Source organism: Pseudomonas sp. NBRC 111131, assembly GCF_001320525.1.
Lineage (GTDB): Bacteria > Pseudomonadota > Gammaproteobacteria > Pseudomonadales > Pseudomonadaceae > Aquipseudomonas > Aquipseudomonas ceruminis.
Window position 1 is genome coordinate 55,210 of the sequence record NZ_BCBH01000006.1, and the last position, 55,594, is coordinate 110,803.

At 63.3% G+C, this 55,594-nt stretch carries 52 protein-coding genes and 1 tRNA gene (2 of these 53 running past the window's edge); 30 read left to right on the forward strand and 23 right to left on the reverse strand.

Annotated elements, in window-relative coordinates; genetic code table 11:
• Positions 1 to 240, reverse strand: the 5' end (the start) of a protein-coding gene (locus tag APH34_RS08055; protein WP_054900655.1) for an SDR family NAD(P)-dependent oxidoreductase. Its footprint begins 549 nt before the window's first position; 240 of the gene's 789 nt are visible here — the first part of the coding sequence; it begins with the start codon at positions 238 to 240; its stop codon lies off the left edge, out of view.
• Positions 241 to 350: 110 nt separating this feature from the next.
• Here APH34_RS08055 and APH34_RS08060 point away from each other — a divergent pair, with 110 nt between their 5' ends.
• Positions 351 to 1,241: a LysR family transcriptional regulator gene (locus APH34_RS08060; RefSeq protein ID WP_054900656.1), complete on the forward strand. Its 891-nt coding sequence runs from the start codon at positions 351 to 353 to the stop codon at positions 1,239 to 1,241.
• Between the two features lie 15 nt (positions 1,242 to 1,256).
• On the opposite strand, the gene APH34_RS08065 is transcribed toward APH34_RS08060, so the two are convergent.
• From APH34_RS08065 to APH34_RS08075, 3 genes are all read right to left on the reverse strand, one after another.
• Positions 1,257 to 2,222, reverse strand: a complete 966-nt coding sequence (locus tag APH34_RS08065; RefSeq protein WP_054900657.1) for an arsenic resistance protein — start codon at positions 2,220 to 2,222, stop codon at positions 1,257 to 1,259.
• 180 nt (positions 2,223 to 2,402) lie between these two features.
• Positions 2,403 to 3,656, reverse strand: coding sequence for a serine hydroxymethyltransferase (glyA, locus tag APH34_RS08070; protein WP_054900658.1), 1,254 nt, complete (start codon positions 3,654 to 3,656; stop codon positions 2,403 to 2,405).
• 226 nt (positions 3,657 to 3,882) lie between these two features.
• Positions 3,883 to 7,713 (reverse strand): bifunctional diguanylate cyclase/phosphodiesterase, encoded by a 3,831-nt coding sequence (locus tag APH34_RS08075; RefSeq protein ID WP_054900659.1) that lies wholly within the window; start codon positions 7,711 to 7,713, stop codon positions 3,883 to 3,885.
• Positions 7,714 to 7,962: 249 nt separating this feature from the next.
• Here APH34_RS08075 and APH34_RS08080 point away from each other — a divergent pair, with 249 nt between their 5' ends.
• From APH34_RS08080 to gdhA, 3 genes are all read left to right on the forward strand, one after another.
• A complete protein-coding gene (locus APH34_RS08080) occupies positions 7,963 to 8,355 on the forward strand; it encodes a hypothetical protein (protein ID WP_054900660.1) in 393 nt (130 codons plus the stop codon).
• A gap of 162 nt (positions 8,356 to 8,517) precedes the next feature.
• Positions 8,518 to 10,185 (forward strand): energy-dependent translational throttle protein EttA, encoded by a 1,668-nt coding sequence (gene ettA, locus APH34_RS08085; protein WP_025754696.1) that lies wholly within the window; start codon positions 8,518 to 8,520, stop codon positions 10,183 to 10,185.
• A gap of 278 nt (positions 10,186 to 10,463) precedes the next feature.
• Entirely contained in the window at positions 10,464 to 11,804 is a 1,341-nt protein-coding gene (gene gdhA / locus APH34_RS08090) for an NADP-specific glutamate dehydrogenase (RefSeq protein ID WP_054900781.1), read from the forward strand.
• Between the two features lie 53 nt (positions 11,805 to 11,857).
• Here gdhA and APH34_RS08095 read toward each other — a convergent pair whose 3' ends face one another.
• From APH34_RS08095 to APH34_RS08110, 4 genes are all read right to left on the reverse strand, one after another.
• Positions 11,858 to 12,355 carry a GreA/GreB family elongation factor gene (locus APH34_RS08095; RefSeq protein ID WP_054900661.1) on the reverse strand — a complete coding sequence of 166 codons (498 nt, stop codon included), beginning with the start codon at positions 12,353 to 12,355 and terminating at the stop codon, positions 11,858 to 11,860.
• A gap of 66 nt (positions 12,356 to 12,421) precedes the next feature.
• Positions 12,422 to 12,778 carry a hypothetical protein gene (locus tag APH34_RS08100; protein ID WP_054900782.1) on the reverse strand — a complete coding sequence of 119 codons (357 nt, stop codon included), beginning with the start codon at positions 12,776 to 12,778 and terminating at the stop codon, positions 12,422 to 12,424.
• A 109-nt stretch (positions 12,779 to 12,887) separates the two neighbouring features.
• A complete protein-coding gene (locus tag APH34_RS08105) occupies positions 12,888 to 14,741 on the reverse strand; it encodes a DUF4105 domain-containing protein (protein ID WP_054900662.1) in 1,854 nt (617 codons plus the stop codon).
• 71 nt (positions 14,742 to 14,812) lie between these two features.
• Positions 14,813 to 15,301 carry a DUF3015 domain-containing protein gene (locus tag APH34_RS08110; RefSeq protein WP_054900663.1) on the reverse strand — a complete coding sequence of 163 codons (489 nt, stop codon included), beginning with the start codon at positions 15,299 to 15,301 and terminating at the stop codon, positions 14,813 to 14,815.
• 252 nt (positions 15,302 to 15,553) lie between these two features.
• Between APH34_RS08110 and APH34_RS08115 the strand changes: the two genes are divergently transcribed.
• From APH34_RS08115 to APH34_RS08135, 5 genes are all read left to right on the forward strand, one after another.
• Entirely contained in the window at positions 15,554 to 17,992 is a 2,439-nt protein-coding gene (locus APH34_RS08115) for a Lon protease family protein (RefSeq protein ID WP_054900664.1), read from the forward strand.
• Between the two features lie 163 nt (positions 17,993 to 18,155).
• Positions 18,156 to 18,494 (forward strand): hypothetical protein, encoded by a 339-nt coding sequence (locus tag APH34_RS08120; protein WP_054900665.1) that lies wholly within the window; start codon positions 18,156 to 18,158, stop codon positions 18,492 to 18,494.
• Between the two features lie 155 nt (positions 18,495 to 18,649).
• Complete coding sequence (locus APH34_RS08125) at positions 18,650 to 19,138, forward strand: TIGR00645 family protein (RefSeq protein ID WP_003247486.1); 489 nt, start codon at positions 18,650 to 18,652, stop codon at positions 19,136 to 19,138.
• Positions 19,139 to 19,265: 127 nt separating this feature from the next.
• Complete coding sequence (locus APH34_RS08130) at positions 19,266 to 19,571, forward strand: DUF6482 family protein (RefSeq protein WP_054900666.1); 306 nt, start codon at positions 19,266 to 19,268, stop codon at positions 19,569 to 19,571.
• 85 nt (positions 19,572 to 19,656) lie between these two features.
• A complete protein-coding gene (locus APH34_RS08135) occupies positions 19,657 to 20,274 on the forward strand; it encodes an FKBP-type peptidyl-prolyl cis-trans isomerase (RefSeq protein WP_054900667.1) in 618 nt (205 codons plus the stop codon).
• A 26-nt stretch (positions 20,275 to 20,300) separates the two neighbouring features.
• On the opposite strand, the gene APH34_RS08140 is transcribed toward APH34_RS08135, so the two are convergent.
• The 3 genes from APH34_RS08140 to APH34_RS08150 form a co-directional block, all read right to left on the reverse strand.
• Positions 20,301 to 20,546 carry a hypothetical protein gene (locus APH34_RS08140; protein ID WP_054900668.1) on the reverse strand — a complete coding sequence of 82 codons (246 nt, stop codon included), beginning with the start codon at positions 20,544 to 20,546 and terminating at the stop codon, positions 20,301 to 20,303.
• 83 nt (positions 20,547 to 20,629) lie between these two features.
• Positions 20,630 to 20,971 (reverse strand): zinc ribbon domain-containing protein YjdM, encoded by a 342-nt coding sequence (locus APH34_RS08145; RefSeq protein WP_008092017.1) that lies wholly within the window; start codon positions 20,969 to 20,971, stop codon positions 20,630 to 20,632.
• 181 nt (positions 20,972 to 21,152) lie between these two features.
• The gene (locus APH34_RS08150; protein WP_054900669.1) at positions 21,153 to 22,121 is read right to left on the reverse strand and encodes a polyprenyl synthetase family protein; all 969 of its coding nucleotides are present in this window, start codon (positions 22,119 to 22,121) and stop codon (positions 21,153 to 21,155) included.
• Positions 22,122 to 22,366: 245 nt separating this feature from the next.
• On the opposite strand from APH34_RS08150, the gene rplU reads away from it, so the two are divergent.
• From rplU to APH34_RS08175, 5 genes are all read left to right on the forward strand, one after another.
• A complete protein-coding gene (rplU, locus tag APH34_RS08155) occupies positions 22,367 to 22,681 on the forward strand; it encodes a 50S ribosomal protein L21 (RefSeq protein ID WP_003247466.1) in 315 nt (104 codons plus the stop codon).
• A 38-nt stretch (positions 22,682 to 22,719) separates the two neighbouring features.
• Positions 22,720 to 22,977 (forward strand): 50S ribosomal protein L27, encoded by a 258-nt coding sequence (gene rpmA, locus APH34_RS08160; RefSeq protein WP_023382395.1) that lies wholly within the window; start codon positions 22,720 to 22,722, stop codon positions 22,975 to 22,977.
• Between the two features lie 190 nt (positions 22,978 to 23,167).
• Positions 23,168 to 24,394, forward strand: coding sequence for an Obg family GTPase CgtA (cgtA, locus tag APH34_RS08165; RefSeq protein ID WP_054900670.1), 1,227 nt, complete (start codon positions 23,168 to 23,170; stop codon positions 24,392 to 24,394).
• A gap of 88 nt (positions 24,395 to 24,482) precedes the next feature.
• On the forward strand, positions 24,483 to 25,601 hold the full coding sequence (gene proB / locus APH34_RS08170; RefSeq protein WP_054900671.1) for a glutamate 5-kinase: 1,119 nt from the start codon (positions 24,483 to 24,485) through the stop codon (positions 25,599 to 25,601).
• 25 nt (positions 25,602 to 25,626) lie between these two features.
• Positions 25,627 to 26,070 carry a CreA family protein gene (locus APH34_RS08175; RefSeq protein ID WP_054900672.1) on the forward strand — a complete coding sequence of 148 codons (444 nt, stop codon included), beginning with the start codon at positions 25,627 to 25,629 and terminating at the stop codon, positions 26,068 to 26,070.
• A gap of 140 nt (positions 26,071 to 26,210) precedes the next feature.
• On the opposite strand, the gene mksF is transcribed toward APH34_RS08175, so the two are convergent.
• The 3 genes from mksF to mksB are packed head-to-tail and all read right to left on the reverse strand — an operon-like array spanning position 26,211 to position 31,010.
• Positions 26,211 to 29,039, reverse strand: coding sequence for an Mks condensin complex protein MksF (gene mksF / locus APH34_RS08180; protein ID WP_054900673.1), 2,829 nt, complete (start codon positions 29,037 to 29,039; stop codon positions 26,211 to 26,213).
• Entirely contained in the window at positions 29,036 to 29,743 is a 708-nt protein-coding gene (mksE, locus tag APH34_RS08185) for an Mks condensin complex protein MksE (protein WP_054900674.1), read from the reverse strand. Before mksE ends, mksF begins: the two co-directional genes overlap by 4 nt.
• On the reverse strand, positions 29,733 to 31,010 hold the full coding sequence (gene mksB / locus APH34_RS08190; protein ID WP_054900675.1) for an Mks condensin complex protein MksB: 1,278 nt from the start codon (positions 31,008 to 31,010) through the stop codon (positions 29,733 to 29,735). The genes mksE and mksB overlap by 11 nt, the downstream gene beginning before the upstream one ends.
• A 242-nt stretch (positions 31,011 to 31,252) precedes the next feature.
• Between mksB and APH34_RS08195 the strand changes: the two genes are divergently transcribed.
• The 3 genes from APH34_RS08195 to APH34_RS08205 all read left to right on the forward strand — a co-directional run bounded on the left by APH34_RS08195 (position 31,253) and on the right by APH34_RS08205 (position 33,211).
• Positions 31,253 to 32,041: a hypothetical protein gene (locus APH34_RS08195; RefSeq protein WP_054900676.1), complete on the forward strand. Its 789-nt coding sequence runs from the start codon at positions 31,253 to 31,255 to the stop codon at positions 32,039 to 32,041.
• Positions 32,038 to 32,493: a ribosomal protein S18-alanine N-acetyltransferase gene (rimI, locus tag APH34_RS08200; protein ID WP_046616794.1), complete on the forward strand. Its 456-nt coding sequence runs from the start codon at positions 32,038 to 32,040 to the stop codon at positions 32,491 to 32,493. Before APH34_RS08195 ends, rimI begins: the two co-directional genes overlap by 4 nt.
• 136 nt (positions 32,494 to 32,629) lie before the next feature.
• A complete protein-coding gene (locus APH34_RS08205) occupies positions 32,630 to 33,211 on the forward strand; it encodes a D-Ala-D-Ala carboxypeptidase family metallohydrolase (protein WP_177337016.1) in 582 nt (193 codons plus the stop codon).
• Here APH34_RS08205 and APH34_RS08210 read toward each other — a convergent pair.
• Positions 33,151 to 34,065, reverse strand: coding sequence for a LysR substrate-binding domain-containing protein (locus tag APH34_RS08210; RefSeq protein ID WP_054900678.1), 915 nt, complete (start codon positions 34,063 to 34,065; stop codon positions 33,151 to 33,153). The genes APH34_RS08205 and APH34_RS08210 overlap by 61 nt on opposite strands.
• A gap of 149 nt (positions 34,066 to 34,214) precedes the next feature.
• Here APH34_RS08210 and APH34_RS08215 point away from each other — a divergent pair, with 149 nt between their 5' ends.
• Positions 34,215 to 34,826 carry a LysE family translocator gene (locus tag APH34_RS08215; RefSeq protein WP_054900679.1) on the forward strand — a complete coding sequence of 204 codons (612 nt, stop codon included), beginning with the start codon at positions 34,215 to 34,217 and terminating at the stop codon, positions 34,824 to 34,826.
• 69 nt (positions 34,827 to 34,895) lie between these two features.
• Here APH34_RS08215 and APH34_RS08220 read toward each other — a convergent pair.
• Together APH34_RS08220 and APH34_RS08225 are read right to left on the reverse strand one after the other, a co-directional pair.
• Positions 34,896 to 34,972, reverse strand: a tRNA-Met gene (locus APH34_RS08220).
• A 95-nt stretch (positions 34,973 to 35,067) separates the two neighbouring features.
• A complete protein-coding gene (locus APH34_RS08225; protein WP_256215541.1) occupies positions 35,068 to 36,000 on the reverse strand; it encodes a FecR domain-containing protein in 933 nt (310 codons plus the stop codon).
• A gap of 178 nt (positions 36,001 to 36,178) precedes the next feature.
• Here APH34_RS08225 and APH34_RS08230 point away from each other — a divergent pair, with 178 nt between their 5' ends.
• From APH34_RS08230 to APH34_RS08235, 3 genes are all read left to right on the forward strand, one after another.
• Positions 36,179 to 37,390: an MFS transporter gene (locus tag APH34_RS08230; RefSeq protein ID WP_054900681.1), complete on the forward strand. Its 1,212-nt coding sequence runs from the start codon at positions 36,179 to 36,181 to the stop codon at positions 37,388 to 37,390.
• Between the two features lie 97 nt (positions 37,391 to 37,487).
• A complete protein-coding gene (locus APH34_RS29520) occupies positions 37,488 to 37,631 on the forward strand; it encodes a hypothetical protein (protein WP_176513487.1) in 144 nt (47 codons plus the stop codon).
• Positions 37,632 to 37,716: 85 nt separating this feature from the next.
• Positions 37,717 to 38,877, forward strand: coding sequence for an MFS transporter (locus APH34_RS08235; protein ID WP_054900682.1), 1,161 nt, complete (start codon positions 37,717 to 37,719; stop codon positions 38,875 to 38,877).
• A gap of 63 nt (positions 38,878 to 38,940) precedes the next feature.
• On the opposite strand, the gene APH34_RS08240 is transcribed toward APH34_RS08235, so the two are convergent.
• The 3 genes from APH34_RS08240 to APH34_RS08250 all read right to left on the reverse strand — a co-directional run bounded on the left by APH34_RS08240 (position 38,941) and on the right by APH34_RS08250 (position 42,968).
• Entirely contained in the window at positions 38,941 to 41,415 is a 2,475-nt protein-coding gene (locus tag APH34_RS08240; RefSeq protein ID WP_054900683.1) for a TonB-dependent receptor, read from the reverse strand.
• 94 nt (positions 41,416 to 41,509) lie between these two features.
• Positions 41,510 to 42,466 (reverse strand): FecR domain-containing protein, encoded by a 957-nt coding sequence (locus APH34_RS08245; protein ID WP_054900684.1) that lies wholly within the window; start codon positions 42,464 to 42,466, stop codon positions 41,510 to 41,512.
• The gene (locus tag APH34_RS08250; protein WP_054900685.1) at positions 42,453 to 42,968 is read right to left on the reverse strand and encodes a sigma-70 family RNA polymerase sigma factor; all 516 of its coding nucleotides are present in this window, start codon (positions 42,966 to 42,968) and stop codon (positions 42,453 to 42,455) included. Before APH34_RS08250 ends, APH34_RS08245 begins: the two co-directional genes overlap by 14 nt.
• A gap of 178 nt (positions 42,969 to 43,146) precedes the next feature.
• On the opposite strand from APH34_RS08250, the gene APH34_RS08255 reads away from it, so the two are divergent.
• From APH34_RS08255 to APH34_RS08265, 3 genes are all read left to right on the forward strand, one after another.
• Positions 43,147 to 43,773, forward strand: a complete 627-nt coding sequence (locus APH34_RS08255) for a DNA-3-methyladenine glycosylase (RefSeq protein ID WP_054900686.1) — start codon at positions 43,147 to 43,149, stop codon at positions 43,771 to 43,773.
• Positions 43,774 to 43,870: 97 nt separating this feature from the next.
• Positions 43,871 to 44,923 carry a bifunctional DNA-binding transcriptional regulator/O6-methylguanine-DNA methyltransferase Ada gene (gene ada / locus APH34_RS08260; RefSeq protein WP_054900687.1) on the forward strand — a complete coding sequence of 351 codons (1,053 nt, stop codon included), beginning with the start codon at positions 43,871 to 43,873 and terminating at the stop codon, positions 44,921 to 44,923.
• A gap of 56 nt (positions 44,924 to 44,979) precedes the next feature.
• Positions 44,980 to 47,379: a DUF3772 domain-containing protein gene (locus tag APH34_RS08265; RefSeq protein ID WP_054900688.1), complete on the forward strand. Its 2,400-nt coding sequence runs from the start codon at positions 44,980 to 44,982 to the stop codon at positions 47,377 to 47,379.
• A 104-nt stretch (positions 47,380 to 47,483) separates the two neighbouring features.
• Here APH34_RS08265 and APH34_RS08270 read toward each other — a convergent pair whose 3' ends face one another.
• Positions 47,484 to 48,914, reverse strand: a complete 1,431-nt coding sequence (locus APH34_RS08270) for an aldehyde dehydrogenase family protein (protein ID WP_054900689.1) — start codon at positions 48,912 to 48,914, stop codon at positions 47,484 to 47,486.
• A gap of 306 nt (positions 48,915 to 49,220) precedes the next feature.
• Between APH34_RS08270 and APH34_RS08275 the strand changes: the two genes are divergently transcribed.
• From APH34_RS08275 to ppk2, 3 genes are all read left to right on the forward strand, one after another.
• Positions 49,221 to 50,240: a transporter gene (locus APH34_RS08275; RefSeq protein WP_054900690.1), complete on the forward strand. Its 1,020-nt coding sequence runs from the start codon at positions 49,221 to 49,223 to the stop codon at positions 50,238 to 50,240.
• 84 nt (positions 50,241 to 50,324) lie between these two features.
• Complete coding sequence (ycaC, locus tag APH34_RS08280) at positions 50,325 to 50,945, forward strand: isochorismate family cysteine hydrolase YcaC (RefSeq protein ID WP_054900691.1); 621 nt, start codon at positions 50,325 to 50,327, stop codon at positions 50,943 to 50,945.
• A 51-nt stretch (positions 50,946 to 50,996) separates the two neighbouring features.
• Positions 50,997 to 51,815 carry a polyphosphate kinase 2 gene (gene ppk2 / locus APH34_RS08285; protein WP_054900692.1) on the forward strand — a complete coding sequence of 273 codons (819 nt, stop codon included), beginning with the start codon at positions 50,997 to 50,999 and terminating at the stop codon, positions 51,813 to 51,815.
• A 91-nt stretch (positions 51,816 to 51,906) separates the two neighbouring features.
• Here the strand turns inward: ppk2 and APH34_RS08290 are convergent, their stop codons facing one another.
• Positions 51,907 to 52,329, reverse strand: a complete 423-nt coding sequence (locus APH34_RS08290; RefSeq protein WP_054900693.1) for a DoxX family protein — start codon at positions 52,327 to 52,329, stop codon at positions 51,907 to 51,909.
• A gap of 37 nt (positions 52,330 to 52,366) precedes the next feature.
• Positions 52,367 to 53,065: a pirin family protein gene (locus tag APH34_RS08295; protein ID WP_054900783.1), complete on the reverse strand. Its 699-nt coding sequence runs from the start codon at positions 53,063 to 53,065 to the stop codon at positions 52,367 to 52,369.
• A gap of 117 nt (positions 53,066 to 53,182) precedes the next feature.
• On the opposite strand from APH34_RS08295, the gene APH34_RS08300 reads away from it, so the two are divergent.
• The 3 genes from APH34_RS08300 to APH34_RS08310 all read left to right on the forward strand — a co-directional run.
• Positions 53,183 to 54,118 (forward strand): LysR substrate-binding domain-containing protein, encoded by a 936-nt coding sequence (locus tag APH34_RS08300; RefSeq protein WP_082422742.1) that lies wholly within the window; start codon positions 53,183 to 53,185, stop codon positions 54,116 to 54,118.
• 69 nt (positions 54,119 to 54,187) lie between these two features.
• Positions 54,188 to 54,763 carry a TetR/AcrR family transcriptional regulator gene (locus tag APH34_RS08305; RefSeq protein ID WP_054900694.1) on the forward strand — a complete coding sequence of 192 codons (576 nt, stop codon included), beginning with the start codon at positions 54,188 to 54,190 and terminating at the stop codon, positions 54,761 to 54,763.
• Between the two features lie 70 nt (positions 54,764 to 54,833).
• Positions 54,834 to 55,594, forward strand: the 5' portion of a protein-coding gene (locus APH34_RS08310; RefSeq protein WP_054900695.1) for an SDR family NAD(P)-dependent oxidoreductase. 115 nt of this gene lie beyond the right edge of the window; 761 of the gene's 876 nt are visible here — the first part of the coding sequence; its start codon is at positions 54,834 to 54,836; its stop codon lies beyond the right edge, outside the window.

A 55,594-nucleotide genomic window follows, 5' to 3' on the forward strand; every position in this document is an offset into this window, starting at 1 on the left:
AGGGGCGTCTGCGTCGGCCAGGTCAACGCTGAAGACTTCGGCGTGGCCACCGGCGGCAGTGATCTGCTGTGCGACGGTTTCCAGCGGTGCTGTGCGGCGCCCGGCCAGCGCGACGGTTGCACCCGACCGTGAGAAGGCCAGGGCTGCTGCGTGGCCAATACCGCTGCCTGCGCCGGTGACGAGTACGACCTGCCCTTGCAGGCGGGTATTGAGGAGGGGGGTTGCAGTTTCGTTGCTCATGATGCGTTCCTGGGCCTTGTACGCTGAAGAGGTGCTTAAGCATGCAGGCGCAGTCATCAGTGAACAATCAGCCTACAATTGCATGACTTGATGAGCCGGAGTCAACAATTGTGCGTGGTACAGCATTCGCAGAGCTGGAAACCTTCGTGGCGGTAGCGCAGGAGCGCAGTTTCAGGCGGGCCGCTGCAAAGCTGGGCCTGTCGCCTTCCGCCCTGAGCCACACCGTGCGCAGCCTCGAAGAGCGCCTTGGCGCACGTCTACTGAATCGAACCACCCGCAGTGTTGGGCTTACCGAGGCGGGTGCTGCGCTGCTGGCGCGCATTGCGCCTGCCTTCACCGAGATTCGCGGGGCGCTGGATGAGGCAAGCGGCACCGCCGCGCAGCCGGCTGGCGCTATTCGGCTGAACCTGCCCAAGTTCGCGGCCCGCCTGCTGATGCCGCGTCTTGCCCGCTTTGCCAGGGACAACCCAGCGATTCGGTTGGAGTTGAGGACCGAGGACAGCTTTGCCGACATCGTGGCGGAGGGGTTCGATGCGGGCATCAGGCTTGGAGAAAGCCTGGAGGGCGATATGGTCGCCGTGCGCGTGACAGGCGACCTGCGCTTGGCGATTGTCGGCGCTCCCGATTACTTTGCGGCCCACAAGCCGCCCCGCACGCCCCGAGACCTGGCGAGCCATACCTGTATCAAATACCGCTTCAGGCAGAGCGGAGCCCTGTACCAGTGGCCCTTTGTTCGGGAGGGGGAGGCCATCGAGGTTCTGGTGCCTGGGTCGATCACGCTGGACGATTCGGATTTGCAGGTTGCCGCCGCCATTGAGGGCGCAGGTATCGCCTGCACGCTGGAGGACTGCGTGGCCAGCCACCTTGCGAGCGGTAAGCTGGTGCGCGTGCTTGATGACTGGTGCCAGCCGTTTCCGGGCTTTTATCTGTATTACCCCGGACGGCGCCAGTTGCCAGCGCCCCTCAGGGCGCTGGTGGGGTTTCTCAAGTGGGACGCGTAAACGCTTGGCGCGATGTCAGCGTGGGTTGCGTCGAACCAGTGCGGGGATGGCCCGCACGTAAATCAGCTCGCAGACCAACTCCACCAGGGTTTGCGTGATGACCGCTGCTGCTGCCAACCCGCGCAGGTCGTCAGGCAGTGCCAACGCAAGCGGCAACACCACCAGCGAGTTGCGGGTGGCGGCGCTGAAGGTCACTGAGCGTGCCTGTGCAACCGGCAAGCGCAGCAGCCGCGCCGAGGCATAGCCGAGCACCGGGGCCAGCAGCATGAAGCCGATGTACACCGGGATCACCGGCAGCAAGCGGTCGAAATCGCGTAGCACCACGGCAATCTGCGAACCGATCACTGCCACCAGCACCACGGCCATCGCCGGTACTGGCAACCACCCCCAGAGGTCGTTCCAGGCTGACACGGCGCGTGAGCGGCGTGCCCCGGCACTGGTGAGCACGGCCAGGATCATCGGCAGCACGATCAGCAGCACGAAGGCTTCCACGAAGGGGGCGATCGCGATCGTCACTTCACTGCCCTCGCCGAGCATCAGCGCCAGGTACACCGGCAACAGCAGCAGTTGCACCAGCAGCAGCACGGGTGTGGCGGCCAGGGTCAGGCGTGAGTCGCCTTTGCCGATGTGGGTGAACACCACCACGTAGTCGATGCATGGGGTGAGCAGCACCAGCAAGGCGCCGATGAGGATCGCCGGGTGCTCCACCAGGCCACGGGTAAAGGCCCACACCAGCAGGGGTACCAGGACGAAGTTGGCCAGCAGCAGGGCGGCCATGAAGCGTCGGTTGCCCAGGCCCTGGCGCAGGTCAAGGAAGGGGATTTGCAAGAACATCGCGTACATCAGCACCGCGATGGCCGGCGTGACCAGGGCTTGCAGGTGGCGCGCGGCGTCGCTGGCCAGCAGGCCGAAGGCAATGGCGGCGAGCACGGCGGCGAAGTAGAGGGGAATCTGGTTGGTTTCGAGTTGCTCTTTGGTCAAGGCTGGGTCCTGGGGCGTTCCCGGTGAAAGAAGGCGCACAGGGTAATACGGACGGCGCAGGGCCGGGCAGATTTGTGCTGGGTAGCGCCGGGTCACAAGCGGTGACGCCTGCTGCCCGGCTGCCCAGAAACGAAAGAGCCCGGCACAAGGCCGGGCTCTTTCAGATCAGGCAAGTGCCAATCAGTTGCCGTAAACCGGCAGCTTCTTGCAGATGGCCTTGACCTTTTCACGCACGGCGTCGATGACCGCTTCGTTGTTCAGGTCGGCAAGGATGTCGCAGATCCAGCCGGCCAGTTCTTTACACTCGGCTTCCTTGAAACCGCGGGTGGTGACGGCCGGGGTGCCGAAACGCAGGCCCGAAGTCACGAACGGGGAACGTGGGTCGTTAGGCACCGAGTTCTTGTTGACGGTGATGAAGGCCTTGCCCAGCGCAGCGTCGGCGTCCTTACCGGAGATTTCCTGCTTGATCAGCGACAGCAGGAACAGGTGATTCTGGGTGCCGCCGGAAACGACGTCGAAACCACGCTCGATGAACACGCTGGCCATGGCCTGGGCGTTCTTCACCACTTGCTGCTGGTACGCCTTGAACTCAGGCTGCAGGGCTTCCTTGAAGCAGATGGCCTTGGCAGCGATGACGTGCTCCAGCGGGCCGCCCTGTGCGCCTGGGAAGACAGCGGAGTTCAGCTTCTTCTCGATGTCAGCGTTGGCACGGGCCAGGATCAGGCCGCCACGTGGGCCGCGCAGGGTTTTGTGGGTGGTGGTGGTGACCACGTCGGCGAACGGTACCGGGTTCGGGTACACGCCAGCGGCAACCAGGCCAGCAACGTGGGCCATGTCGACGAACAGGTAGGCACCGACCTTGTCGGCGATTTCGCGGAAGCGGGGGAAGTCCAGAACCTGCGAGTAGGCCGAGAAGCCGGCAACGATCATCTTCGGCTTGTGCTCGACCGCCAGGCGCTCGACTTCGTCGTAGTCGATCAGGCCGTTGGCGTCGATGCCGTACTGGATGGCGTTGTACAGCTTGCCCGAGGAGCTGACCGAAGCACCGTGGGTCAGGTGACCACCGTGGGCCAGGCTCATGCCCAGGATGGTGTCACCGGCCGACAGCAGGGCCAGGTAGACAGCGGCGTTGGCCTGGGAGCCAGCGTGCGGCTGGACGTTGGCATAGTCGGCGCCGAACAGCTCTTTGGCGCGGTCGATGGCCAGTTGCTCGACAACGTCGACGTACTCGCAACCACCGTAGTAACGCTTGCCTGGGTAGCCTTCGGCGTACTTGTTGGTCAGGACCGAACCCTGGGCCTCCATGACGGCTGGGCTGGTGTAGTTTTCCGAAGCGATCAGCTCGATATGCTCTTCCTGGCGCAGAGCTTCTTGCTGCATGGCTTCGAAGAGCTCGGCGTCGTACTTGGCAATGGTCAAATCACGGCTGAACATGGCGGTCCTCAAGGATCGGGCTGAATTGGGGGGGCATTCTAACCGATTGATTCGCGCCTGGCATATGAACTGGCATCAAGTCGCGGACCAATGGGCTTCATGTTGCATCCCGCGCCCCGCCTGGGCTGGCTGGGGGGCGGGAGTTGACTTTGAGGTCCGGTTTCGTGGCCGCTTCAGGGGGGCGTCGGCTTCATGGCCTGTGCCGGAATGTGGCGCAGGTGGTGGCTCACTGGAACATGAACAGCGTCTCGTTGCTGAACTGCGCCTCGAACTGGCTGGCGGGCATCGGCCGCCCGAACAGATAACCCTGCACTTCGTCGCAGCCGTGCTCGCGCAGAAACTCCAGCTGCTCGTGTGTCTCGACGCCCTCGGCGATCACTGCCAGGTTCAGGCTGTGAGCCATGGCGATGATCGCTCGGGCAATCTGCGCGTCCTGTTCGCCCTCCGGCAGGCCGTCGACGAAGGTGCGGTCGATCTTCAGCACGTCGATGGGGAATTGCTTGAGGTAGTTGAGCGAGGAGTAGCCGGTGCCGAAGTCGTCCACGGCGATGCTCAGGCCGAGCCGCTTGAGGCTGGCAAGGATCTGCAGCGCCTCGTTGACCTCGCGCATCAGGATGCTTTCGGTCAGTTCCAGCTCCAGGCACGCCGGCGGCAAGCCGGTTTCGTCGAGGATGGTGGCGATTCGCGTGCCCAGTTGGCCATCGGAGAACTGCCGCGCCGAAATGTTCACCGACACCTTGGGCACGCGCACCTTGGCCTTGTGCCAGGCCTTGAGCTGGCGGCTGGCCTCGCGCAGCACCCAGTCGCCGACATCCACCACCAGGCCCAGCTCTTCGATCACCGGGATGAAGTCGCCGGGCGGCACCAGGCCGCGGGTCGGATGGCGCCAGCGCAGCAGCGCTTCGGCCCCGGTCAGGCGCTTGCCATCGCCGCTGAACTGCGGCTGGTAGTAAAGGATGAACTCGTTCTGCTCCAGGGCATGGCGCAGGTCGCTCTCCAGCTCCAGGCGTTCCAGGGCGCTGGCGTTCATCTCCGCCTGGTAGAACTGGAAGTTGTTCTTGCCGCGCTCCTTGGCATGGTACATGGCGGTGTCGGCGTTTTTCATCAGCTGGCTCAGCTCGCTGCCGTCCTGCGGGCTGAGGGCGATACCGATACTGGCGGTGACGAAGAACTCGCGGCTTTCCAGCACGAACGGGCGAACCAGGCTGGCGAGGATGTTTTCAGCCACGTGAATCGCGCGGTTGAGCGCCATCTCGCGGCTGGCCCGCGGTTGCAGCAACAGCGTGAATTCGTCGCCGCCCATGCGCGCCACGGTGTCGTCATCGTCGACACAGGCCAGCAGGCGCAGGGCCATGTCCTTGAGCATGCGGTCGCCGGCGGCGTGGCCGAGCGAATCGTTGATCGGCTTGAAACGGTCCAGGTCGAGGAACATCAGCACCACCCAGGCCTTCTGCCGTTCGGCCTGCTGCAAGGCGGTGTGCAGGCGGTCTTGGAACAGCGTGCGGTTGGGCAGGTGGGTCAGGGCATCGTAGTAGGCCAGGCGGTGGATGCGCTGTTCACTGGCCTTGCGCTCGCTGATGTCGGTGAAGAAACACACGTAGCTGGCCAGGTCGCCTTCGTCATCGAGCACGGCGGTAATGCCGACCCACGCCGGGTAGCGATCGCCGTCGCGGCGCTTGAGCCACACTTCGCCCTCCCAGCTGCCGCGCTGGTGCAGTTGCTTGAGCACGTAGCGCAGGTGGCCTTCCTGTTGCTCGTCGACCGTTAGCATGCCGGGCAGTTGGTCGAGTACGTCGCTCACAGCGTAGCCACTGACCCGGCTGAACGCTTCGTTGGCTTGCACGATGTAGCCGGCAGGGTCGGTGATGAGAATGGCCGAGGTGGAATGCTCGAATACCGTAGCGGCCATGCGCAGGTCTTTTTCTGCACGGCGTTGCTGGCTGATGTCGCGGCCAACGCCAAGTACGCCCTCGAAGCGTTCGTTGTCGTCCCACACCAGCACCAGGCGCAGCTCGATGGGGATCTTGCGGCCATCGGCGCGCAGGCAGTCGAACAGGAACAGCTGGGTGGGCAGGTCGCGGCGCAGGTGAGCCAGCTGTTGTGTGTCGCCCATGGCCTTGCTGACCCGCTCCATCAGGCTGTAGATGCCGGTGAGCTGGGCCGGGTTGGCGATGATCGATTGCCAGCCGTTGGCGAAGATCCATTCGGCCTGGTAGCCCAGCACCGCCTGCACCGAGGGGCTGACGTAGTTGAGCTGCAACTGGCTGTCGGTGGAGAAGATCACGTCGCTGATGCTTTCAGCGAGCATGCGGTAGCGCTGTTCGCTGTCGCGCAGCGACTGGCTGGCTTCGATCTGTACGGTGACATCCTTGCCCACGCCGATGATGCGGGTTACCAGGCCGTCGCTGTCGCGGGTCAGCAGCTGCTCACGGATGTCGTAGCAGCGCCAGCTGCCGTCACGGTGGCGGAAGCGCAGCTGGCAATGCAGCGGATGGGCGTGGCCGTTGTCACGCTGTTGCTGGCGCAGGGCCTGGTAGTGTTGAGCATCTTCCGGGTGCAGCAACAACTCCCAGAAGCGGTCGCCCATCTGCGCAAGCTCAGTACGGTTGTAGCCCAGGGTCTGGCCGAGGTGGCGGTTGCTGAAGATCATGCGCTGGCTGAGCACGTCCTGCACATACAACTGGTCAGGTACGGTACGCACCACGTCCGACCAGAAGCTTTCGCGCTCCAGCAGCGACAGCTCCACCTGCTTGCGGCTGGTGATGTCGCTGATGCTCAGGATCACCGCCTGGTAATCACGCCGTTGCTGGGGCAGGCGCGCCATCAGCCACAGGTGCAACTCCCCGCCCAGCGGTGCCGGCAAGCGCACTTCCAGTTCCAGCAGCGGGCGCTGTTCGATCAGGGCGTCGATCAGTTGCATGCCCACACTGTCGCCGCCATCGCCGCTCCCTTCGATCAGCCGGAGCCAGGCACCTTGGTGGCATTCGATGTTGAGCAACTGGCGCGCCACCTGATTGATCTCGGTGATCTTCAGTTCGAGCAGCAGTGAGCGGCGAAGGTTGGGGTCCAGGGCCAGGCTCTGCTTGAGCGCTGCGTGGTTGCGCAGGTGGTAACGGTCGAGTTGGCCAGGCAGGCTGGAGAGGTCGAGCACGCACAGGGCAACGCCGGTGCCCTCGAAAATTTCCTGGTAGCGTCGGCGATCTTCCTGCAGGGCGCGTTGGCGGCGGCGCATGTTGATCAGCGCCAGCACCGGCAGCAGGGCGCAGAACAACACCAGCATGCATTTGCCCAGCAGCGCGGGCAACAGCTTCTGCCGGGCCAGGCCGGCATCGAACAGCCCGCGCAACTGCCAGGCACTGTTGTCGACGAAGGCCAGCATCACGCTTTGCAGGGGCTCACCGCTGCTGTGCACTGGCGCATGGCGGTCGAGCACAGTACCGCTGCGGCTGTTCTCCAGCAGCCACAGCGGGTGGCCGGGGTCGTCCAGGTGGGCGGTAAGGGCCTGGTAGTAGTCGGCAGAAAACCGTAGCAGCCAATAGCCTCGGCCCTGCTCGATGGGCTGGCGCAGCAGCAGGTAAACGATGCTGTTGTCGGGCGAATTGGCAAAAAAGTAGGCGTGACCCTGGTTCAGTTCGAGCATCTCGCCAATCAACTGCCGGTCAGCAGTAACGGCCAGGCTGTCGCTGCGCACTTGCCCGTTGTGGTCCAGCCACGCCAGCTCGCGCAGGGTCGGCAACCGTTCGCGCAGGGTACCGAGCAGGCTTGGCAAGGCAGCGGGCGACGGCGCGTCGACATACGGCTGCACCACATTCAGTGCCTGCTGGGCCTTGAGCGCCATTTTCAGGCTCAGGTGGTCGGCAAGCTCCGCGCTCGCGTCCAGGGTCTGCTGGCGCTGGTCGGCCTGGGTGTGCCGAAACTGCGTGAACAATTGCCACAGCAGCAAACCCAGCAGAACCAAGGCAAGCAGGGCCAGCGCGCCTTTTATCGAGCCGCGCAGCGACGCGGCCGGGGCCGGCTTGGCGAGGCGCAGCGAAGACGGTTGATTGAGATTGGTCAAGCGATGGTCCTGCTATTGGGCTGGCGATGGCAGGGATTGATTCATGCATGGGGCGCCGTGCCTGGCGAGGCCGCAGTGCGGTGGCGCACTATAAGGCCGGACACCCGAAACCGGCTAGCATGCCTGTCATTATGGCAAAGTGCCAGCCCAGCTGTCCGGCGCGAGGGATGCCTGGCCGTTCGGCAAGGCCCTGCTTCCTGTGCGAGAATGCCGCCCGCTTCAATGACAACGCATCGGAGATGTTCGGTTTTGGTTACTCACTTTTCCACCAATGGCCTCGATTCCGCCTGCGGGCGCAGCAGTCAGACCCTTGTCAGCACTGCCGTGACCGAGGACGTATCCTGCAAGTCGTGCCAGCGTTCGCTGGTCAAACCTGAGGCGTCGGCCTCGAAAAACAAGACGCCGTCGCTGGCCGAACTGCGCAAGACCGCCAAGGCGGCTGTAGAGCCGGCTGAGGCTGTAGCGGCAGTGAAACCGGCTGCCAACGCCGTGAGCAAGCCGGCCGCCCAGTCGGCCAAGGCTGCCGAACAGCCTGCCCGTCAGGGTGGCTTCAGCGTGAAATCCGCCTGGGCCGCGCGCCTGGCCGAGCAGGGCGACCGCTGCCGGTTGCCGCGGGGCAAGACCAAACAGCGGCACGTCTGATGCCTGGGGGCCTGTACTGGCCCCGTCCGACCACCCTGTGCAACGCCGCGCGTTGGCGTAGAATGGTCGACTTTGTTCAATGACTTCCCGTAAACACATCCGCCTGGCCATTTGGCCGGGGCGATCGTCGATGTCTTTACCTATCTGATAGAGGGCTTGGTTTTGGCTCAATACGTCTACACCATGCATCGGCTGAGCAAGGTCGTTCCGCCGAAGCGGGAAATTCTCAAGAATATTTCCCTGTCGTTCTTCCCAGGCGCCAAGATCGGCGTCCTCGGCCTGAACGGCGCGGGTAAATCGACCCTGCTGCGGATCATGGCGGGCGTCGACAAGGAATTCGACGGCGAAGCTCGTCCGATGCCTGACATCAACGTTGGCTACCTGCCCCAGGAACCGCAACTGGACCCGAACAAGTCCGTGCGCGAAGTGGTGGAAGAAGCGGTCAGCGTGATCAAGGACGCCCAGGCGCGCCTGGACGAGGTCTACGCTGCCTACGCCGAACCTGACGCCGACTTCGACAAGCTGGCCGCCGAACAGGCCAAGCTCGAAGCCATCCTGCAGGCCGCCGACGGCCACAACCTGGAGCGTCAGCTGGATGTCGCCGCCGACGCCCTGCGCCTGCCGGCCTGGGATGCCCGCATCGAGCACCTGTCCGGTGGTGAAAAGCGCCGTGTAGCCCTGTGCCGCCTGCTGCTGTCGGCCCCCGACATGCTGCTGCTCGACGAACCGACCAACCACCTGGATGCCGATTCGGTCGCCTGGCTCGAGCGCTTCCTGCACGACTTCCCCGGTACCGTGGTGGCGATCACCCACGATCGTTACTTCCTGGACAACGTCGCAGGCTGGATCCTGGAACTGGACCGCGGCGCCGGTATCCCGTACGAAGGCAACTACTCGGGCTGGCTGGAGGCCAAGTCGGACCGTCTGGCGCAGGAATCCAAGCAGCAGAGCGCCCACGAGAAGGCCATGAAAGAGGAACTGGAATGGGTGCGCAAAGGCGCCAAGGCCCGCCAGTCCAAATCCAAGGCTCGTCTGCAGCGCTTTGAAGAAATGCAATCGCAGGAATTCCAGAAGCGCAGCGAGACCAACGAGATCTACATCCCGGCCGGCCCGCGCCTGGGCGACAAGGTCATCGAGTTCAAGAACGTCACCAAAGGCTATGGCGACCGCGTGCTGATCGACAACCTGTCGTTCGCCATGCCCAAGGGCGCCATCGTTGGCGTAATCGGCGGTAACGGTGCCGGTAAGTCGACCCTGTTCCGCATGCTGATGGGCAAGGAACAGCCGGACTCGGGCAGCATCGAGATCGGTGAAACCGTGCAGCTGGCCTGCGTGGACCAGAGCCGCGAAGACCTGGACGGCGCCAAGACCGTGTTCCAGCAGATTTCCGACGGGTCCGACATGATCCGCATCGGCAACTACGAGATCCCATCGCGTACCTACGTTGGCCGTTTCAACTTCAAGGGCGGCGACCAGCAAAAGTTCGTCAAGGACCTGTCTGGTGGTGAACGTGGCCGTCTGCACCTGGCCCTGACCCTGAAGGAAGGCGGCAACGTACTGCTGCTCGACGAACCGTCCAACGACCTCGACGTCGAAACCTTGCGTTCGCTGGAAGAAGCCCTGCTGGACTTCCCAGGCGCCGCGATCGTGATTTCCCACGACCGTTGGTTCCTGGACCGGGTGGCGACGCACATCCTGGCGTACGAAGACGACTCGAACGTGGTGTTCTTCGAGGGCAACTACACCGAGTACGAAGCTGACCGCAAGAAGCGCCTGGGCGACGCCGCTGCCCAGCCGCACCGTGTACGGCACAAGAAACTGGCCCAGTAAGCCGGTTTTAGCTGCACAACAATGGGGCCCTCAGCGGCCCCATTTTTGTGCCTGTCATGATGGGGTGGTATCAGGGTTTGTGCCGCTCATTGTGGTAGCGGGCTTGCCCTGCAAAGAGACCAGGCCTGCCCGCAGACAGCTAATATTTTGTATACATTTATATAAACTGCACCAAATAATTTCAAAAAAACGACATCGCGCCCTATTCCAGTGCGATTGCTTCTTGGTACATTCCAGAAAAAACCAATAAGTCCAATCCTCTTGGTGAGATGTCTACCATGATCGAATCTGTCGATAACTTCCTCGCGCGCCTGAAGCAACGCGACCCGGCCCAGCCCGAATTCCACCAAGCTGTGGAAGAAGTGTTGCGTAGCTTATGGCCGTTCCTCGAAGCCAACCCCCATTACCTGCAGGCCGGTATCCTCGAGCGCATGGTTGAGCCCGAACGCGCTGTGCTGTTCCGCGTGTCGTGGGTGGATGACCAGGGCAAGGTCCAGGTCAACCGTGGCTACCGCATCCAGATGAGCAGCGCGATCGGCCCCTACAAAGGCGGCCTGCGCTTCCACCCGTCGGTGAACCTGGGCGTGCTGAAGTTTCTGGCGTTCGAGCAGGTGTTCAAGAACTCCCTCACCTCGTTGCCCATGGGCGGCGGCAAGGGTGGCTCGGACTTCGACCCCAAGGGCAAGAGCGATGCCGAAGTCATGCGCTTCTGCCAGGCGTTCATGAGCGAGCTGTACCGCCACATTGGCGCCGACCTTGACGTGCCGGCCGGTGACATCGGCGTGGGTGCCCGCGAAATCGGCTTCCTGTTCGGTCAGTACAAGCGCCTGGCCAACCAGTTCACGTCGGTGCTGACCGGCAAGGGCATGACCTACGGCGGCAGCCTCATCCGCCCGGAAGCCACTGGCTACGGCTGCGTGTATTTCGCCGAAGAAATGCTCAAACGCCAGAGCCTGCGCATCGATGGCCGTCGTGTGGCCATCTCCGGTTCCGGCAACGTGGCGCAGTACGCTGCGCGCAAGGTGATGGACCTGGGCGGCAAGGTGATCTCGCTGTCGGACTCGGAGGGCACCCTGTACGCCGAAGCGGGCCTGACCGATGAGCAGTGGGATGCGCTGATGGACCTGAAGAACGTCAAGCGTGGCCGCATCAGCGAGTTGGCCGGCCAGTTCGGCCTGGAGTTCCGCAAAGGCCAGACGCCGTGGAGCCTGGCGTGCGACATCGCCCTGCCATGCGCCACGCAGAACGAGTTGGGCGCCGAAGACGCTCATACCTTGTTGCGCAATGGCTGCATCTGCGTCGCCGAAGGCGCCAACATGCCGACCACCCTGGAGGCTGTGGATATCTTCCTGGAGGCGGGCATTCTGTATGCCCCGGGCAAAGCCTCCAACGCCGGTGGCGTCGCTGTATCGGGCCTGGAGATGTCGCAGAACGCCATGCGCCTGCTATGGACTGCCGGTGAAGTGGACAGCAAGCTGCACAACATCATGCAGTCGATTCACCATGCGTGTGTGCATTACGGTGAAGAGGCTGATGGCAAGATCAACTACGTGAAGGGCGCCAACATCGCAGGCTTCGTGAAAGTGGCTGATGCGATGCTGGCTCAAGGCGTGGTCTGATCGCGCACTGCCGTCCTTTCGCGGGGTGACCCGTGAAAGGACGGCACGCGTGTTCAGGATTCACTTTCGATAACGACCACCTCGATCATCTGATCCCCCGCCGGTCGCCGCCACATCACCTCGTCCCCTTGGCCGGCACCGAGCAACGCGCGCCCCAGCGGTGACCCCCAGTTGATCAGCCCACGGCCGGCATCGGCCTCATCTTCCCCGACCAGTTGCACCCGCTGTTCCTGGCCCTGTTCATCCAGAAATCTGACCCAGCTGCCAATCTGCACCTTGCGGCTGGACGTCGCGGCGGGCACCACCTGCGCGCTCTGGACCCTGGCAGTGAAGTAGCGCAGGTCCCGTTCAGTCTCGGCCAGGCGCTGCTTGTCGGCCCGATCTCCCTGAGCGTGCAGCTCACTGCGCAACGCATTGAGCTCGGCCACGCGCTCCTGCAGTTGGCGCAGGCCACTGGCGGTGACGTAGTTGGGTTGGTCGCTGACGCGTCGCTCCACCGGCTGGTCGGCTTGTGCAGCGGCTTGGTCTTCGTTGACGAATGCGCGGCTCATGGAGGCCTCCTTTTGCTGGAGACCATGGTGGCAGGCCGGTCGTTTCACTGGATATCTGTTTGCGACCTACTCATGGCGATAGGCACGGGCGGCGCCGCGGTCCTTCTCCTGCTGCCACTCGCGGTCGCGTTCGTCCCAGAAACGCTCGTGGTATTGGCGTTGCTCTTCGCTGTTCTGCATCGCGTGGCATTGGCGAAAGCCGTCGTCCCATCCGCTTTCGTACTGGCGGTTGTGCAGGTAGCGCGCCACGTCCTTGCGAAAATCGCCGACCATCAGCCCTGCGGCCTGGCGACCGCTGCTGCAGCCATCCTCAAACCCGTCGGCGTAGGCGGGAGGGTAACCTTGGCCGAGCATCTGCTCGTGGGTGGTTTCGCAACCTGCCAGCACCAAGGCAACGCATAAGCCGAACCAGTACCGCGACATGACCACTAGACCCTCTGAGTAATGCCGTAAAGTCTAGGTGGCCATTTGTCGTGGAGCTGTCAAAACAGTGTCAAAGCGTTGGTGGTTTCTGTTGTAAGGGCTGGCCCTATCAATAGTGGTACCACTTGAGTTCGAGCATCACTTCATTCTGCGCCGTCGCCAGATGGCTGAACTCCCGCGAAGCACTCAGCCTCAGGCCCAGGTTCTGGCTGACCTCCCACTGCTGGTTCAGGCTCACGCTGCGCCGTACTTCGCCATTGGTGAAGTAGTCGCCCTTGGCCTCCAGGGTCAGGTTGCCCAGCCCGTTGCGCCATAACAGCCCGCCATTGAAGCCAGCAGCCGGGGCGATGAACTGGGCGAAGTCGTTGTGGTGCTCGACCCGCACAGTGCCCAGGGCGAAGCCCAGCAAGCCGTCAGCCAGTTGCCAGGTCCCCCCGGCACCACCGTTGACGTGGCTCACCAACACCTCGTCATCATGCTTGCCAGGCACGCGCTCCAGGCCGCCCGCCACCTGCCATGACCAAGGCTTGAGCAGCTCGTTGCGCGGTGTCAGCGAGCGAATGGTGGCCAGGTCCAGGCGCTGCACCTGCCAGTCGTTGCCTTCGTACTGGCGCAGCTTGAGCTGGAGGATCTCGATCTGCGCGCCGAGCGGGAAGCCATAGGCGTTGTCGTTGAGGTCGTGATAGGCCATGCGCAGGCCGTATTCGGCATAGGCACGGTTCTCGCGTGTACCGACACCGAGCTGCCAGGTGCGTGAGTCGTGACCATCCTCGGGCAGGCCGGGGCGTTCGATCTGCAGGGGCGGCGGCGGGTTGCGGTTGATTGCCCGCAGCAATTCGAAGCTGCGCCCCGCCTGCCCGGGGTCGCGGGCCTGGCCGTTGGCACGGTAGCGCTCCAGGCGGTACGCAGCATCCTGCACCAATGCCTGGCGGTCGCGGGGCAGGGCGGTGAACTCAGGGCTTTGCAGTTGTGTGGTGTCGGCACTGACGGCCAATACCTGGCGTTTTTCGTTGTGGTCCAGCGGTTCGGCACGGGCCAGCAGCTCGCGTTCGCGCGAAGGGCGGTAGATTTCGCTGGCGACCAGGCCCGATTGCTTCACCGCCTTGACCGTGTCGGTGGGGATGGCGGTGAGCGGGAACTGCGAGGTGAGGTCCAGGCTTGGCCGGGCCACCTGTAGCAGTTCCAGCAGGCGATACGAGCAGTTTTCGTCGAAGAAGAAATAATCGAACTGGACCTGCTTGAGTTCCCACACATGCTCGACCATGCGCCCGGTTTCTTCTGGCGTCAGGTCCAGTTGGTATTCCCACAGGTCGCGGTTTTCCAGGCTGCGGTATTCGGAGAGCTTTTCCTGGTACGGCATCAGCGCGAACAGGCCAGGGTAGCCGCCCATCAGGCCCTTCCAGGCATACAGGATGCTGTTGTCGCTGCCTTCGATGTAGGCGCCGAAGTTGATCGCGTAACTGAGCAGCGTAGTGTCGTCGCTACGGGTGTTGGACTGGTCGATACGCAGCAGGGTATGGCCGAACATCGACGAGGGGCTGTTCAGGTAGGCCGCCGGGAAAATCAACGCCGCGCTGTGCGGGTCGACCGACTGGTACCACGTCTTGAATTCCTGGCAGTCCGGCTGCGGCAGGTCCTGCAGGTCGAGCTGTTCACGCAGCCAGCGGGTGCGTGCGGGGAAGACGCACTGGGCGTGCTTGTCGCCCAGGCTGGCTGGGGCGTACAGCGCCGCTACCGTGGCCTGCAGCTCTTGGTCCGGGTGGTGTGCGCCATCCTCGGCGAGGAAGAATTTGCGGTCGTCGACATAGCTTCGCCACCCGCCGAGCTTGGCGGTTTCATAATGGCCCAAGGCTATCCAGTAAGGGGTGTTGGCCAGTTGCTGGAGACGACCTTGATCCAGCACGGCTGCAGCATGAACGGGGGCGCAGGCACACAGCGCCAGGTAAGCGAGGCGTTTGAGCATGTCGGGCAACTACTTCTAAACGATGCCGAAAAAGGCGAAACCCGCCCCGCAAGGGGCGGGAGCAGCTGCGCTTAGGCCTCTGTCGCGTACTTGGCCAGGCGTGGGTCGTTTTTCAGAACGGCCAGGGTGTTGCTGTGGACAGTCTCGGCAGTCACGTCGGCGCTGCTGAAGATCTGGTTGAAGTGCTGGTGGGTGACCGAGTTGAAGTAGACGCGGTCTTCCGGCGCCACACCCAGCACTACGGCGTAGGTGGTCAGCGCTTCGCCCTGGCCCATGGCCATGTCTTCGGACAGTTCGTTCATCATGCCATTCATGGCGAACCAGGACTTACCGCCATAGGTCAGCGAGGCCTTGGTGGAGCAGCCGTTGGTACCGGAGGTCATGCCGAAGGTGGCGTTGCCGGAGGTGCCGTTGGTGGTGGAGGCGAGGAAGTGAGCCGGTGTGCCGCGCTGGCCTTCGAACAGCATGTTGCCCCAGCCGCAGTTCGGGCCACCTGGCGCTTCCGCCAGGGCGTTGAGGGAAACCACGGTGAACAGAGTACCCAGAAGAATCCGTTTCATAGCATTTGTTCTCTATTTGTCTTAACCAAGGGTCAGGGTTTCTGGCAACTCGGTTGCCAGGCGGGAAAGCGTTTCACCCACCCGCGCAGCTTGGAGTTTAGGCACGATCTAAAGGTTGCGTTGTTGATTGCGAAAAATTTGCTCCTGTATCGGTCATCGTGGCTGCGACATAAAGTCCCGCCGAGCCTTGCAAGGCGCGCGCGGGCAGCGCCAGAATGCTGCGTATCTGCCCCGCCGAAGTAAGGAAACCCAATGCCCGATCCTGTCGCTGCGCGCCTGCGTCTCGCGCCTGAAGCCCTGACCCGGCGTTTCTCCCCCGAGCAGTTTGCTTTTACCCATACCGACGATCTGGAGCCGTTTCGCGGTGTTCTGGGCCAGGAACGTGCTGTCGAGGCCCTGCAGTTCGGCGTGGCCATGCCACGCCCTGGCTATAACGTGTACGTGATGGGCGAGCCCGGCACTGGCCGCTTCTCGTTCGTCAAACGCTACCTCAAGGCCGAAGGCAAGCGTCAGCAGACCCCGGCCGACTGGGTTTATGTCAATCACTTCGACGACACCCGCGAACCGCGGGCGCTGGAGCTGCCTTCGGGCAGCGCTGCCGAGTTCATTGCCGACATGGGTGGCCTGATCGACAACCTGTTGTCGACCTTTCCGGCGGTGTTCGAGCACCCGTCCTACCAGCAGAAGAAGGGCGCCATCGACCGCGCCTTCAACCAGCGCTACGACCGTGCCCTGGATGTCATCGAGCGCGCTTCGCTGGAAAAGGACGTGGCCCTGTACCGCGACGCCAGCAATGTGGCCTTCACCCCGATGGCCGACGGCAAGGCGCTGGACGAAGCCGAGTTTGCCCAACTGCCCGAGGAGGTCCGCGAACAGTTCCACGAGGACATCGCCCTGCTCGAGGAGCGCCTCAACGAAGAACTGGCCAGCTTGCCGCAGTGGAAGCGCGAGTCGAACAACCAGCTGCGCCAGCTCAACGAAGAAACCATTACCCTGGCCTTACAACCGCTGCTGGCCCCGCTGTCGGAAAAGTACGCCGAAAACGCTGCGGTGTGCGCCTATCTGCAATCGGTGCAGTTGAACCTGCTGCGCACCGTGGTCGAGCAACTGGTCGATGACAGCAAGACCGACGCCGCCGCGCGCAAGCTGCTCGAGGAGCAGTATGCCCCCAGCCTGGTGGTGGGCCACCATGCCGACGGCGGGGCGCCGGTCGTGTTCGAACCGCACCCGACCTACGACAACCTGTTCGGTCGCATCGAATACAGCACCGACCAGGGGGCGTTGTACACCTCCTACCGCCAGCTGCGCCCGGGCGCCTTGCACCGCGCCAATGGCGGCTTCCTGATCCTCGAAGCGGAGAAGATGCTCGGCGAGCCGTTCGTCTGGGACGCACTCAAGCGTGCCCTGCAGTCGCGCAAGTTGAAGATGGAGTCGCCGCTGGGTGAGCTGGGCCGGGTCGCCACGGTCAGCCTGACGCCGCAGAACATCCCGCTCAACGTGAAACTGGTGATCATCGGTTCGCGTCAGTTGTACTACGCACTGCAAGACCACGACCCGGACTTCCAGGAGATGTTCCGGGTGCTGGTGGACTTCGACGAAGACATGCCGATGGTCGACGAGAACCTCGAGCAGTTCGCCCAATTGCTGCGCACCCGGACCAACGAAGAAGGCATGGCGCCGCTGACCAGCGATGCGGTGGCACGGTTGGCGACCTACAGTGCGCGCCTGGCAGAAAACCAGTCGCGCCTGTCGGCCCGCATCGGCGACCTGTTCCAGTTGGTCAGCGAAGCCGACTTCATCCGCCAACTGGCCAGCGACGAGATGACCGATGCCGGGCACATCGAGCGTGCGCTGAAGGCCAAGGCCACCCGTACCGGGCGCGTTTCGCAGCGTGTGCTCGACGACATGCTCGCCGGCATCATCCTGATCGACACCGAAGGGGCGGCCATCGGCAAATGCAACGGCCTGACCGTGCTGGAAGTCGGTGATTCGGCGTTCGGCATGCCGGCACGCATCTCGGCCACCGTGTACCCGGGCGGCAGCGGCATCGTCGACATCGAGCGAGAGGTCAACCTGGGCCAGCCGATCCACTCCAAGGGGGTCATGATCCTGACCGGTTACCTGGGCAGCCGGTACGCCCAGGAATTCCCCTTGGCAATTTCGGCGAGCATCGCCCTGGAACAGTCCTACGGCTACGTGGACGGTGACAGTGCTTCGCTGGGCGAGGCATGCACGCTGATCTCGGCGCTGTCGCGCACGCCGCTCAAGCAGTGCTTCGCCATCACCGGTTCGATCAACCAGTTTGGTGAAGTGCAGGCGGTGGGTGGGGTCAACGAGAAGATCGAAGGCTTCTTCCGCCTGTGCGAGGCCCGCGGCCTGACCGGCGAACAGGGTGTGATCATCCCGCGGGCCAACGTCGCCACGCTGATGCTCGACGAGCGTGTGTTGCAGGCGGTCGAGAACGGTGTGTTCCATGTGTACGCGGTCAGCCAGGCCGACGAGGCGCTGAGCCTGCTGGTGGGCGAGGAGGCCGGGGTGCTGGACGACAAGGGCCAGTTCACCGAGGGCAGCGTCAACGCGCGGGTGGTCGAACGCCTGCGCGAGATCGCCGAGATGATCAGCGAAGAAGACATCGAGAAGGCGGAAAAGGAACGCCTGGAAGAGGTGATTGCCCAGGCCAAGCCCGCCTGAGTCAATAAATCGGCGCTGGCGGCCATGTGCTACCGTTCAGCGCCGGTTTTCCATCTTTCTGTGCTGTTCTTCTATGCTGGAACTTATGGACGGCATCAGGGTTCAGGATGGAAACGGCCTGGGGTTTTCAGGCTGATCAGGGCTCATTGCAGGGGACGCGGCCATGCGCAACCTCAGCCTTACTCGCCAGTGCCTGGGCCTGGTGACTCGCATTGAATGCAGCATTCGTCCGCTGGCCGGGGACAACGGCATGTGGACGTTGCTGTTCGCCGCCGGCATGGCCGGTGAACAACCCTCTGCCATCAAGGCCCAGGGGCCATTCCATGGGCCCATGGTCGCCGAGTCGGTGCTCAATGCCATCGTCGACAGCCTGACCCTGCACGGGTACCAGGTGTCGGACGGGCCGCAGATCTGGTGCCTGCATTTGCAGGCGCAACTGCGTCGTATCAATGGGGAGCGCTGCCGCAACCTTGGGGATTACCAGTTCCATCCCGAAACCTGAGATTGCCCCTCGCCACGACGCAGCACCGGTGGGCAGCCGGCATGGCGGCCATTGGGCTACGCAGCAGGCCCCTGCAACCCAGGCTTTTGCTGCAACAGGTGGCTGGCTATACTCGCCGTCGTTTTTTTAGTCACCTGACGAGTCCCAAACCCTCCATGGAACGTATTCTCGAAAATGCGATGTATGCCTCGCGCTGGCTGCTCGCCCCTATCTACTTTGGCCTGTCCCTCGGCCTGCTGGCCCTGGCGCTGAAATTCTTCCAGGAAGTCGTCCATGTCCTGCCCAACGTCTTTGCCCTGAGCGAAGCCGACCTGATCCTGGTGATCCTGTCGCTGATCGACATGTCGCTGGTCGGCGGCCTGTTGGTGATGGTGATGATCTCTGGCTACGAGAACTTCGTCTCGCAGTTGGACATCGACGAAAGCAAGGAGAAGCTCAACTGGCTGGGCAAGATGGACTCCTCGTCGTTGAAGATGAAGGTGGCCGCCTCGATCGTGGCAATCTCCTCCATCCACCTGCTGCGGGTGTTCATGGATGCACAGAACATCTCCACCGATTACCTGATGTGGTACGTGATCATTCACATGACCTTCGTGGTGTCGGCGTTCTGCATGGGGTACCTGGACAAGCTCACCAAGCACTGAGTAATGGCATGCCTGCACCGCCCGTTCGTTGCAAAACGGACGGGCGGTGGCGTTTTTGGCTTGTGCTTTCTGCGGGGCTGTACGAAAAATGAGCACTCATGCGTGGTTCCAGCAGCGAGGTGCTCCCATGAACCTGCATCAGCTCAATACCGAGGCCAGGGCCGGCCATGTCAATGAGCTCAACCTGATTGCCATCGAAGGGGGCGATTACCTGCTCGAAGCCCGGGTCGATGGGCGCGCCCAGCCACTAGCTGACAACCATGGCAAACGCCTGCGCGTGCGCTCCGTGGAAGAAGCGCGCGAACTGTTGAAGGCTGTGCCGATGGTGTCGATGAACCTGTTGCATTGGTCGGTTCAGGACGAGATGTGCGGCATGGGCCAGCACCCTGAAGAAGACCTCAAGGTACCCATCTCGCCACGTTCGGCCTGGTAGCTGCTCGCAGCGTCCCAGTGTGCTAGGCTGCTCGCCCTTTTCATCAAGGGCGCGGCTGCACTGCGCCCTGCAGTGGAGCACGACAATGTCCGAACTCAACTTGTCCACCGACGAAACCCGCGTCAGCTACGGCATCGGCCGTCAGCTGGGTGGCCAACTGCGTGACAACCCGCCACCAGGTGTTAGCCTCGAAGCCATCCTGGCTGGCCTGACCGACGCCTTCAATGGCGCCGACAGCCGCGTCAACGAAGCCGACCTGTCGGCCAGCTTCAAGGTCATCCGTGAAGTGATGCAAGCCGAAGCTGCCGCCAAGGCCGAAGCCGCTGCGGCCGCTGGCAAGGAATTCCTGGTCGAGAACGCCAAGCGCGAAGGCATCACCACCCTGGCTTCGGGCCTGCAGTTCGAAGTGCTGACCGCCGGCGAAGGCGCCAAGCCGACCCGCGAAAGCAACGTGCGTACCCACTACCACGGCACCCTGATCGACGGCACTGTGTTCGACAGCTCCTACGATCGTGGTCAGCCGGCTGAATTCCCGGTCGGTGGCGTGATCGCTGGCTGGACCGAAGCCCTGCAACTGATGAACGCGGGCAGCAAATGGCGCCTGTACGTGCCGAGCGAGCTGGCCTACGGCGCCCAAGGCGTTGGCAGCATCCCGCCGCACAGCGTGCTGGTGTTCGACGTCGAGCTGCTCGACGTTCTGTAATGCCTGTGAGGCCGGCGCTGCCGGCCTCAATTCCAATCCGTTCCCCCAGGGCGCAACGCCCGTGCATAGCAGAACAGAAACAGGTTACGCACCAGCTCCTTGAGCACCACAGGCTCACTCGAATTCAGCCCGCTCATGTCCAGGTCGCCCTGGTCACGCAGTTCGTCGAGGGCTTCTTCTTCGAGCACGGCGCATACTTCACCGGTTTCGCGATGAAGGATGCGCAGGTAAGGGTGGGGGCGTTCCAGCCAGGCGTCGATCAGATAAGTCATGGCTATTCTCCTTGGAAAGCGGTTCCAATGAGAATAATTCTTATTATCAGAATAGCAAGCGCCAATTGGCGGTTTTTGTGTAATCAGACCTTACGAACGAATTCCGACTTCAGCTTCATCGCGCCGATGCCGTCGATCTTGCAGTCGATGTCGTGGTCGCCATCGCACAGGCGGATGTTCTTGACCTTGGTGCCAACCTTGACCACCAGGGACGAGCCCTTGACCTTCAGGTCCTTGATCACGGTGACGGTGTCGCCGTCCTGCAGGACGTTGCCGACCGAATCCTTCTTCACCACATCATCGCTGGCCGCTTCGGCTTCGCCGTTGGCCGACCACTCGTGGGCGCATTCGGGGCAGATCAGTTGAGTGCCATCCTCATAGGTGTATTCGGAATTGCATTTGGGACAGGCTGGCAGAGTGCTCACTTGGGTTCCTTAAACAGACAGGCAGTTAAAGGCCCATATTGTATAAGGTTTTAGCCGGGAAATGTTTTGTCTGTACAAAAGCATTCGCGGGACAAGCCCGCTCCCACAGTTACACCTCTGCCTTGAGCTTGGTGAATAACTTGTGGGAGCGGGCTTGTCCCGCGAAGAGGGCGATGGTGGCTTAGTGTGTACGCGCGACTGCAAACTCACTCAGCTCAACCAGCGCATCCCGGTATTCACTGGCCGGCAGCACTTCCAGGCATTGGATGGCCTTGGCGACGTAATCACGCGCCAGTTGCGCGGTGTAGTCCAGCGCACCCGAGGCCTCGACTGCCACGCGAATCTGCTCCAGGTCTTCCAGGCCGCCCTTCTGGATCGCCTGGCGCACCAGTGCAGCCTGTTCAGGCGTGCCTTCGCGCATGGTGTAGATCAGCGGCAGGGTCGGTTTGCCTTCTGCCAGGTCGTCGCCCACGTTCTTGCCCAGGGTCTGCGAGTCGCCCTTGTAGTCGAGCAGGTCGTCGACCAGCTGGAAGGCCACGCCCAGGTGGTCACCGAAGGTGCGCAGGGCTTCGCGCTGTTCAGCGGTGGCGTCGGCCAGCGCGGCGGCGCTGTGGGTCGAGGCTTCGAACAGCATCGCGGTCTTGCCGCGGATGACCTCCATATACACCTCTTCGGTGGTGCTGGCATCGCGCACGCGCGACAGTTGCAGCACTTCGCCTTCGGCGATCACTCGGGTGGCCTTGGAGAGGATCTGCATGACCGGCATCGAGCCCAGCTCGACCATCATTTCGAACGAGCGCGAATAAAGGAAGTCGCCCACCAGTACGCTCGGCGCGTTGCCCCACAGGGCATTGGCGGTGGAGCGGCCACGGCGCATGCCGGACATGTCGACCACGTCGTCATGCAGCAGGGTGGCGGTGTGCAGGAACTCGATGGTCGCCGCCAGCAGGCGCAGGTCATCGCCTTCGCGGCCCAGTGCCTTGCCGCACAGCAGCACCAGCAGGGGGCGCAGGCGCTTGCCGCCGGCAGACGTGATATAGTCGCCGATCTTCGATACCAGCGGCACGCGCGAGGTCAGCTGCTTCTTGATGATCTCGTCGACGGCGCTGAAATCGTCAGCTACCGCGCGGTAGAAGGTTTGGGGTTGCATCGGCTGCTCCATTGAGGTTGCGCGGCATGCTAGGTCGCGGGTCCCGGTGTGTCAAGGCGCCCTGCCTGGGGGCCGGGGCCGGTACTTGCAAGCAAAACCCGGGTTGCGTACAATCGCGCACCCTAACTTCCTGGGCAGCACCTGCCTTACGCAATTGCACCGGGCCGTTCCAGCCCAGTGCAGCCATGCCAGCCAATACTCATCATATAAAGCGCTGGGTGAGCAGGATTATCGGAGAAATACCCATGTCTTACGCAGTAATCGTTACCGGCGGCAAGCAGTACAAAGTCGCTGAAGGTGAATTCCTCAAAATCGAAAAACTGGAAGTCGCTACTGGCGAATCCGTGACTTTCGATCGCGTTCTGCTGGTCGCCAACGGTGAAGAAGTCACCATCGGCGCTCCAGTCGTCGCCGGCGCCAAAGTTGTTGCCGAAGTCGTTTCGCAAGGCCGTCACGATAAAGTACGCATCATCAAGTTCCGTCGCCGTAAGCACCACATGAAGCGTATGGGCCACCGCCAGTGGTTCACCGAGATCAAAATCACCGGTATCCAGGCTTAATCGCTCAGATCCCCTGAATTTATTTGGAGAATTGAACCATGGCTCACAAGAAGGCTGGTGGTAGTACTCGTAACGGTCGCGACTCAGAATCGAAACGCCTTGGCGTGAAGATGTATGGCGGCCAGGTCATCAAGGCCGGCAACATCATCGTCCGCCAGCGCGGCACCCAGTTCCACGCCGGTTACGGCGTTGGCATGGGCAAGGATCACACCCTGTTCGCCAAGATCGAAGGCGTGATCAAGTTCGAGAAGAAAGGCGAGTTCAACCGCCGTTACGTGAGCATCGTCGCCGCTTAATCGCGACGTCGCTCCAGAAGCCCCGTCATGCGACGGGGCTTTTTCGTTTGTGGTGAGCCTCTTGCAAAGCTGTTTGTATGGGCTGCCGGCGTGGGTTTCTACGGTCGTACGGGGCCGCCGCGCTCATTTTTGCAAGAGCCTCAGGTTTTTTAAGTATTCAGCTCGTCGGAAGGCGAGAGGCGGTTTTTGAATGAAGTTTGTTGACGAAGTATCCATTCGGGTCAAGGCCGGTGACGGCGGTAACGGTTGCATGAGCTTCCGTCGCGAAAAATTCATCGAGAACGGTGGCCCCAACGGTGGCGACGGTGGTGATGGTGGTTCGGTCTACATGGTGGCCGATGAAAACCTCAACACCCTGGTCGACTATCGCTACACCCGTCACCACGAAGCCCAGCGCGGCGCCAACGGTGGCAGCACCGATTGCACCGGCAAGAAGGGCGATGACCTGTTCCTGCGCGTGCCGGTCGGCACCACCGTGATCGATGCCTCGACCCAGGAAGTGATCGGTGACCTGGTCACCCCAGGCCAGAAACTGATGGTTGCCCAAGGCGGCTGGCACGGCCTGGGCAACACCCGTTTCAAGTCCAGCACCAACCGTGCGCCACGCCAGACCACTCCAGGCAAGCCGGGTGATCAGCGTGACCTGAAGATGGAGCTGAAGGTCCTGGCTGATGTGGGCCTGCTGGGCCTGCCGAACGCGGGCAAGAGCACGTTCATCCGTTCGGTATCGGCTGCCAAGCCGAAAGTTGCCGATTACCCGTTCACCACCCTGGTACCTAACCTGGGTGTTGTCAGCGTCGATCGCTGGAAGAGCTTCGTCATCGCCGACATTCCGGGTTTGATCGAAGGCGCTTCCGACGGTGCTGGCCTGGGCATCCGCTTCCTCAAGCACCTGGCCCGTACCCGCGTGCTGCTGCACCTGGTCGACCTGGCGCCGCTGGATGGCAGCAGCCCGGCAGACGCCGCTGAAGTGATCATCAACGAGCTGACCCGCTTCAGCCCGTCGCTGACCGACCGTGAGCGTTGGCTGGTGCTGAACAAGTCGGACATGCTGATGGACGACGAGCGCGACGAGCGGGTCAAGGAAGTGGTCGAGCGCCTGCAGTGGGAAGGCCCGGTCTATGTGATCTCGGCCATCTCCAAGCAGGGTACCGAGCAGCTCAGCCGCGACCTGATGCGCTACATCGAAGACCGTGCCGACCGCCTGGCCAACGACCCGGCCTACGCCGCAGAGCTGGCCGAGCTGGACCAGCGCATCGAAGACGAAGCCCGTGCCCAGCTGCAGGCCCTGGACGATGCGCGCACCCTGCGCCGTACAGGCGTCAAGAGTGTGCACGACATCGGCGACGATGACGGTTGGGATGACGATTTCGAGGACGACGAAGACGGCCCAGAAATCATTTACGTGCGCGACTGACCGGTTGCAGTACACTAAACGCCGCTCTTTTGGAGCGGCGTTTTTGTATCTACGGTATCTACAGATTCGACATAGGTTGGAAGAGAAGATGCGAAGCAAGGTGACTGGCGCCAAGCGCTGGGTCGTGAAGATCGGCAGTGCGCTGCTCACGGCGGATGGCAAGGGCCTCGACCGTGGTGCCATGGCCGTATGGGTCGAGCAGATGGTGGCGCTGCGTGAGGCGGGCGTGGAGTTGGTACTGGTCTCCTCCGGGGCCGTGGCTGCCGGCATGAGCCAGCTGGGCTGGACCTCCCGACCGAGCGCGATGAACGAGCTGCAGGCCGCCGCTTCGATCGGCCAGATGCGCCTGGTGCAGGCGTGGGAGTCGAGCTTCGGCGAGCACGGCAAGCACACCGCGCAGATCCTTCTGACCCACGACGACCTGTCTGATCGCAAGCGTTACCTCAACGCCCGCAGCACCCTGCGTACGCTGGTTGATTTGGGCGTGGTGCCGGTGATCAATGAAAACGATACCGTGGTCACCGACGAAATTCGCTTCGGCGACAACGACACCCTGGCCGCGCTGGTTGCCAACCTGGTCGAAGCCGACCTGCTGGTGATTCTCACCGACCGCGACGGCATGTTCGACGCCGACCCGCGTAATAACCCGCAAGCTCAGCTGATCTACGAAGCACGTGCCGATGACCCGTCGCTCGACGCGGTCGCCGGCGGCACCGGTGGTGCCCTGGGCCGTGGTGGCATGCAGACCAAGTTGCGCGCTGCGCGGCTGGCGGCCCGTTCTGGTGCTCACACCATCATCATTGGTGGCCGGATCGAGCGTGTGCTCGACCGCCTGAAGGCGGGTGAGCGTCTGGGGACCCTGTTGTCGCCCGAGCGCGGCATGCTGGCAGCGCGCAAGCAATGGCTGGCTGGTCACCTGCAAACCCGTGGCACCCTGGTCCTTGACGCCGGTGCCGTGCAGGCCCTGCGCCAGGCCAACAAGAGCCTGCTGCCGGTGGGCGTTAAGACCGTACAAGGCAGCTTCCGTCGTGGTGAGATGGTGGTGTGCGTGGGCCCGGACGGCCTTGAAGTGGCCCGGGGCCTGGCCAACTACAGCGCATTGGAAGCACAGAAAATCATCGGCCAGTCGTCCGATGCCATCGAGGCCGTTCTTGGCTACAGCGCCGAGCCGGAGCTGGTGCATCGCGACAACCTGGTATTGGTCTGAGGAAGGAGCGAACGTGCTGAAAAGGATGATTGCCGTGGCGGCGCTGGCGCTGCCGATGCTGGCTGGGGCGGAAGAAATCGGCCGGGTGTCGACTGTATTCAAGTTCGTCGGGCCGAACGACCGCATCGTGGTCGAGGCCTTTGACGACCCCAAGGTCGAGGGCGTGACCTGCTACCTGTCGCGTGCCAAGACGGGCGGTGTGAAAGGCGGCCTGGGGCTGGCCGAGGACCGTGCGGAGGCGTCGATTGCCTGCCGCCAGGTTGGGCCGATCAGCTTCAAGGGTGAATTGAAGGACGGCGATGAAGTGTTCAAGGAGCGCACCTCGCTGGTGTTCAAGACCATGCAGGTGGTGCGCTTTCTCGACAAGAAGCGCAATACGCTGGTGTATCTGGTGTACAGCGACCGCATGATCGAAGGCAGCCCGCAGAATGCGGTGACGGCGATCCCGATCCTACCTTGGGCACATTGATGTAATCGGGAGGCCTTTGGCCTCCAATCGCTGGCAAGCCAGCTCCCACAGGGTTACCACTGCTCTTGAGGGCTGTGGAGATCCCTGTAGGCGCCGGCTTGTCGGCGAAAGGGCCGCAAAGCGGCCCCAATACCCCACTATCAGGCCAACGCCTCGGCCTGATCCTTCACAACTGCCTTTTCTACATCCCGGCGGCTGATGTACTTCCAGTCCGCCTCGTCGATGTAGATGCCATTCGGTCCGCTACCGCCTTCCAGGTCGATCGCCACATGTGCCGATACCTGCGGCTTCACGCTCGCCAGAATCGGCACGAAGCCCAGTTGCAGGCTGGTCTCCAGCAGCGCAGCCTGGTTGCGTTCGTCGATGTCCGCCGCCTCGTCGAGGTAGTACGGCAGGCGAATGCGCCCGGCCAGGTCGCGGTCCATCAGGTGCAGCAACAGGTACATGTTGGTCAGCGCCTTGATGGTCATGGTCGTGCCGTTGGACGCGGCGCCGTCGATGTCGGCGTGGATCACCGGCTGGCTGTTGATCTTGGTGATCTCGAAGGCCAGTTCGAACAGGTCCTTCAAGCCCAGCTGGTTGTGGTTGGCCGCCACCAGCCGTGCCAGGTACTCCTTGGCCTCTTCGTTCTTGTGATCCTGCTCGGCGCTTTGTGTCAGGTCGAATACCGACAGGGTCTCGCCTTCTTCGTACTGGCCGGCGCTGTGGATGATCTGGTCGATGTGCTTGAGCGCTTCCTTGTTCGGCGCCAGCACCACGCGGAAGCTCTCCAGGTTGGAGACTTGGCGCTTGTTGATCTCGCGGTTGAACAGGGCCAACTGATGCTCGAGGCTGTCGTAGTCGCTGCGGATGTTGCGCAGGGTCCGGGCGATGTCGGTGACCGCGGCGCGGCGAGCCTTGGCCAGGGTCAGCGCTTCGTCGGTGCGGTGTGCATAGGCGTTGACCAGCAGTTGCAGGCGGCGCTCCATGTCGTCTTCGCTGTCGAACTTGGCCACGCCCTTGAGGCGTACCTGGGCGTACAGCGCTTCGATCTGGTTGTCGACGCGTTGCAGGCCCTGCCAGCTGTCCTGGTAATCGTTGAGAAGCGGCAACAGGTTGTCCATGGAGTCGTCGACCGCTTCCATGAACGGTGTGCCGAAGGGCAGGTCGGCAGGCAGCAGCTGGCGGCGGCGCAGGGCGTCTTCCAGGGTGCGCTGCTTGGCTTCCAGGTCGGCGATCTGCCGGCCGACCAGTTGCAGCTTGGCCGACAGCTGCTGGACGCGCTCGGTGAACGCATCGCTGGAGCGCTTGAGTTCATCCTGGGCGGCTTCCAGTTGCGCTAGCTGTTCCATTTTTTCCGGCTCTTCAGCCGTCAGGGTTTCGCTGCGACGATAGTCTTCCAGGGCCTTCTGCGCATCCAGTACCTGTTGGTACAGCGCTTCGGTCTGGGCCTTGGAGGCTGTGCGGTCGGCGGCCACCGACTGCTGGGTCCTGAGCTGTTTGAGCTCGCGCTCCAGGCGGTCCTTCTGGTCGCGCAGGGCGGCGCGGTCGGCCAGGGCCTGCAGCGCTGGCGGATCGATGTGCGAAATGTCGATGGAGATGCCCGGCGCCTCGAAGCGCTCGCCCTTGAAACCATCGAGCACGGCTTCCAGCGACTTCACCCACAGGTCGCTGTCGTCCAGCTCGATGCCACGCTCGCCCAGTGGCAGGCTGAACAGCGCGCCATTGAACAGGCGCATCAGGCGGTCGACATCCTGTTGCGAGAACTCTTCACGCAGGCGGGCGTAGCTGTTGTTGTCGGCATGGTCGAGCTGCTGCTTGACCTGCTTCAGGCGTTTTTCCAAGTCACGTACGCGCTCGTCCAGGTCTTCAGCGCTGAACTGACGCGACTGGGCCAGGGCGCCGGCCAGTTCGTCGTGGGCGTCCTTGGCGGCCAGCAGTTGCTGCTCCAGCACCTTGACGTCATCGACCAGGGCAAAGCGGTGCTTGAGCACCGACAGCTCGCCGAGCCAGCGCTGGATGCCGGTGATCTCGCGCTCCAGGCGCATGAGCTCCTGGGTGCCGCCACGCTGGTCGTTTTGCAGGCGGTCTTGCTCGCCACGGTAGTGCTCGGCCTGGATCACCAGCTCTTCCTTGCGCGCCATGGCGTATTCCTGCCAGGTACCCAGCAGGTTGTCGAGCAGGGGCGAAAGGCGGTGCAGTTTGCCGCGCAGGATGTCGCGCTGGGCCACGCCACCGGCCAGGGCCTCGACCAGCGGGCCAGCGGCAACCAGGGCGTTGTAGTCCTGCTCCATGCGGCGCACATCGCGGAAGGCTTCTTCGCAGGCGGCGATGTAGTCGACGCTGCCCGAGCGCAGGCTGTGCTCGAAGGCGTCGAGGAACAGCTGCTTGAGCTTGGCGGCGGTGATTTCGCGCATGTGCAGCAGGTTGATGAACAGCGCGCGGAAGGTCTTGAGGCTTTGCTCGCTGGTCGAGCGCAGCGGGATCAGGGTCAGGTCCAGTGGTACCGACGTGTGACCGCCCACCAGCAGCCTGCGCAGTTCGTCCGGCTTCAGTTCATAGGCTTTCAGGCCCAGGCGCTCGAGGTTGGTGAACAGTTCCTTCTGGCGCAGGCAGGTGTCGTTCTTCTGGTAGTGGGCCAGGTCCAGCTCGCCTTTGTAAGCGAAGAACTGGTGGCCGAAACCGCCGCCCGGGCCGCGGCCGACCACGCCGATCACATGCGGGCCATGGGGCAGGTTCAGTTCGCAGAGGATGTACGAGGTGTCACTGGCGAAGTAGAAGCGCCGCGACTGCTCCAGGCTGTACTTGCCGAAGCTCATGTCGGACATGCGCGCCAGGATCGGGAACTGCAGGGCGTTGATCGAGGCGGATTTGCCCAGGTTGTTGGCGCCGTAGACCGACAGTGGGTGCTCCAGCGGGAACAGGCCAAGGCTGTAGCCGGCGGTGTTGAGCAATGCGAAGCGGCGGATGCCGTAGCGTTCCTGGCTCATGCGTCAATCTCCTGTTGCTCTTCGCGGATGGCCCGGGCCAGGGCCTGCTCTTCGCTTTCCTCGCCCTCGAACGGGGTGAGGTCGAGCGGGTCCTCGGTGCGTGCCAGCTCTTCGGGGCTTTCTTCCTCGACCAACACCGGGGTCGGCAGGGGCAAGTCGCTGTGCAGGCTGGCGGCCAGGTCGCGGTCCTGCTGCACCGACAGGCACACATCGAGGAAACGGTGCATCGGCGGCAGGAAGCGGTAGATGCCGCCTTCTTCATGGGCGAAGCCAAGCTGGGTCATGCGGCGCATGATCTTTTCTTCCAGCTCGTCGACGGTCTGTACCTCGGCCTGCAGGAACAGGTCACGGTACTTGTCCAGCAGCGAGGGCAGTTCGTCACGGCCGATGCTGCCGCCGTCGAGCACGGCCATGGGGTCGCGGCCCTGGTCGGCGAGGTGCTCGACCAGGATGAAGGTGAACAGCGACAGGCGCTGGGCGGTCTTGTTGACCTGCGCGGCAGCCTGATCGGGGACGAAGTAGTAGAAGCCCCGGGTGTCGCAAACCAGCTCGAAGCCCAGGGCCTTGAACAGGGTGCGGTATTGGTCCTGGAAGTTCGACAACTGGGCGTACAGCTCCGGGTCGCGGCGGCTGACGTGGAAACCCTTGAACAGCTCACGGAAGATCGGCGCGAGCTGGGACAGTTCGGAAAGATCAAGATGCATTGGCTGGGCTCGCGTTGGTTTCAGGTTGCGCTTCGCGGCTGGATGTCAGGGCGAACGAACGCAGGCTGACCAGGTGTTCGTGGGTGATGTACTCGCGGCGTTCGAGGCGCTCGCGCTTGAAGCGCTTCTCCCGCGAGAGGCGCGAGAACCAGTACAGCAGTTCGTCGGTAGCGCCTTCGGGCTCCTGGTCCAGTAGCCAGACCATCAGGTCGGGCAAGGGCAGGGCGTCTTCGCAGCGTTCGAGCATTTCCTTGACGGTGCGCGGCGCGCGCGGCAGCGGGCCTTTGTCGGTCTTGTGCGCCTTGGGGAACCTGGCCGGTTTCGGCTCGAAGCGGGCCAGGGCATAGACGTAGGCCTCGACCTGGCTGGCGCTGCCAAGAAAGGTGCTTTGCGGGCGGGTGAACAACGGCATGGCCGACTGCGGCACGGCGTCGATGCCTTTGCGCCGGATCACCGACAGGGCCAGGGCGGCGCCACGGGTCACGGCATTGTGGCGGCGGGCTTCTTCACGCAGTGGCAGCAGCAGTTCGCGGGCGTGGCGCAGGGTCAACTGGGCACTGGTCTGCATTTCGAGAATGCGGGCGTGGGTGCGCAGCAGCATGTCGTCGTCGACCAGGTGGCCCAGGCGCGCCTGCTCGCCAAGCAGTTTCAGCAGCACGGTTTCGACCTTGCGCACGCCCTGTTCGAAGGCGCCGTCGGCATTGACCAGCTGGATCATCGGCTCGACGTATTCGTCCCAGGTCGCCAGGACTTCGGCATAGCGCTGGCGCAGCGGGATCTGGCGGTTGCTGGTCTTGGCCCGTTCAGCCACGGCCACCAGGGCCTGCTCGTCGTTGTCGAGCTTCTTCAGCACGTCGCGCACGCGCATGTCGAGCAGGCGCAGCTGGCGTGCCAGGTCGTCGCTGTCGCGGTTGTCGAAGGCATCCTGGATATGCCCGGCAAGGCGCTCGAGGTGGCGCAGGTAGGCCTCGATCTCCAGGCACAGGCCCAGGCGGTGCTCGCGGCGCAGGTAGGCGAGGAAGTCGTGGATCTGGGCATTGAGCTCGAAGCGGTTCGGGCTCTTGGCCACCGGCACCAGAATATCCAGGCGGATCCACACGTCGAGCAGCTGGGTGATGTCCTGCGGCGTGCTTTCCACCTGCTGGCGGCCCAGTTGCTGGCGCAGCTCGACCAGGCTCAGGGTGCCTTGGTCGAAACGCTCGCACAGCGGCTCGATCAGGGCCCAGTGTTCGGCTAGGGCGCGCAGGACGCGCTTGGGTTCGATCATTGGCGTCTACTCGTTGCCAAGTAAAAGGGGGCGATTGTACTGCATCCCGGGGGGAGGATTTCACCCCTTGGTCTGTAATGAGCGTTCGCCCTGGTTCTTGATAGGGGTTTTCCCTGGCCCCATGGCAGACTTGCCGGCGATGAGGCCGGTACAGCCAGCAATTTTCTGCCGACCAGTTGCGGCGCTCGTTGGCCAACAGCGTTAGAATGCCCGATTGATTCAACCTCCCGGATACCCGTGCCTTGCTGACCGAGCCCCGCCGACGCGCCTACCTTTCCGCCATGCAAGTGGTGCATTGGCTGCCGCGCGCCGAACTGCCGTTTGCCGCACCGTCGCGCCCCGAGCTGCTGATGCCGCAGGCTCCGGTTGAGGAAGCCGAGTTCGAGACCCGGCCCAGTGCACCGGCTGCCAATGAGGCGCCGGCCGCCCCTCAGGCCCGCTCCGTCGAGCGCCCGAAGATCGAAATCCCGCGCCCAGGCAGCCTACCCAAGCCCGTTGCCAAGCCGGTCGAGGCGCAAGCGGAGGCGCCGGCGCCGCGCCCGGCCCCGGTCCCGCCCCCTCGGTTTGCGCTGCAACTGCTGCGCGCCGGCAGTTGCCTGCTGCTGGTCGAGCTGGCCACCGGCCAACCGTTCCAGAGCCGCGATCCGTCCTACCTGCTACTTAAGGACATGCTGCGCGCCGCCGGCCTGCCCGACGCCCCGCAGATCATCGGCGAGCCGGTGCGCTGGCCGCTGCTGGTGCGCGGCAACATGGACCAGGGCCCGGACGCTGCACGTGATTTTGTCCAGGGCTTCATCCAGGCGCGCCTTGAAGAAGCCGCCTGCACCTGCCTGTGGCTGGTCGGCCTGCCGGCGCTGCGCTTTGCCGCCAATGCCGACGACACAGCCTATTACCGCGTACTGAAGCTCGACGGCCTGGGCGATGCCTGGGCCTTGCCGGGCCTTGAACTGTTGATGGACGAGCCGCAGCGCAAGGCGGACGTCTGGCAAGCGATGCGCCAGCTGATGGCGCGCTGGAAGAGCGTTGAATGAGTGACTCGATCAGTTTCCGCCCGATGACCGAGGCGGATCTGGATGCCGTGCTTAAGATCGAATATGCCGCGTTCAGCCATCCCTGGACCCGCGGGATTTTCCAGGATGCGCTCAAATCCTACGAAGTGTGGTTGATGTTCGATGGCCAGCAGCAGGTGGGCCATGGTGTGATCAATGTGATCATCGACGAGGCGCACCTGCTCAACATTACCGTCAAGCCCGAGAACCAGGGGCGCGGTCTGGGCTTGCGGCTGCTTGAGCACCTGATGGCGCGGGCGTATCAGCTCAATGGGCGGGAGTGCTTCCTGGAAGTGCGGGCAAGCAACCAGTCGGCCTATCGTTTGTACGAGCGGTATGGGTTCAACGAGATCGGTCGCCGGCGGGATTACTACCCGGTGGCTGGCGGGCGGGAAGATGCCTTGGTAATGGCCTGCACCTTGCTCGAAGACTGATATCGCGTTGTCTGTGCCGGCGCCTTTCGCAGATAAACCCGCGCCTCCAGGCACTGCGCTTCACCCGCATGCTTAACTCCTTGTCAGCAGAACCGCCGGGGTGGGCGGGCGTGCGTACTGGAGTGGGGGAGCGGGAATGGGAAGTGCAAAGGGCTGGCTAATGGCGGGCGCGTTGATGGCTGGGGTGACGCACGCCGATGAGCGCGGTCTGTGGATGTTCGCCCAATGGGCTGGGGATCATCAGACTCGGCCGTTTCGCGAAATGCTCGTCGATGCCCGCCTCTATGGCGTAGTGCCGATTCATCAGTTGCTGCGCTCGGCTTCGGACTGGCGGCTGTGCAAGGCGTCTCCCTTCGCCGTTCCCCCCTCTGCCAACTGGCCTGCCGTGCGTTCCACGCTGGCACTGATCAGGACGCTGGATGATCAAGGCATCCTGCGCCAGTTCGAAGTGGTTTCGGCCTACCGTGACCCGAGCCTGAACCGATGTGCGGGCGGGGCGGTGGGCAGCGCCCATACCCGTGCCTTCGCCGTGGATATTTTGTTACCCGCTTGGGCCGACCCCAATCCGTTGTGCCACTTCTGGCAGCAGCACGGCCTGGCCTGGAGCATGGGGTTGGGGCGTTACCCTTCCGGCCGCATCCATGTCGACACCGCGGGCTATCGCACTTGGGGCGGGGATGGCAGTGCTGCTTCGTCGTTCTGCAGCAAGCTTAAGTGAGCAAGGCAGGCCTGGCTTTCACCGATCACCCATTCGGCAAAGCGCTGGCGCTTGCCACCTTCATCCAGCGGCTGCGGGCTCAGCAAGTGATAGGCAGAGCCGTCGCGCAGGAAGCCGAACGGCGCCTGCAGCTGCCCGCTGTCGATTTCGTCGCGCACCATGAGCGCCGAGGCGATGGCCAGGCCGAGGCCCGCGCTGGCTGCCTGCAGCGACAGGTAGAAGTGTTCATAGTCGCTGCGTTGGCTGTGGCGCGCCTGCCGGTTGCTCAGGTGCAACCATGAACGCCAGGCACTGGGCCGGGTACTGCTGTGCAGCAGGCGCTGGCCATCGAGCGTGGTGGCGCCATCACGGTTGACCGGGCCAATCCATTCGTCGCAGATCTTCAGGCTGTGCAGTGCGGGCGGCCAGTGGAAGTCGTCGCGGCGCAGGGCCAGGTCCACGCCGCTGCGGGCGAAGTCCACGGGGCCGCCGGCGGCCACCAGGTGCAGTTGCAGGTCTGGGTGGGCGGCATGAAAGCGCGGCAGGCGCGGTATCAGCCAGCGCATGGCGATGGTCGGTTCGCAGGAGAGCACCAGCACGTTGTCCCGGTCCTGCTGTTGCAAGCGCTGCACGGCGCCTTCGAGTTGTTCGAAGATGGCCTGGGTGGTGCCATGCAGGGCGCGACCGGCCGGGGTGAGGAAGATCGCCCGGTTGCGTCGCTCGAACAGCTCGATGCCCAAGTGTTCTTCGAGCTGGCGTACCTGACGGCTGACTGCACCGTGGGTGACATGCAGCCGTTCGGCGGCGCGCACGAAGCTTTCGGTTTCGGCGGCGATGTTGAAGTAGTGGAAGGCGGTGAGTGGCGGCAGTTTCATAGGTTTGATGTGTCTCAATGCCGGCGGGTAGCCAATCTCTGTGAGAAAACCTAGCGGATTTCATTCACTATAAATCGATTTTTTCCATGATGAGCGGCCTCGATAATACGTGCATCTGTGCGTTTGCATCGCCTATCGAGGATCTCTGCGTGATTGAACTGCTTGCCGTTGCCCTGTTCACCCTCCTGGCCGTCATCAGCCCCGGCGCCGATTTCGCCATGGTCACCCGCAGCAGTTATGCACAGGGCCGCAAGGCGGGACTGGCGGCAGCAGTGGGTATCGCAATGGGCGTGCAGGTCCATGTGCTGTACACGGTGCTGGGCATTGCCGTGATCATTGGCCAGAACCCGACGCTGTTCCTGGCCATGAAAATGCTCGGTGCGGGGTACCTGGTCTATCTGGGCTACCAGTCGTTGACCAACACAACGCGCATCACCCTGGATGAGGGCGTATCAGGTGCGGGGCTGCTGGCTGCACTGCGCACGGGCTTTCTAACCAATGCCCTCAACCCCAAGACCATGCTTTTCGTGGTCAGCGCTTATACTCAGGTAGTCCAGCCCGGCAGCTCCCTGACGCTGAACTTCGCCTATGGCGCGTTCATGTCGTTGGCGCATTGGGCGTGGTTCAGCCTGGTGGCGGTATTCTTTTCCAGTGCAGCGTTGCGCCGGGCAATGATCGAGCGGCAACGCACGGTGGATCGCGTGTTGGGTGTGGTGCTGATTGGGCTCGGTCTGGCGCTGGCGGTGAGCGGCATACGCTGAGAGGAAGGGGTAGAACGTTTCTGCGGGCAAAAGAAAAGGGCCTACCTTGCGGTAAGCCCTTTTCAAGTTTGGTGGCTACACAGGGACTTGAACCCCGGACCCCAGCATTATGAATGCTATGCTCTAACCAACTGAGCTATGTAGCCGATGGCGCGCATTATTCTCTTGTGATGCCCCTGTGTCAACACTCATTTCAAAAAAAATTTACACGCTTTCAAAAACTTAGCGACCGACCCCGGTTCTAGCGCACGATCAGCCACTGCCCGAGTACACCAAATAGCTGCAATTGCTGTTCGGCAGCAAGTGACTCGAGGGTTTCACCCGCGCGGTCGAGGTTGAAGTCGCCCGTCACGCGTCGATAGGCGGCCTTTTCATCCATCCACCACACCCGCCGGCCCTGGAAGCCCGCCAGGCGCTCGATGACTTGCCCCAGAGGCATGTCGGTAGCGACCAGGTGCCCTGTGCGCCAGGTAGCAGCCGTCTTGGCATCGATTTCTTTTACCGGATTGATCCGCGCCTGCGTGAAGGTGACCCGTTCGCCTGCCGACACCATGCGTTGGTCGCTACCCTGCAGGATCATGGCTTTGCCATTAAGCACCACCAACTCGTCATGGTCGGCATGTCGCGCCAACATGAGGCGGGTGCCGAACACCTGAATGCGGGCCTCGTCCACCTGCACCTCCATGGCGCGGCCGTCGAGCATCACCTCCAGGTAGACCTGCCCCTGCACCAGATGTAACAGCCGGGTGCGCCCGCGCAGGTCGACGTTCATCGCACTCGCGCCATCCAGGTGCAGGGTCGAGCCGTCGGCCAGGCGCACGCTGCGCCGTTCGCCTGCATCGGTGTGCAATTCGCTGCCCAGGCGTTGCATCAACGGCCAGAACAGGTAGGCCAGCGCAGCCAGTACCAGCAGAAACAACAAGGCCAGCGCTTTGCCGAGGTGGCTGCGCCGTGCTCGGATCTGGCGCGGGCGAGGGCGCGCTGCCGGCGGTTGGAGTTTTTGCCAACAGGCTTCGAGCTCGGCGTAGGCATGCGCGTTGAGAGGGGCCTGGCACCAGCGGGCGAAGGCCTGGCGTTCGCGCTCATCGCAGCCAGGCTGGCGAAGGCGGGAGAACCATTCCAAGGCTTCCTGCTGAGGATCGGCCTGAATCTGCGTGGCGGGCATCGGGCTCATGGGGATGTACTCGCGAGAGGGCGGTTTCGCCTAACGATTACGGGGCAATGGGTGCGAAGATGCTAAATATATTGAGAACCATTTACAAGTACGTACTGACGGAGGGATAAAAAGGTAGCTATGTATCCATTTGTTTCCTGATAATCGGTGCCCAACCCAGCGGACGGAATCCAAACCCATGGCCACCAGCAGCACCTCCACCGCCAGCACCGGGTCGGCGAGCCAAGCCAACCCGTTGGTGATGCGTATCATCGCCTTTTGCGCCCTGGCGCATCTGATCAATGACCTTATCCAGTCGGTGCTGCCGGCGATCTATCCGATGCTCAAGGCCAACTATGACCTGAGCTTCGCCCAGATCGGCCTGATCACGCTGACGTTCCAGGTCACCGCATCGCTGCTGCAGCCCTGGGTCGGTTTCTTCACCGACCGCCGCCCCGCGCCGAACCTGCTTCCGCTGGGCACGTTGTGCACGCTGGTGGGCATCGTCATGCTGGCCTTCGTCGGCAGCTTCCCGATGATTTTGCTGGCCTCGGCGCTGGTGGGCATCGGCTCATCGACCTTCCACCCGGAAACCTCACGCATTGCGCGCCTGGCTTCGGGCGGGCGGTTTGGCCTGGCACAGTCGACCTTCCAGGTCGGCGGCAACGCCGGTTCCGCCTTTGGCCCCCTGCTGGCGGCCGCCATCGTCATTCCCTTTGGCCAGACCCACGTGGCCTGGTTCGGCGTGGCGGGCCTGTTCTTCTTCGCCGTGACGTTGATGCTGCGCCGCTGGTACAAGGAGCACCTCAACCAGGCCAAGGCGCGCAAGGCGGTACAAGCCACCCATGGCATTTCGCGTCAGCGAGTGATTGCTGCGTTGATCGTGCTGGGCCTGCTGGTGTTCTCCAAGTACTTCTACATGGCCAGTTTCACCAGTTATTTCACCTTCTACCTGATCGAGAAGTTTGGCCTGTCAGTGGCCAGCTCGCAATTGCACCTGTTCCTGTTCCTCGGTGCGGTGGCTGCGGGCACGTTCTTCGGTGGCCCGATCGGTGACCGTATCGGGCGCAAGGCGGTGATCTGGTTCTCGATCCTGGGTGTGGCGCCGTTCACCCTGGTGCTGCCGTACGCCGACCTGTTCTGGACCACAGTCCTGAGCGTGGTGATCGGCTTCATCCTGGCGTCGGCGTTTTCGGCGATTGTGGTGTATGCCCAGGAGCTGGTGCCGGGGAGCGTGGGCATGATTGCCGGGATCTTCTTCGGCCTGATGTTCGGCTTTGGTGGGATTGGCGCGGCGCTGCTGGGGTACCTGGCGGACTTGCGCGGTATCGAGTACGTGTACGGTCTGTGCTCGTTCCTGCCATTGTTCGGGTTGTTGGCGGTGTTTCTGCCCAATACCGGTAAGCGCTGAGCCGGTCGGGGCCGTGCCGCGGCCCCGGCAATTGACGACACACCGGGCATGGCCTAGAGTGCCGCCTCGTTCCCCCACCTGCGTAGTAGCCAAAGCAATGCGCCGTACACAGTCCCTCCCACATGCTCGCCAGCCTGCCCTCCAGGCCATGCGTCGCGCGTGGCCGAGCGATACGGTGCTCAAGCGTCGCCGCAGCGTGCTGTTTGCCTTCACCTTCTCGCCACACCGCATCCTGAACTGACCTGCGCCTCTGCGTCGTCCGCCGTCCCGGCGTGCGCGTGGGCGCCTGTATCTATGCGTCTTTTCAGTTTTGCTGGGAGTGGTACATGAACATGCGTTTGCTGGCGGGCCTTCTGTTCGCCGTGTCGGTCGTTGGCTTCAGCTTGGGGGCCAGCCTGCCGCTGGTATCGTTGCGCCTACATGAGGCCGGGGCGGGTACCCTGGAAATCGGCATCATCTCGGCCATCCCTGCGGCGGGCATGATGCTCTCGGCGTTCATGGTCGACGCCTGCTGCCGGCTGCTGACCCGACGCACCATCTACCTGCTGTGCTTCAGCCTGTGTACCGTCAGCATCGCCTTGCTGGAGTCGGCGTTCAGCTCGATCTGGCTACTGGCTGTGTTGCGCCTTGGCTTGGGGATCGGCATGGGGATCGCGATCATCCTCGGCGAATCGTGGGTCAACGAACTGTGCCCGGACCATAACCGCGGCAAGATCATGGCCCTGTATGCCACCAGCTTCACCGGTTTCCAGGTGCTTGGGCCCGCGATGCTCGCGGTGTTTGGCGCCAACAGCCCGTGGATTACCGGCGTGGTCACGCTCTGTTATGGCCTGGCCCTGCTGTGCATTTTGTTCACGGTGCCCAACGACCGTGTGGCCCATGGCGATGAAGGCGAGAAAAGTTTCGGCCTGGCAGGCTTCTTCCGCGTAGCGCCGGCCCTGTGCGTGGCCGTGCTGTTCTTCTCGTTCTTCGACGCTGTGGTGCTGTCGCTGTTGCCGGTGTATGCCACCAGCCACGGCTTTGCCGTGGGCGTGGCGGCGCTGATGGTGACCGTGGTGTTTGCCGGTGACATGGTGTTCCAACTGCCCCTGGGCTGGTTGGCCGACCGGGTCGAGCGCACCGGGCTGCACCTGGTGTGCGGGCTGGTGGCGATGGCGATCGGTATCGCCTTGCCGTGGCTGCTGCAGATGACTTGGCTGCTGTGGCCTCTACTGGTGGTGCTGGGCGCGGTGGCAGGGGGTATCTACACCCTGGCGCTGGTGCTGATCGGGCAACGGTTCAAGGGCCAGGACCTGGTGACCGCCAATGCCAGCGTCGGCTTGCTGTGGGGTGTGGGCAGTTTGGTCGGGCCGCTGGTCAGCGGTGCGGCGATGGATGTGGCGCCGCACGGCTTGCCGATGGCGCTGGCGATCATGGCTGGGCTGTTCGTGTGCTTTGCGCGGCAGTCGTATCGGCGGGCGGGGAAGCTGCGGGCATTGGCGGACTGAAGACGCTTGTTGCCACTGCCGGCGCTTTCGCCGGCAGTGGGTTCACCCGCGATGAAGCCTGGATCAGAAACTGCCGCGCAAGGTTACCGACACATTGCGCGGGTCACCCCAGTAATACCCGGTCGGCGTTGGCGCCACCTGGCGGTAGTACTTCTTGTCGAAGACGTTGTTGGCATTGAGCTGCAACGAGTAGTGCTCGTTGAACCGATAGTTGACCATGGCGTTGTACACCGCATATCCCGCCTGTGATGCCTCGGCGCTGCCGCTGCGGTTGTAGATATCGCTCTGCGCCTGCACGCCGCCGCCGAGGGTCCAGGCTTCCAGTTCCCCGGGCAGGCGATAGCTGGTGAACAGGCGCAGCATGCGCTTGGGGTCGGTGGTGCGGATGGCATTGCCGGTATTGGTGTTGGTGTCCTTGAGGTACTCGGTGGTGTTGTAGGTATAGCCACCGGTCACGTTCCAGCCCGGCAGCACTTCGCCGGAAATCTCCAGTTCGAAACCCTGGCTGCGGTTCTTGCCGGCCGCGACCTTGCAATAGCCCGAGGTGTAGTTGGGCAGGCAGGGGTTGGGGCCGCTCACGTCATCCAGCGGGTTGCCCACCTGGTAGATGCGAAAGAACGCTAGCGAGGCGTTCAGCCGCCCCTCGTAGAACTCACCCTTGATACCCGTCTCGTAGGCCTCGCCGGTGACGGGCTCAAGCACCGAGCCGCTGACGTCGGTAGCGGTTTGCGGGTTGAAGATTTCGGTGTAGCTGGCGTAGGTGCTGAAGGTGTCGTTGAGGTCGTAGATCAGCGCCGCGTAGGGCACGATCTTGTTGTCGACGCTGAACGTGCCGTTGGACCGGGTGTTGTTTTCTTGTTCGTAGTCATACCAGTTGGCCCGGGCGCCGATGATCGCGGTGAGCGGGTCGGCCAGGGAAATGCGCCAAGTGGCGTAGGCACCTTCTTGGGTCGTGCGCGTGCGCACCGGGTGGGCAGTGATGTCGATGTGCGGTTCGGGCAGGCTGCTCTTTGGGTCCCATTCGCGGATGTCGAACACCCCGGAGTTCACGAAGTTGGTGGCCGAAGCGTAAGAGTCGTTACGGATGCGCTCGACGCCGAGCATCAGTTCGTGGGTGCGGCCCAGCAGGTCGAACGGCCCGTTCAAGGTAGCGCTCAGGTTGTTCTGCAGGCTTTCGCCACCATCGCCCTCGGTGACCTGGTAGTTCATCAGGTAAGGGTTGTTGGTCGGGTTGGCGGCGCCGGTGGCGCGGCTGAAGTAGGTCTGCTTGAAACCGTTGTCATCGAGCTTGAAATGCGTGCGCTGGGCCATCAGCTTGAGCTTCCAGTCGTTGTCGAAGCGGTGCTCCAGCTCGGCGAAGGTCTGCAGGTTGCTGCGGTCCCAACGGTTCCAGTCGGCGCCCAGGTACGTGCTGCGGCCCAGCGGCAGGGGCGAACCATCATAGTCGGCGGGTAGGTTGCCCCAGGCGCCGGTGGCATCGAGTTTGGTCCATTCCAGGCCGGTGGTCAGGGTGGTGCTGTCATTCAGGTCGAAGGCCAGCACGCCGTAGAACACTTCCTTGCGTTCCATGCGCGAGTCCTGAAAGTGGTCCTTGTCATCGTGCACCGCAATCACGCGGCCACGCACATTGCCGGTCTCTGTCAGCGGGCCGGAGATATCGGCGACATAGCGCTGGGCGTCCCAGGAGCCGAGGGTAACGCTGCCTTCGCCCTGGAATTCGTACGCCGGCCGCTTGCGCACCAGGTTGACGGTGCCGGACGGGTTGCCCGCGCCACGGATCATGCCGGTGGCGCCGCGCAGGATTTCGGCGCGGTCGATGATGGCCGAATCGCTCTGGATGAACGAGCCACCCCCGCTGCTTTGCACCACGGTGGCGCCGTCGTACTGGATGGCATCGATCGCGTAGCCGCGCGAGTAGTACTGCACGCGCTCACTGTCAGTGAGGTTGACCACCACGCCAGGGGTCTGTTCGAGCAGGCTGGTGAGGTTGGTGATGTTCTGGTCGTCGATGCGCTGGCGGGTGACCACCGTCACTGACTGCGGGGTATGGCGGATGCTCTGTGCGGTCTTGCCGATGGTGACCGCGCCAGTGGTGTAAGAGCCGGTGTTCTCGGTGGTTTCGCCCAGGCGGTTGCTGGAGATGCTGGTGGCTCCTAGCTCCAGCGCACCGCCGGCGTCCACCGCAGGGATCAACAGAAAGCTGTTGTCGCCCTCCTGTTGCACCTGCACAGCACTGCCCTGGAGCAGGATGGACAGCGCCTGGGCACTTTCGTGGCGGCCCTGCACGCCCCGGGTGGTCTTGCCTTGCAGGCTGTTCGCATCGAACGACAGGTTCAGGCCGCCTTGCCTGGCCAGCTGGTCCAGCGCGGTGGCCAAGGGGCCGGGTGCAATGTGCCAGTCGATTTGCTGATGCTGGCTGGCAGGTGCGGCCATGGCCTGCGCGGGCAGTGCGCAGGCGCTGCCCAGGCCAAGGCCGAACACGGCGGCGCGCACGGCATGGCGCAGCCTGTCATTGCGGGGGGAACACGGGTGAATCATGGACCGCTCCTGAAGGTTTCGTAGACCACTTTTCGGGCTTTGTTCCTTCAGGCCGGACGAGAATGAGATTCCACCTCATTCTTTTTTGATATTTTCAGGCCGCGCCGATGCTGACCCAATAGCGCGTGCGGTAGTCAATGCGAACCGGCAGGCTGCGCGCAAGCAACTGCAGGATCTGCCCGGTGTCACCCAGTTGATAGGTGCCGGAGACTTTCAGCCCGGCCACTTCAGGGGCGCAGCGCAGCAGGCCCGGGCGATAGCGCGACAGTTCGGCGGCGAATTCACCCAGGGGCATCTGTTGCACGCTGAGCACCCCGTCGGTCCAACCCCAGGGGTCGCCATGCACGCTGGCCTGTTGATAGGAGCCGTTGGCCGATACCTGCAGTATCTCGCCGGGGCCTACCAGGCGGGGCGAAGCCGAGGCGGGGAACAGCGTGACTTCGCCGCGGCGCACGGCCAGCAGCAAACCTTGATCGTTCTCACGCAGCAGCAGTTGGCCGTCAGTGGTGCCGAGGGCGCCGACACGCGTGGCGATACGGAACAGCCGGTTGTCGTCAGCGTTTACGTCCAGGCTTACTTCACCCCGCAGCAGGGCCAGTTCGCGTTGATCGGCGCTGTAGCGCAGGTCGATGGCGCTGGCTGTATTGAGCTGAAGCCGGCTGCCATCGCTGCCCTGCAACTGGCGGCGCTCGCCAGTGGCGGTGCTGCTATCGGCCATCAGGCCCGACAACCCCAAGGGCTCACGCGCGGCCCAGCCGAGGCTGCCACCGGCCGCCAGTACCGCCAGCAGCTTGAGGTGGTCACGCCGGTTCATACGCTGGCGCTGGCTGCCTTCCAGGGTACGCTGGCTCAGCCCGCTGGGCAGCCCGGCCAACTCGTCACTTAAGCTGCTGACGCGCTGCCAGGCCTGCGCATTATGCGGGTGGCGGCCCAGACATTGCTGGAACTGCTGCTCAGTAGCCGGGCTTGGGGTATCGAAGCGCAGCTTTACCAGCCATTCGATGGCCTGGTCGACCTGGGCCTGCGCTGGCGCGCGATCAGGGCTCGGCATAGCGCAACCGGTAGCAGACGCCCAGGGCCTTGGCCAGGTCGCGTTCGATGGTGGCCCGCGACACTTCGAGGCGCAGGGCAATTTGCGGGATGCTCAGGCCATCGAGCTGAGCCAGCAGAAAGGCCTGGCGCACCCTCGGCTTGAGCTGCAGCAACGCACGGTCGAGGCGTTCGAGGGTATCGAGAATGAGCAGCCGATGTTCTTCACTGGGTACTTCGCCTTCGGGCAGGTGGGCCAGGCTTTCCTGATAGGCTCGCTCCAGTGCGCGGCGGCGGAACTGGTCGATCATCAGCCCCCGGGCAATGCTGCTGAGGTACGCGCGTGGCTCCTTGAGCGGCGAAACCTGGCGTGCGCGCAGCAGGCGCACGAAGGTGTCTTGCGCCAGGTCCGCGGCATGCTCCTGGCAGCCGACCCGGCTGCGCAGCCAGCCACGAAGCCAGGCGTGGTGGGCCTGATAAAGCAGGGCGACCTCGGCCGGCTTGAGCGTGTCGTTGATCTGCATCGTTGCGAAAGCCTGGTCCCTTGGATGGAACATATACGACTGTGAATAGTTCTCAATTCTATGCGCGGATGATGGCCCTGAGCAACGGTAAGCCCGGAATTAGCCGCGCAAGATCCGGCGTTTCGCAGGCATGCGGGTGGGTTAAGCTGGACCTGCACTGAACCCATTGGAGCGCTGGATGATCCTGACCGACCTCTCGCCCGAAGCCTACCGCGAGGCCGCCGACCACCTCGCCGCGCTGGACCCTGACTGGGCACGGCACATTGCTGCGACCGGGCCTTGTCTGCACCGGGCGACACCTGGGCGCGAGCCCTATGAGGCGCTGGTGCGGGCAATTGCCTATCAGCAACTGCACGCCCGCGCGGCCGAAGCGATTCTAGGGCGATTGCTGGCGCTGTTTCCTGGCCAAGGGTTCCCCACGCCGCAGCAGTTGCTGGCAGTGGCGCCGCAAACGCTGCGCGCCTGTGGTTTTTCAGCGAGCAAGCTGGCCACCCTGCAGGGGGTGGCCCAGGCGACACGGGACGGTGCAGTGCCCTGTCGGGAAGACGCGTTGGCGATGACGGACGATGCCTTGATCGAGCGCCTGGTCGCGTTGCGCGGCGTGGGGCGTTGGACGGTGGAAATGTTGTTGATCTACAGCCTGGAGCGATCGGATATCTTGCCGGTGGACGATTTTGGCGTACGTGAGGGGTATCGCCGGCTCAAGGGGCTGGAAAAGGCACCGACGCCAGCGCAGATGCGTTCACTGGGGGGTGGGTGGCGTCCCTATCGGACAGTGGCGGCCTGGTACCTGTGGCGGGCCTGAGCCCTCCATCAGGCTTTAAGTTATTCCAAGCACCTGTGGAAGCGGGCTGCCGCGAAACAGCCGGCCCAGACCAGACAAGCAGATGAGGCATACCCCAATGACCCCCTACAGCACCGATGACCAACGCTGGCAAGCCGTTCAGACCCGCGACACCGCAGCCGCAGGCCACTTCGTCTACGCCGTGCGCACCACTGGGGTGTACTGCCAACCCGGCTGCACCTCACGCATGGCCAAACGCGAGAATGTCGAATTCTTCGCCCAGGCCACCGCTGCCGAAGCCGCCGGCTATCGCCCGTGCCGGCGTTGCCTGAGCACGCCGGTCGTCAATCGCCGCAGCGAGCTGGTCGCCCGGGCCTGCCGCCTGCTCGAAAGCAGCGACACCCCTCCCAGCCTCGACCAACTTGGCGCGCAACTGGCCGTCAGCCCGTTTCACCTGCACCGGCTGTTCAAGGCCGAAACCGGCCTCACGCCCAAGGCCTACGCCACGGCCTTGGGCGCCCGCCGCCTGCGCGAACGGCTGGGCGATGGGCAACGCTCGGTGACCGATGCCATCTATGACGCCGGTTACAACTCCAACAGCCGTTTCTACGAAAGCGCCGACCAGCGGCTGGGTATGCGCCCACGCCAATACCGCGCCGGTGGCGCGGGCGCGACCATTCACTTCGCCGTTGGTCAGTGTTCTCTGGGCGCAATCCTGGTGGCCCAGAGCGAAAAAGGCATCTGCTCGATTCTGCTGGGCGATGAACCCCAAGCGCTGCTTGAGCAGTTGCAGGACCAGTTCCCCAAGGCCCGGCTGATCGGTGGCGATGCCGCGTACGAACGCCTGGTTGCCGAGGTGGTGGGCTTTGTCGAAGCACCCGCACTTGGCCTGGACCTGCCCTTGGATGTGCAGGGTACGGCCTTTCAGGAGCGGGTCTGGCAAGCATTGCGCGAAGTGCCGGTGGGCAGCCGGGTGAGCTACACCGAGATCGCTGAACGTATCGGTGCCCCCAAAGCCGTGCGCGCCGTGGCCATGGCCTGCGCGGCTAACCGCATTGCCGTGGCCATTCCGTGTCACCGCGTGGTGCGCCGTGACGGTGACATCAGCGGCTACCGCTGGGGTGTGGAGCGCAAGCGGCAATTGTTGGCGCGAGAAACGGCACTCTCCTGATTGCCTCAAGCCGCGTAGAATCCACCGCCAAATCGAAGTGCAAAGAGGAACATTCGATGAGGCGTGTCAGCCTTGCCCGTTTTTACCTGGGTGTAATGGCCCTGATGCTGGCGCTCGCTGCGCCGGCGTGGTCGGCTTCTGCGCCGGTGTCCAGCCTGGCCGCCGCTGAGCTGCCCGTGCTGGACGAGAATGCCAGCATCGAGCAGTTGAGCGATCGTCTGGACCAGATTCGTCAAGGGGTGACCAGCAACGCCAACGACGACTTGTTGTCGCAGTTGCGCCTGGCTGCCGTACAGGTCCAGCGCCAGGCCGATGCATTGAGTGCCCTGCGCACGGCCGACGTGGACAAACTTGACGACAAGCTCAAGGTCATCGGCCCGGTGCAGCCGGACGAAGCCGCCAGCCTCACCTCGCAGCGCAAGCAGCTGGAAGCCGAGAAGAAGGCCCTGCTCGCCGAGCAGGAACAGGCCAGCAAGCTGACCCAGTCGGCGCGCGACCTGTCCACCCAGATCGTCAACCTGCGCCGCAGCCAGTTCAACTCACAGGTCACCAGCCGTGCAGCCAGCCCCCTGAGCCCGGCCTTCTGGCAGTCATTGATCCGCCCGACCGATGAAGACGTGCTGCGCCTGCGCGATTTGCGTGGCGAGGCGGCCGATGCCGTCGCCAGTGCCTTCAGCGCCGAGCACCGCTGGTTCTTCATCACAAGCCTGGTGGCAGCGATCCTGGTCTGGACGCTGGCTCGCCGGGTACTGGAGCGCTTGCTCGCCGATGCCATGATTCGCTGGTTGCCCGAAGGCCGTTTGCGCCGTAGCGCGTTGGCATTGGGGGTGAGCCTGGCCACCCTGGGCACCATTGCCGGCTCCGTGGCGCTGTTGCGGTGGGGCCTGGAGAGCAGCGCGCAGCTGGGGTCCGATATTGCCAGCCTGACCAATCACTTCCTCACACTGGTTGTGTTCAGCGCCTTCATCACCGGCCTGGGCCGCGCCATGCTGATGCTGCAGCGCCCGTCCTGGCGCCTGCCTCCGATCCACGACGAGGTGGCCAGCGCCCTGGGCTGGTTCCCCAAGCTACTGGCCTTGGCGCTGATGGTGATGCTGACCATGGAGCGCATCAACAGCGTGATCGGCACCAGCCTGGCGCTGACCGTGGCCACCAACGGGCTGACGGCACTGGTGGTGACGGCGATTTTCTCCAGCGCGCTGATTCGCTACCGCCGTACCTTGCGCAAGCACGACCTGGAGCGCCCGACCGGCATGGCCGGGTTGATCCCGTTCGTGATCGTGGTCTGGGTCGGGCTGATCGTGCTGACCCTGCTCACCGGCTACCTGACCCTGGCGTATTTCCTCACGGCCAAGCTGCTTTGGATCAGCGTGGTCGCCACCTGCGCCTACCTGCTGATCACCTTCCTGGGCGATCTGTGTGAAACACTGCTGTCACCGCGCCAGCCCGGCGGCTTGGCCCTGGCCTCGACACTGGGCCTGGCGCCACGTCACCAGGCTCAGGCCAGCACCATATTGGCCGGCATTGGCCGCACGGTGCTGCTGTTCCTGGCGGTGCTGCTGGCACTGATGCCTTCGGGCACCAGCCCCGGTGAGCTGCTGCTCAGCCTGGGTGACTGGGACGGCACCGGTGGCAAGGTGCTGGGCAACCTGAACATCGTGCCGCAAGACATCCTGTTGGCCGTGGCGATGTTCTTCGGCGGCCTGTTCGGCATTCGGGTACTCAAGCGCTGGCTGAGCGAGCGCCTGCTGCCGGAAACCGACATGGACGCCGGCATGCGTGCCTCGCTGGTGACCCTGGTCGGTTACCTGGGCTTCCTGTTCCTGGCCATGCTGGTGATGTCGACCTTGCGCATCAACCTGACCAGCCTGACCTGGGTGGTCAGTGCGTTGTCGGTGGGTATCGGTTTTGGCTTGCAGCAGATCGTGCAGAACTTCATCTCCGGCCTGATCCTGCTCACCGAGCGCCCGGTCAAGGTGGGTGACTGGGTGAGCCTGGCCGGGGTGGAGGGGGACATTCGCCGGATCAACGTGCGTGCCACCGAGATCCAGATGTCCGACCGCTCCACGGTGATTGTGCCCAACTCGCAGTTCATTTCGCAGAACGTGCGCAACGTCACCATGGGCAACGCCCTGGGCGTGGTCGGCATCAGCCTGACCTTGCCGCTGGAGACGGACGCCAATCGGGTACGTGAGCTATTGCTGGCCGCTTATCACGAGCATGAGTCGATCCTGGATGCGCCGGCGCCGTCGGTGAGCTTCAAGGACCTGACGGCCAATGGCATGGTGATCAGTGTCAGCGGTTATGTGGCGGGACCGCGGCAGGTATCGGGCGCGCGTAGCGACCTGTTGTTCACCATCCTGGGGCGGCTGCGCGACGAAGGTATTGCTCTGTCGTCGCCGCAGAGCATGGTGCTGGTGCAGGAAGGTTCGCGCCCGGCTGACGAGACGGTGTGAACCCCACCCCAGGTAGCGTGGCAGGTTACCTGGGGGAGCGATTGTCTCAACTACCAGACGCTTACGCACTTCATGTGGGAGCGGGCTTGCCCCGCCTTAGCTGATCAGCCCAAGCAGCGGGTCACATGCTTGACCGAGAGGTAGCCCGACAACCCCCAAGGCCCAAGCCCACGCCCAATCCCGCTGCCCTTGTTGCCCCCCCACGACGTCTCGACGAACACCGCCTGCACCGAGTTGATCCACACATGCCCGACTTCCAGCGCATCGGCCACACGCTCCGCGCGCTCCAGGTCAGCCGAGCAAACCGTGGCGACCAGGCCAAACCGGCTGTCGTTGGCTTCAGCAATCGCTTGCGCTTCAGTCGAAAAGCGCCGCGCGCACAGCACCGGGCCGAAGATTTCCTCGGTCCACAAACGGCTGTCCACCGGCACATCGGTGTACAGCGTCGGGCTGACGAACCAACCTTCGCGGTCCAGTGCCTTGCCTCCGGCCAGGCACCGCAAGCCTTCTTCACGGGCGGTCGCGAAGTAGCTGGCGACTTTCAGCCATTGCGCCTGGCTGGTCAGTGGCCCCATGTCCACTTCTGCGCTCGACGGGTTACCGACGCGCAGCTGTTCCAGCGCTTGCTGCAGGCGCGGCAGCAACGCGTCGGCGATACCCTCCTGTACCAGCAGGCGTGAAGTCGCCGAGCACATCTGCCCGGCGTTCCAGGTAAAACCGGCGACGATCCACTCCACCGCCTGGTCGACATCGCAATCATCGAACACCACGATTGCCGACTTGCCGCCCAGTTCCAGGGTCACAGGACGGCATTGCGCTGCCGCACTGCGCATCACCTGGCTGCCGACGCTGTTGCTGCCGGTGAACGACAGTTTGTCCAGGCCGCTGTGGCTGCTCAGCGCGGCACCGGTTTCAGCCTTGCCGTTGACGATGTTCAACACCCCTGCGGGCAGGCCAAGGGTCTCGGCAATCTGGCCATAGGCCTGTTCGATCAACGGCGTCACTTCCGACGGTTTGAGCACCACGGTGCAGCCTGCCGCCAAGGCTGGGGCGAGTTTCCAGGCGCTGGTCACCAGCGGGAAATTCCACGGCACGATCAGGCCGACCACGCCAACTGGCTCCAGGCGGGTGCGTGCGGTAAAGCCCGGTGCGGCCAGGGGCACGTCGCAATTCTTCTGTGGCAGTTGTTCGGCCAGGTCGGCGTAATAGACGAAGGTGGCCACAGCGTCGTCCAGGTCGATCTCGGCCTCGTGGCGTGGCTTGCCATTGTTGCGCATCTGCAAGGCGATCAATGCCTCACGGCGTTGCCCCAATTGGTCGGCGAAACCGCGCAAGTAGCGCGCGCGCGCGCTGGCGCTGACCTGTTTCCAGGCGGGCAGGGCCTCGCGCGCTGCGGCCACGGCCTGGTCCACCTGGGCAACGCTGGCGGCCATCAATTCGGCAAAGGGTTGACCCAGCGAAGGGTCGTTGACGGTAATGCAGTCGCTGCCCAGGCCTTCGACCCAGCGGCCAGCGATGTAATGGGAAGTGGTCATGGTCGGTATCCAGTCAGGCCATCTCGACAGCTACCATCACCGGCGTGTGCGGGCACTGTTGCCGCACGCCCCGCAGTGGCTGGTCCACGGAAATGGTCTCAGGGTTATTGTGATTGTGGTGAAGCGATTCTGGTGGGGGTGGGCAAGGGGAAAAATCGCTGCGGGGAAATAATTAGTTCAGGAATTTGTAAACCAACGGTACTACCTCCTGCGCCCTCTACCGCTGCAGGGACCGTTGTCATCGAACTGCAACTTACATCCCGCAACATTTCTGCCATCCACCCCAGTGCCTCATTGCGAGTTCGAATGGGTCATCACGCGCTGCACCCTCAACAGGACCATGACCTGTTCGGCCTGCTCTACGCTTTTGCCTTTCGTCCTGGCCAGCCCGGCCGTGAGATCGACTCGGCCCAGGCCTTGCGCACGCTCAGCGAGCCGGCAGACCCAGACGAATTCCTCTGGCTGCACCTCAACCTTGCCCATGCCGCCTGCGAGCGCTGGTTGCGTGCCCACCTGGCACTACCGGAAGCTTTCTTCGAGACGCTGCGTGAGGGCTCGCGCTCCACGCGCATCGAACACGCCGATTCGGCCCTGCTGGCGGTGGTCAACGACGTGGTGTTCAACTTCGGCCTGGTGTCATCGGATGTGTCCACGCTGTGGGCGTGCGCCAGCAGCCGGCTGCTGGTCAGTGCGCGGCTGCAGCCGCTGCATTCGGTGGACAAGCTGCGCTCATCGGTCAAGAAGGGCGAATGCTTTCATTCGCCCATCGAGTTGCTGGTCCATCTGCTACGCGACCAAGGCGACGTGCTGACCCAGATCGTGCGCGAGACCACCAGCAGCGTCGACCGTATCGAGGACCAGTTGCTGTCGCAACGCCTGAGCGACAACCGCGCCGAACTGAGCAGCATGCGCCGCGTGCTGGTGCGCCTCCAGCGCCTGTTGGCGTTGGAGCCTGGTGCGTTGCTGCGGCTGCTAAACCGCCCGCCTGAGTGGTTGCAGGAGCAGGACATGCGCCAACTGCGCTCAGCCACTGAAGAGTTCACCCTGGTGATCAGCGACCTCACCACCCTGGGTGAGCGGATCAAACTGTTGCAGGAAGAAATCGCGGCCAAGCTCAACGAGCAGACCAACCGCACGCTGTTCACCCTGACGGTGGTGACCGTGCTGGCGCTGCCCATCAACATCATTGCTGGCTTTTTTGGCATGAACGTCGGTGGCGTACCGCTGGCGGACGACCCACACGGCTTCTGGGTGCTGGTGGCATTGGTGGCGACATTCACCGTGCTTGCAGGGCGCTGGGCCTTCGGCAAGCGCCGCGAGTATTGACGCCCCGACCGACTGACGGTCTTTCCCTTACCCCATCCTTGCCTACGCTGATACTCCTAACCCGCGCAAGCAAGGAGATCGGTCATGGCTTTCCAATACAAACGTCTGGACAAGAACAACGCTGCGGTCCTGCTGGTCGATCACCAGGCCGGCCTGCTGTCGCTGGTTCGAGATATCGACCCCGACCGCTTCAAGAACAACGTGCTGGCCCTGGCTGACCTGGCCCAGTACTTCAAACTGCCGACCATTCTCACCACCAGTTTCGAAACCGGCCCTAACGGCCCGCTGGTGCCCGAACTCAAGGCGCAATTCCCCGACGCCCCGTACATCGCCCGGCCCGGCAACATCAACGCCTGGGACAACGAAGACTTCGTCAAGGCGGTGAAGGCAACCGGTAAGAAGCAGTTGCTGATTGCCGGGGTGGTGACCGAAGTGTGTGTGGCCTTCCCGGCATTGTCGGCGCTGGAGGAGGGCTTTGAGGTGTTCGTGGTCACCGATGCCTCTGGCACGTTCAACGCGCTGACCCGCGATTCGGCCTGGCGGCGCATGGAGGCTGCCGGGGCGCAACTGATGACCTGGTTTGGCGTGGCCTGCGAACTGCACCGTGACTGGCGTAACGATATCGAGGGGCTGGGGACGTTGTTCTCCAACCACCTGCCGGACTACCGCAACCTGATGACCAGCTACAACACGCTGGCGAAGTAAATGGGCCGGGATCGACCATACTGATTGTTCATTTGCCCTCAGGAGCGCGTCATGGCAAAGCCGTCCAGGAAAAAGGACCAGCAAGCACCCGTAGAGAAGTTGGGCGGCAAGGCGTACGAGAAGCAACTCAAGAGCCTGCATGTGGAGTTGGTAAAACTGCAGGAGTGGGTCGTGGCCAAAGGCCTGAAGGTATGCATCCTGTTCGAGGGCCGCGACGGTGCCGGCAAGGGTGGCACCATCAAGGCCATCACCGAGCGGGTCAGCCCACGGGTGTTCCGGGTGGTGGCGTTGCCGGCGCCTACCGAGCGGGAAAAGACCCAGATGTACGCCCAGCGTTACCTCAACCACCTGCCGGCCGCCGGCGAAGTGGTGATCTTCGACCGCAGTTGGTACAACCGTGCTGGCGTGGAGCGGGTGATGGGCTTTTGCACCGAGGAGCAGGCCAGCAAATTCCTCACCGTAGTGCCGTTGCTGGAAAAATTGATGGTCGAGTCGGGGATCATCCTCGTCAAATACTGGCTGGAAGTCAGCGCCGAGGAGCAGACCCGGCGCCTGCAGGACCGCATCAACGATGGCCGCAAGCTGTGGAAGCTGTCGCCCATGGACCTCAAGTCCTACGGCCGCTGGGATGACTACACCCGTGCCCGCGACGAGATGTTCGCCGCGTCCGACTCATCCTGGGCGCCCTGGTTTCTGGCCCACTCCAACGATAAACGCCGTGCCCGGCTGAACATCATCAGCCACCTGCTGACACGCGTGCCGTACAAGGACGTTACCCGCGACGAGGTGGTCAAACTGCCCAAGCGCGGCAAGATCGGCAAGTACAAGGCTGTCGCCTACCCGTTCAAGGTGGTTGAAGAGCGCTTCTGAGCCTTTGCCAGGGCGTTTCAGCCTAACGGTACCCGGTTTGCATTTGAGAACGGCGCCTGCCCTGCAGGCGCGGGTTCACCCAGGCCAACCGTTAGCCAAGGCTGGCAGCACTGCTCGGCGTGGCAGTGCGGCCCAGACGCGCATCCAGGCTCAATGGCCCTGCACCAAAGAACACGATCTGCAGCAACCCGCCCGCCATCATCACGTTTTTCAGGAAGTGGATCATCTGGTTCTGGTCGGCGAAATCGTGGTGGAAGAACACCGCGGCGATCACGCTGAACACGGCCAGGGCCAGGGCCACTGCACGGGTGCGGTATCCGGCGATCAGCAGCAGGCCACCACCGGCCTCAATCAGGAGGGCGGCAAGGTAGGCCAGGCCCGGCGCGGGCAGGCCAACCGAGGCGATGTAGCCGACGGTGGCATCATGGGCGGCCAGTTTGCCAAGCCCGCTCATGAAGAAGGGCAGGCCTATCAGCACACGGCCCAGCAGTGGAAGGTAGTGGTAACGGTTCATGGTGTTCTCCTGTTCGGTGGACTGAGAGGTAGGAAACTCAGCCGGCGTCCACCATCACCAGCTCGGAATCTTCAAGGGCGTGAATGTGGATGGCGCACGCGTCGGTGATGGCCACGCCATCCAGTGCACCCACCGCTTGGCCATCGACTTCGATTCGCCCGGAGGCCACCACCAGGTAGGCCTGGCGTGCGGTGTCGAGCGGCTGCCGCAGTTGTTCGCCCCGCTGCAGCGTGGCGGCCAGCAGGCGGGCATCTGCGCGCAGCGGCAAGGCCTCGCGATCTTCGCCAAAGCCGCTGGCCAGTACGGCGAAGCGCCCGGCTTTGTCAGCCTTGGGGAAGCGCCGTGTGGCCCAGCGTGGCGCCTCACCGCGGGTGCGCGGCAGCAACCAGATCTGGTACAGCCTGAGGGGGCCCTCGCCCTGGTTGAACTCGGTGTGGCGGATGCCACTGCCGGCGCTGACCACCTGCACGTCCCCGGCATGCAGGCTGCCTTGTTCACCCAGGCTGTCGCGGTGGCCGAGGATGCCCTGACGGACGTAGGTCACGATTTCCATGTCCTGGTGGCCATGCATCGGGAAGCCGTGCCCCGGCGCTATCTCGTCATCGTTCCACACCACCAGCGGCCCCAGTGCGCTGTGCGCGGGGTTGCCGTCGGCACTGACAATGAAGTGGTACTTGGCCTGCAGCCAGCCATGATCAGCGCTATCCAGTGAGGTCCAGCGACGATGGGTGAGCATGGGCAGCGCCTCGTTGATTGAGTGAGGATGCATGCTAAATACGCAATGAGTTCTGTGATATCTCCATATTGGCAAGGTATCGTTGTTCTAATCGCAACGATTAAGACGGGCCCTTCCATGAAACAGATCACCGACCTCAATGACCTGCGGCTGTTCGTCCAGGTGGTCGATCACGGCAGTTTCACCGCTGCAGCCCGTAGCCTGGGGGCGCAAACCTCCAAGCTCAGCCGGCGTATCCGCGCACTGGAGGAGGAACTGGGTGTGCGCTTGCTCAACCGCACCAGCCGCAGCCTGTCGCTGACCGAGACTGGGCGACAGTTCTATCAGCATTGCGCTGCGCTGGTGGCTGAAGCCCAGGCGGCCAAGGGCCTGGTGGAACAGACGCGCACCCAGCCGCAAGGGGCGGTGCGCATCAGTTGCCCCGGGGGGCTGCTCAGTTCCGGGATCGGCGAGATCCTTGCCGAGTACCTGGAGGCCAACCCGCAGGTTCAGGTCCTGCTCGATGCCACCAACCGCCGTGTGGATGTGGTCGAGGAAGGACTGGACCTGGCGATTCGGGTGCGTGTGCCGCCGCTGGAAAACACCGACCTGGCTGTTCGGCCGCTGGGTCATTCAGTTCGCATTCTGGTCGCCAGTCCTACCCTGGTGGCCACTTTTCCGACGCCTCACTCGCTCAACTGCCTGCAAGCCTGGCCAACATTGTCCATGGCGAACGATGGCGAGAAGTACACCTGGCAGCTGTTGGACGAGCAGGGGCAGCGTATTTCGCTGGTTCACCAGCCGCGCTTGGCGACCGACGACCTGACCAGCCTGCGCAGCGCTGTGCTGCGGGGCATTGGGGTAGCGGTGCTGCCGCGTGAGCTGGTGGTTGCCGACATTGACGCGGGCAGGTTGGTGCAGGTGCTGCCGGGTGTGTCCACTGCGCCAGGGCTGGTGCATGCGATCTTCCCCACGCGCCGCGGCATGGTCCCGGCGGTGCGCCACTTGCTGGACGCGTTGGTGGTGGGCTTGCACCGCCTCAACGCTGAGAGTGAGCAGGGTGTTGACCGATGATCGGGCAGGGGCTTGCATTGGACGAATTTACGTTTATGATTGAGCAATCACTCAATTAAGTTATCCAACATGGCCCGTCCCCGCAGTCACGACAAACGCAACGCCATTCTCGCCGCCGCCAGCCAGGCCTTCGCCGAGCAAGGCCTGAGCGCGACCACAGCGCGTATTGCCCGCCTGGCTGGGGTCGCCGAGGGCACGGTGTTCACCTACTTCGAAAACAAGGACGTACTGCTCAACGAGTTGTACCTGGAACTCAAGGCCGGCTTACGCCAGGCGATGATGGCGGGCTACCCCAATGACGGCACGCCTGAGCAACAGGTGCGGCATGCCTGGAATGGCTATGTGGCCTGGGGTATCGAATGCCCCAGCGCCCGTGAAGCGCTACGCCAGTTGGGGGTGAGCGGGCGGATCGACACCGATCATCGTGCCGCCGGGGCCGAGGGCTTCGACGAACTCGGGGCCCTGCTGCGCGAGCGTAGCCTGGTGAGCGGGTTGTCGGCGGAACAGGCACAGGCCTTCTATGGTGCCTTGTTCGTATCGATGGCCGAAGCTTCGATGGAGTTCATCAAGCAAGCCCCGGAACAGGCAGATGTGTATCGCGATGCAGGCTTCAACGCCCTGTGGGCAGCCCTTGGCGGGCGCTGACAGGGCCCTTTTTTTGTAGTTTTTAGTTGAGTGCGTAATCACTCATTATTGTCGACGAAGGAGTCGAATCATGTCCAAAGTGTGGCTTGTATCAGGTGCGGCGCGCGGTCTGGGCCGTTCCATCAGTGAAGCAGTACTGAAAAACGGTGATCGCCTGGTGGCCGCTGCCCGCGACCCGCAGCGCCTGGATGATCTGGTGGCTCGCTACCCGGATCAAGTCCGTGCGGTCGCGCTCGACGTCACCGACGAAGCGGCGGCGCAGCGGGCTGTGCAACTGGCACTGGATGCCTTCGGTGGTCTCGATGTGCTGGTCAATAACGCAGGCTACGGCCACACCGTTCCGTTCGAGCAGATGTCCTCGGAGGATTTCCGTGCGCAACTGGAGACCAACCTGTTTGGCGTCGTCAACCTGACCCGTGCCGTGTTGCCAGTGATGCGTGGCCAGCGCAGTGGCCATATCTTCCAGGTGTCCTCGGTTGGTGGGCGCACGTCGACCCCGGGCCTTTCGGCCTATCAGGCGGCGAAGTGGGCGGTCGGCGGCTTCAGCGATGTGGTGGCCAAAGAAGTCTCGCCGTTGGGTATCCAGATCTGCACCCTCGAGCCCGGTGGCATGCGCACCGATTGGGCAGGGGAAGCCAAGCGCCCGGTCGAAGGCATGCTCCCGGATTACGATGCGACGGTGGGGCATGTGCTCAGGCTGCTGGCCAGCTACGGTGGGCAGGAAATCGGTGACCCGGTGAAGATCGCCGAACTGATCGTGGCGCTGTCGCGCCGTGACGACCTGCCCCTGCGCTTGCTGCTGGGTGCGGATGCGCTGTTTGTCTATGAACA

Excerpts from the sequence above, each read along its gene's own strand:
- glyA (WP_054900658.1), bottom strand. The coding sequence starts at position 3,656 with ATGTTCAGCCGTGATTTGACCATTGCCAAGTACGACGCCGAGCTCTTC.
- gdhA (WP_054900781.1), top strand. The coding sequence starts at position 10,464 with ATGATCGAATCTGTCGATAACTTCCTCGCGCGCCTGAAGCAACGCGAC.
- APH34_RS08095 (WP_054900661.1), bottom strand. The coding sequence starts at position 12,355 with ATGAGCCGCGCATTCGTCAACGAAGACCAAGCCGCTGCACAAGCCGAC.
- APH34_RS08100 (WP_054900782.1), bottom strand. The coding sequence starts at position 12,778 with ATGTCGCGGTACTGGTTCGGCTTATGCGTTGCCTTGGTGCTGGCAGGT.
- APH34_RS08105 (WP_054900662.1), bottom strand. The coding sequence starts at position 14,741 with ATGCTCAAACGCCTCGCTTACCTGGCGCTGTGTGCCTGCGCCCCCGTT.
- APH34_RS08110 (WP_054900663.1), bottom strand. The coding sequence starts at position 15,301 with ATGAAACGGATTCTTCTGGGTACTCTGTTCACCGTGGTTTCCCTCAAC.
- APH34_RS08115 (WP_054900664.1), top strand. The coding sequence starts at position 15,554 with ATGCCCGATCCTGTCGCTGCGCGCCTGCGTCTCGCGCCTGAAGCCCTG.
- APH34_RS08120 (WP_054900665.1), top strand. The coding sequence starts at position 18,156 with ATGCGCAACCTCAGCCTTACTCGCCAGTGCCTGGGCCTGGTGACTCGC.
- APH34_RS08125 (WP_003247486.1), top strand. The coding sequence starts at position 18,650 with ATGGAACGTATTCTCGAAAATGCGATGTATGCCTCGCGCTGGCTGCTC.
- APH34_RS08130 (WP_054900666.1), top strand. The coding sequence starts at position 19,266 with ATGAACCTGCATCAGCTCAATACCGAGGCCAGGGCCGGCCATGTCAAT.
- APH34_RS08135 (WP_054900667.1), top strand. The coding sequence starts at position 19,657 with ATGTCCGAACTCAACTTGTCCACCGACGAAACCCGCGTCAGCTACGGC.
- APH34_RS08140 (WP_054900668.1), bottom strand. The coding sequence starts at position 20,546 with ATGACTTATCTGATCGACGCCTGGCTGGAACGCCCCCACCCTTACCTG.
- APH34_RS08150 (WP_054900669.1), bottom strand. The coding sequence starts at position 22,121 with ATGCAACCCCAAACCTTCTACCGCGCGGTAGCTGACGATTTCAGCGCC.
- rplU (WP_003247466.1), top strand. The coding sequence starts at position 22,367 with ATGTCTTACGCAGTAATCGTTACCGGCGGCAAGCAGTACAAAGTCGCT.
- rpmA (WP_023382395.1), top strand. The coding sequence starts at position 22,720 with ATGGCTCACAAGAAGGCTGGTGGTAGTACTCGTAACGGTCGCGACTCA.
- cgtA (WP_054900670.1), top strand. The coding sequence starts at position 23,168 with ATGAAGTTTGTTGACGAAGTATCCATTCGGGTCAAGGCCGGTGACGGC.
- proB (WP_054900671.1), top strand. The coding sequence starts at position 24,483 with ATGCGAAGCAAGGTGACTGGCGCCAAGCGCTGGGTCGTGAAGATCGGC.
- APH34_RS08175 (WP_054900672.1), top strand. The coding sequence starts at position 25,627 with ATGATTGCCGTGGCGGCGCTGGCGCTGCCGATGCTGGCTGGGGCGGAA.
- mksF (WP_054900673.1), bottom strand. The coding sequence starts at position 29,039 with ATGAGCCAGGAACGCTACGGCATCCGCCGCTTCGCATTGCTCAACACC.
- mksE (WP_054900674.1), bottom strand. The coding sequence starts at position 29,743 with ATGCATCTTGATCTTTCCGAACTGTCCCAGCTCGCGCCGATCTTCCGT.
- mksB (WP_054900675.1), bottom strand. The coding sequence starts at position 31,010 with ATGATCGAACCCAAGCGCGTCCTGCGCGCCCTAGCCGAACACTGGGCC.
- rimI (WP_046616794.1), top strand. The coding sequence starts at position 32,038 with ATGAGTGACTCGATCAGTTTCCGCCCGATGACCGAGGCGGATCTGGAT.
- APH34_RS08205 (WP_177337016.1), top strand. The coding sequence starts at position 32,630 with ATGGGAAGTGCAAAGGGCTGGCTAATGGCGGGCGCGTTGATGGCTGGG.
- APH34_RS08210 (WP_054900678.1), bottom strand. The coding sequence starts at position 34,065 with ATGAAACTGCCGCCACTCACCGCCTTCCACTACTTCAACATCGCCGCC.
- APH34_RS08225 (WP_256215541.1), bottom strand. The coding sequence starts at position 36,000 with ATGAGCCCGATGCCCGCCACGCAGATTCAGGCCGATCCTCAGCAGGAA.
- APH34_RS08230 (WP_054900681.1), top strand. The coding sequence starts at position 36,179 with ATGGCCACCAGCAGCACCTCCACCGCCAGCACCGGGTCGGCGAGCCAA.
- APH34_RS29520 (WP_176513487.1), top strand. The coding sequence starts at position 37,488 with ATGCGCCGTACACAGTCCCTCCCACATGCTCGCCAGCCTGCCCTCCAG.
- APH34_RS08235 (WP_054900682.1), top strand. The coding sequence starts at position 37,717 with ATGAACATGCGTTTGCTGGCGGGCCTTCTGTTCGCCGTGTCGGTCGTT.
- APH34_RS08240 (WP_054900683.1), bottom strand. The coding sequence starts at position 41,415 with ATGATTCACCCGTGTTCCCCCCGCAATGACAGGCTGCGCCATGCCGTG.
- APH34_RS08245 (WP_054900684.1), bottom strand. The coding sequence starts at position 42,466 with ATGCCGAGCCCTGATCGCGCGCCAGCGCAGGCCCAGGTCGACCAGGCC.
- APH34_RS08250 (WP_054900685.1), bottom strand. The coding sequence starts at position 42,968 with ATGCAGATCAACGACACGCTCAAGCCGGCCGAGGTCGCCCTGCTTTAT.
- APH34_RS08255 (WP_054900686.1), top strand. The coding sequence starts at position 43,147 with ATGATCCTGACCGACCTCTCGCCCGAAGCCTACCGCGAGGCCGCCGAC.
- ada (WP_054900687.1), top strand. The coding sequence starts at position 43,871 with ATGACCCCCTACAGCACCGATGACCAACGCTGGCAAGCCGTTCAGACC.
- APH34_RS08265 (WP_054900688.1), top strand. The coding sequence starts at position 44,980 with ATGAGGCGTGTCAGCCTTGCCCGTTTTTACCTGGGTGTAATGGCCCTG.
- APH34_RS08270 (WP_054900689.1), bottom strand. The coding sequence starts at position 48,914 with ATGACCACTTCCCATTACATCGCTGGCCGCTGGGTCGAAGGCCTGGGC.
- APH34_RS08275 (WP_054900690.1), top strand. The coding sequence starts at position 49,221 with ATGGGTCATCACGCGCTGCACCCTCAACAGGACCATGACCTGTTCGGC.
- ycaC (WP_054900691.1), top strand. The coding sequence starts at position 50,325 with ATGGCTTTCCAATACAAACGTCTGGACAAGAACAACGCTGCGGTCCTG.
- ppk2 (WP_054900692.1), top strand. The coding sequence starts at position 50,997 with ATGGCAAAGCCGTCCAGGAAAAAGGACCAGCAAGCACCCGTAGAGAAG.
- APH34_RS08290 (WP_054900693.1), bottom strand. The coding sequence starts at position 52,329 with ATGAACCGTTACCACTACCTTCCACTGCTGGGCCGTGTGCTGATAGGC.
- APH34_RS08295 (WP_054900783.1), bottom strand. The coding sequence starts at position 53,065 with ATGCTCACCCATCGTCGCTGGACCTCACTGGATAGCGCTGATCATGGC.
- APH34_RS08300 (WP_082422742.1), top strand. The coding sequence starts at position 53,183 with ATGAAACAGATCACCGACCTCAATGACCTGCGGCTGTTCGTCCAGGTG.
- APH34_RS08305 (WP_054900694.1), top strand. The coding sequence starts at position 54,188 with ATGGCCCGTCCCCGCAGTCACGACAAACGCAACGCCATTCTCGCCGCC.